The 57,671-nt window shown below is 66.7% G+C and carries 48 protein-coding genes, 2 tRNA genes and 1 pseudogene (1 of these 51 running past the window's edge); 30 read left to right on the forward strand and 21 right to left on the reverse strand.

The genetic code is table 11. From position 1 onward, the window contains the following. Positions 1–378: 378 nt before the first annotated feature. From V7Q48_RS06995 to V7Q48_RS07015, 5 genes are all read right to left on the reverse strand, one after another. Positions 379–549 carry a hypothetical protein gene (locus V7Q48_RS06995; RefSeq protein ID WP_333837131.1) on the reverse strand — a complete coding sequence of 57 codons (171 nt, stop codon included), beginning with the start codon at positions 547–549 and terminating at the stop codon, positions 379–381. A 35-nt stretch (positions 550–584) separates the two neighbouring features. Then, entirely contained in the window at positions 585–1,433 is an 849-nt protein-coding gene (locus V7Q48_RS07000; RefSeq protein WP_333837132.1) for a GIY-YIG nuclease family protein, read from the reverse strand. A gap of 129 nt (positions 1,434–1,562) precedes the next feature. Continuing rightward, positions 1,563–1,952 carry a hypothetical protein gene (locus tag V7Q48_RS07005; RefSeq protein WP_333837133.1) on the reverse strand — a complete coding sequence of 130 codons (390 nt, stop codon included), beginning with the start codon at positions 1,950–1,952 and terminating at the stop codon, positions 1,563–1,565. A 67-nt stretch (positions 1,953–2,019) separates the two neighbouring features. Next, the gene (locus V7Q48_RS07010; protein ID WP_333837135.1) at positions 2,020–2,406 is read right to left on the reverse strand and encodes a type II toxin-antitoxin system VapC family toxin; all 387 of its coding nucleotides are present in this window, start codon (positions 2,404–2,406) and stop codon (positions 2,020–2,022) included. Beyond that, positions 2,403–2,636 (reverse strand): type II toxin-antitoxin system Phd/YefM family antitoxin, encoded by a 234-nt coding sequence (locus V7Q48_RS07015; protein ID WP_333837137.1) that lies wholly within the window; start codon positions 2,634–2,636, stop codon positions 2,403–2,405. Before V7Q48_RS07015 ends, V7Q48_RS07010 begins: the two co-directional genes overlap by 4 nt. Before the next feature lie 288 nt (positions 2,637–2,924). On the opposite strand from V7Q48_RS07015, the gene V7Q48_RS07020 reads away from it, so the two are divergent. Together V7Q48_RS07020 and V7Q48_RS07025 are read left to right on the forward strand one after the other, a co-directional pair. Next, positions 2,925–5,024: a sodium-translocating pyrophosphatase gene (locus tag V7Q48_RS07020; RefSeq protein ID WP_333837138.1), complete on the forward strand. Its 2,100-nt coding sequence runs from the start codon at positions 2,925–2,927 to the stop codon at positions 5,022–5,024. A 198-nt stretch (positions 5,025–5,222) separates the two neighbouring features. Further along, a complete protein-coding gene (locus tag V7Q48_RS07025; protein ID WP_333837140.1) occupies positions 5,223–6,128 on the forward strand; it encodes an acyl-CoA thioesterase in 906 nt (301 codons plus the stop codon). 8 nt (positions 6,129–6,136) lie between these two features. Here V7Q48_RS07025 and V7Q48_RS07030 read toward each other — a convergent pair whose 3' ends face one another. From V7Q48_RS07030 to uvrC, 3 genes are all read right to left on the reverse strand, one after another. Then, positions 6,137–6,664, reverse strand: a complete 528-nt coding sequence (locus tag V7Q48_RS07030; protein WP_333837141.1) for a hypothetical protein — start codon at positions 6,662–6,664, stop codon at positions 6,137–6,139. Further along, positions 6,664–7,710 carry a hypothetical protein gene (locus V7Q48_RS07035; RefSeq protein WP_333837142.1) on the reverse strand — a complete coding sequence of 349 codons (1,047 nt, stop codon included), beginning with the start codon at positions 7,708–7,710 and terminating at the stop codon, positions 6,664–6,666. Before V7Q48_RS07035 ends, V7Q48_RS07030 begins: the two co-directional genes overlap by 1 nt. Positions 7,711–7,890: 180 nt before the next feature. After that, on the reverse strand, positions 7,891–9,834 hold the full coding sequence (gene uvrC / locus V7Q48_RS07040; RefSeq protein ID WP_333837143.1) for an excinuclease ABC subunit UvrC: 1,944 nt from the start codon (positions 9,832–9,834) through the stop codon (positions 7,891–7,893). Positions 9,835–10,000: 166 nt separating this feature from the next. On the opposite strand from uvrC, the gene V7Q48_RS07045 reads away from it, so the two are divergent. Next, positions 10,001–10,387, forward strand: coding sequence for a PilZ domain-containing protein (locus tag V7Q48_RS07045; protein ID WP_333837145.1), 387 nt, complete (start codon positions 10,001–10,003; stop codon positions 10,385–10,387). On the opposite strand, the gene V7Q48_RS07050 is transcribed toward V7Q48_RS07045, so the two are convergent. From V7Q48_RS07050 to V7Q48_RS07060, 3 genes are all read right to left on the reverse strand, one after another. After that, a complete protein-coding gene (locus V7Q48_RS07050) occupies positions 10,384–10,953 on the reverse strand; it encodes a DNA-3-methyladenine glycosylase I (protein ID WP_333837147.1) in 570 nt (189 codons plus the stop codon). The genes V7Q48_RS07045 and V7Q48_RS07050 overlap by 4 nt on opposite strands. 61 nt (positions 10,954–11,014) lie before the next feature. Continuing rightward, the gene (locus tag V7Q48_RS07055; RefSeq protein WP_333837149.1) at positions 11,015–11,803 is read right to left on the reverse strand and encodes an SDR family oxidoreductase; all 789 of its coding nucleotides are present in this window, start codon (positions 11,801–11,803) and stop codon (positions 11,015–11,017) included. Then, entirely contained in the window at positions 11,800–12,129 is a 330-nt protein-coding gene (locus tag V7Q48_RS07060) for a nuclear transport factor 2 family protein (RefSeq protein ID WP_333837151.1), read from the reverse strand. Before V7Q48_RS07060 ends, V7Q48_RS07055 begins: the two co-directional genes overlap by 4 nt. A gap of 96 nt (positions 12,130–12,225) precedes the next feature. Between V7Q48_RS07060 and V7Q48_RS07065 the strand changes: the two genes are divergently transcribed. Both V7Q48_RS07065 and V7Q48_RS07070 read left to right on the forward strand, forming a co-directional pair. After that, positions 12,226–13,119, forward strand: a complete 894-nt coding sequence (locus tag V7Q48_RS07065) for a LysR family transcriptional regulator (RefSeq protein ID WP_333837153.1) — start codon at positions 12,226–12,228, stop codon at positions 13,117–13,119. A gap of 256 nt (positions 13,120–13,375) precedes the next feature. Next, entirely contained in the window at positions 13,376–14,287 is a 912-nt protein-coding gene (locus tag V7Q48_RS07070) for a nucleoside hydrolase (protein ID WP_333837154.1), read from the forward strand. A gap of 20 nt (positions 14,288–14,307) precedes the next feature. On the opposite strand, the gene V7Q48_RS07075 is transcribed toward V7Q48_RS07070, so the two are convergent. Next, positions 14,308–16,995: a TonB-dependent receptor gene (locus tag V7Q48_RS07075; protein WP_333837155.1), complete on the reverse strand. Its 2,688-nt coding sequence runs from the start codon at positions 16,993–16,995 to the stop codon at positions 14,308–14,310. Positions 16,996–17,318: 323 nt separating this feature from the next. Between V7Q48_RS07075 and infA the strand changes: the two genes are divergently transcribed. The 7 genes from infA (at position 17,319) to V7Q48_RS07110 (ending at position 20,823) form a co-directional block, all read left to right on the forward strand. Continuing rightward, positions 17,319–17,564: a translation initiation factor IF-1 gene (gene infA, locus V7Q48_RS07080; RefSeq protein WP_333837157.1), complete on the forward strand. Its 246-nt coding sequence runs from the start codon at positions 17,319–17,321 to the stop codon at positions 17,562–17,564. Then, positions 17,564–18,166 (forward strand): Maf family nucleotide pyrophosphatase, encoded by a 603-nt coding sequence (locus V7Q48_RS07085; RefSeq protein WP_333837159.1) that lies wholly within the window; start codon positions 17,564–17,566, stop codon positions 18,164–18,166. The genes infA and V7Q48_RS07085 overlap by 1 nt, the downstream gene beginning before the upstream one ends. Before the next feature lie 11 nt (positions 18,167–18,177). Continuing rightward, a complete protein-coding gene (locus V7Q48_RS07090; protein WP_333837161.1) occupies positions 18,178–19,194 on the forward strand; it encodes a ribonuclease in 1,017 nt (338 codons plus the stop codon). A 66-nt stretch (positions 19,195–19,260) separates the two neighbouring features. Next, a complete protein-coding gene (gene yacG / locus V7Q48_RS07095) occupies positions 19,261–19,428 on the forward strand; it encodes a DNA gyrase inhibitor YacG (protein WP_333837163.1) in 168 nt (55 codons plus the stop codon). A 135-nt stretch (positions 19,429–19,563) separates the two neighbouring features. Beyond that, positions 19,564–19,639: transfer RNA gene (locus tag V7Q48_RS07100), tRNA-Phe, on the forward strand. A gap of 365 nt (positions 19,640–20,004) precedes the next feature. Next, positions 20,005–20,382, forward strand: coding sequence for a phage integrase central domain-containing protein (locus V7Q48_RS07105; RefSeq protein WP_333837165.1), 378 nt, complete (start codon positions 20,005–20,007; stop codon positions 20,380–20,382). A 9-nt stretch (positions 20,383–20,391) separates the two neighbouring features. Then, positions 20,392–20,823: a tyrosine-type recombinase/integrase gene (locus tag V7Q48_RS07110; protein ID WP_333837359.1), complete on the forward strand. Its 432-nt coding sequence runs from the start codon at positions 20,392–20,394 to the stop codon at positions 20,821–20,823. A 714-nt stretch (positions 20,824–21,537) separates the two neighbouring features. On the opposite strand, the gene V7Q48_RS07115 is transcribed toward V7Q48_RS07110, so the two are convergent. The 5 genes from V7Q48_RS07115 to manD form a co-directional block, all read right to left on the reverse strand. After that, on the reverse strand, positions 21,538–23,142 hold the full coding sequence (locus V7Q48_RS07115) for a carboxylesterase/lipase family protein (protein WP_333837166.1): 1,605 nt from the start codon (positions 23,140–23,142) through the stop codon (positions 21,538–21,540). Between the two features lie 118 nt (positions 23,143–23,260). After that, positions 23,261–26,209, reverse strand: coding sequence for a TonB-dependent receptor domain-containing protein (locus V7Q48_RS07120; RefSeq protein WP_333837167.1), 2,949 nt, complete (start codon positions 26,207–26,209; stop codon positions 23,261–23,263). Positions 26,210–26,501: 292 nt separating this feature from the next. Further along, positions 26,502–27,686: an MFS transporter gene (locus V7Q48_RS07125; RefSeq protein WP_333837168.1), complete on the reverse strand. Its 1,185-nt coding sequence runs from the start codon at positions 27,684–27,686 to the stop codon at positions 26,502–26,504. Positions 27,687–27,715: 29 nt separating this feature from the next. After that, entirely contained in the window at positions 27,716–30,394 is a 2,679-nt protein-coding gene (locus V7Q48_RS07130; protein ID WP_333837169.1) for a glycoside hydrolase family 2 TIM barrel-domain containing protein, read from the reverse strand. A 73-nt stretch (positions 30,395–30,467) separates the two neighbouring features. Next, entirely contained in the window at positions 30,468–31,676 is a 1,209-nt protein-coding gene (gene manD / locus V7Q48_RS07135) for a D-mannonate dehydratase ManD (RefSeq protein ID WP_333837360.1), read from the reverse strand. A gap of 108 nt (positions 31,677–31,784) precedes the next feature. Here manD and V7Q48_RS07140 point away from each other — a divergent pair, with 108 nt between their 5' ends. The 13 genes from V7Q48_RS07140 (at position 31,785) to V7Q48_RS07200 (ending at position 47,225) form a co-directional block, all read left to right on the forward strand. Then, positions 31,785–32,540: a FadR/GntR family transcriptional regulator gene (locus V7Q48_RS07140; RefSeq protein ID WP_333837170.1), complete on the forward strand. Its 756-nt coding sequence runs from the start codon at positions 31,785–31,787 to the stop codon at positions 32,538–32,540. Between the two features lie 20 nt (positions 32,541–32,560). Continuing rightward, positions 32,561–33,979 (forward strand): glucuronate isomerase, encoded by a 1,419-nt coding sequence (gene uxaC / locus V7Q48_RS07145; protein WP_333837173.1) that lies wholly within the window; start codon positions 32,561–32,563, stop codon positions 33,977–33,979. After that, positions 33,976–35,367, forward strand: a complete 1,392-nt coding sequence (locus tag V7Q48_RS07150) for a mannitol dehydrogenase family protein (protein WP_333837174.1) — start codon at positions 33,976–33,978, stop codon at positions 35,365–35,367. The genes uxaC and V7Q48_RS07150 overlap by 4 nt, the downstream gene beginning before the upstream one ends. Next, a complete protein-coding gene (locus tag V7Q48_RS07155) occupies positions 35,364–36,398 on the forward strand; it encodes a sugar kinase (protein WP_333837176.1) in 1,035 nt (344 codons plus the stop codon). Before V7Q48_RS07150 ends, V7Q48_RS07155 begins: the two co-directional genes overlap by 4 nt. A gap of 92 nt (positions 36,399–36,490) precedes the next feature. Beyond that, positions 36,491–37,408, forward strand: a complete 918-nt coding sequence (locus V7Q48_RS07160; protein WP_333837177.1) for a LysR family transcriptional regulator — start codon at positions 36,491–36,493, stop codon at positions 37,406–37,408. A gap of 122 nt (positions 37,409–37,530) precedes the next feature. Beyond that, positions 37,531–38,763 (forward strand): amidohydrolase family protein, encoded by a 1,233-nt coding sequence (locus V7Q48_RS07165; RefSeq protein WP_333837179.1) that lies wholly within the window; start codon positions 37,531–37,533, stop codon positions 38,761–38,763. Further along, entirely contained in the window at positions 38,764–40,293 is a 1,530-nt protein-coding gene (locus V7Q48_RS07170) for a bifunctional 3-(3-hydroxy-phenyl)propionate/3-hydroxycinnamic acid hydroxylase (protein WP_333837180.1), read from the forward strand. Next, positions 40,290–40,724: a GlcG/HbpS family heme-binding protein gene (locus tag V7Q48_RS07175; protein WP_333837181.1), complete on the forward strand. Its 435-nt coding sequence runs from the start codon at positions 40,290–40,292 to the stop codon at positions 40,722–40,724. Before V7Q48_RS07170 ends, V7Q48_RS07175 begins: the two co-directional genes overlap by 4 nt. Beyond that, on the forward strand, positions 40,721–41,644 hold the full coding sequence (locus tag V7Q48_RS07180; RefSeq protein ID WP_333837182.1) for a VOC family protein: 924 nt from the start codon (positions 40,721–40,723) through the stop codon (positions 41,642–41,644). The genes V7Q48_RS07175 and V7Q48_RS07180 overlap by 4 nt, the downstream gene beginning before the upstream one ends. Before the next feature lie 102 nt (positions 41,645–41,746). Beyond that, positions 41,747–42,580, forward strand: a complete 834-nt coding sequence (locus V7Q48_RS07185) for a fumarylacetoacetate hydrolase family protein (RefSeq protein WP_333837183.1) — start codon at positions 41,747–41,749, stop codon at positions 42,578–42,580. A 73-nt stretch (positions 42,581–42,653) separates the two neighbouring features. Continuing rightward, positions 42,654–44,933, forward strand: a complete 2,280-nt coding sequence (locus V7Q48_RS07190; protein ID WP_333837184.1) for a TonB-dependent receptor — start codon at positions 42,654–42,656, stop codon at positions 44,931–44,933. Between the two features lie 88 nt (positions 44,934–45,021). After that, entirely contained in the window at positions 45,022–45,882 is an 861-nt protein-coding gene (locus tag V7Q48_RS07195) for an alpha/beta hydrolase (protein WP_333837185.1), read from the forward strand. Between the two features lie 23 nt (positions 45,883–45,905). After that, positions 45,906–47,225, forward strand: coding sequence for a family 1 glycosylhydrolase (locus tag V7Q48_RS07200; RefSeq protein ID WP_333837186.1), 1,320 nt, complete (start codon positions 45,906–45,908; stop codon positions 47,223–47,225). Between the two features lie 69 nt (positions 47,226–47,294). Here the strand turns inward: V7Q48_RS07200 and V7Q48_RS07205 are convergent, their stop codons facing one another. Further along, positions 47,295–47,858 carry a DUF4142 domain-containing protein gene (locus tag V7Q48_RS07205; protein ID WP_333837187.1) on the reverse strand — a complete coding sequence of 188 codons (564 nt, stop codon included), beginning with the start codon at positions 47,856–47,858 and terminating at the stop codon, positions 47,295–47,297. A gap of 135 nt (positions 47,859–47,993) precedes the next feature. Here V7Q48_RS07205 and V7Q48_RS07210 point away from each other — a divergent pair. After that, positions 47,994–48,418 (forward strand): annotated as a pseudogene (locus tag V7Q48_RS07210) (DUF3597 domain-containing protein). A 93-nt stretch (positions 48,419–48,511) separates the two neighbouring features. On the opposite strand, the gene V7Q48_RS07215 reads toward V7Q48_RS07210, so the two are convergent. Beyond that, positions 48,512–51,640 (reverse strand): DEAD/DEAH box helicase, encoded by a 3,129-nt coding sequence (locus V7Q48_RS07215; RefSeq protein WP_333837189.1) that lies wholly within the window; start codon positions 51,638–51,640, stop codon positions 48,512–48,514. A gap of 383 nt (positions 51,641–52,023) precedes the next feature. On the opposite strand from V7Q48_RS07215, the gene V7Q48_RS07220 reads away from it, so the two are divergent. Beyond that, on the forward strand, positions 52,024–52,452 hold the full coding sequence (locus V7Q48_RS07220) for an HI0074 family nucleotidyltransferase substrate-binding subunit (RefSeq protein WP_333837191.1): 429 nt from the start codon (positions 52,024–52,026) through the stop codon (positions 52,450–52,452). Next, positions 52,449–52,751 (forward strand): nucleotidyltransferase family protein, encoded by a 303-nt coding sequence (locus V7Q48_RS07225; RefSeq protein ID WP_333837192.1) that lies wholly within the window; start codon positions 52,449–52,451, stop codon positions 52,749–52,751. The genes V7Q48_RS07220 and V7Q48_RS07225 overlap by 4 nt, the downstream gene beginning before the upstream one ends. Before the next feature lie 102 nt (positions 52,752–52,853). Here V7Q48_RS07225 and V7Q48_RS07230 read toward each other — a convergent pair whose 3' ends face one another. After that, positions 52,854–53,975, reverse strand: coding sequence for a DUF1624 domain-containing protein (locus V7Q48_RS07230; protein ID WP_333837361.1), 1,122 nt, complete (start codon positions 53,973–53,975; stop codon positions 52,854–52,856). Positions 53,976–54,266: 291 nt separating this feature from the next. Between V7Q48_RS07230 and V7Q48_RS07235 the strand changes: the two genes are divergently transcribed. Next, positions 54,267–56,363, forward strand: a complete 2,097-nt coding sequence (locus V7Q48_RS07235) for a TonB-dependent receptor (protein WP_333837194.1) — start codon at positions 54,267–54,269, stop codon at positions 56,361–56,363. Positions 56,364–56,662: 299 nt separating this feature from the next. On the opposite strand, the gene V7Q48_RS07240 is transcribed toward V7Q48_RS07235, so the two are convergent. Further along, positions 56,663–56,748: transfer RNA gene (locus V7Q48_RS07240), tRNA-Tyr, on the reverse strand. A gap of 177 nt (positions 56,749–56,925) precedes the next feature. On the opposite strand from V7Q48_RS07240, the gene rlmB reads away from it, so the two are divergent. Continuing rightward, positions 56,926–57,671 carry the 5' portion of a 23S rRNA (guanosine(2251)-2'-O)-methyltransferase RlmB gene (gene rlmB, locus V7Q48_RS07245; RefSeq protein ID WP_333837196.1) on the forward strand. Its footprint extends 103 nt past the window's final position, so the window shows 746 of its 849 coding nt (coding positions 1–746); it begins with the start codon at positions 56,926–56,928; its stop codon lies off the right edge, out of view.

Below are 57,671 nucleotides of genomic sequence, written 5' to 3' on the forward strand. Positions count from 1 at the left end.
CCGCCCGTCTGCGCGACGCGCTGAGCTGGGGCGACGACTACGAACTGCTGTTCACGCTGCCGGCTGGAACCGTGCCGCCCTGCCCCGCGACCTGCATCGGCCGCGCCGAGCCTGCCGGCCCTGCGCCGCTGCTGCTCGATGGCGCGGCGCCGGGTGGGACGCTGGGGTATCAGCATTAGGGCTTTCTCGACGATAGCCGCGAGGTGGTGGAGGCAGCAGAGGCTTTGCGCGCAGAGCGTGCGTTGTGCCGCCGACGACTGAATCGAATGATGCGGACCAATTTAGGATCGCAGGTTCAAGCCAGGGCCGGTCAGCCGTAAGCTGAATGGTGCGGTCGATGATGGGAATTGCGGATGCTGCCCCCGGAATTTATGACGATCAGGTCAATTGTTCCCCGAACTGGGGCGGTGAGTGGTCATTCCAATTTGACGTTGAGGGTAGGACGACTACGCCGAATTCATAGGCAAGCTCGTGCTGAAAATCAGCCTCTGAGCAAAAAACGGTGCGACGCTGCGCTAGGCTCGCCATCAGATCTTCAACGAAGATCATCCGCCCCCTCCCCGTCATGCTGAGCAACCGCCCGCTCAAATCAGCCCTCTTTCGGCGAGCGATGCTTCGCCTACGAGTTTCGAGATTATTCCAATTTGCCCGGCCGAAAGCTGGAAGCCTTCGCGGCGGGGATCTTCGCTAGCGATGAGATCAGCCATCCCCGCCTTTGTAATGTCTCGTGCGACACCATTTTCAATGATCGCCTCCACGCCTTGATAGGAGAAGGCGCGAGGGAGCTGGACGCCCGCCGATAGCTGTTGGCCTGACGCTGAAGCACTTGCGATCAAGGCATAGGCGCAACGGAGCGTTGGAGATCGAGCCTGCGGATGCGGCGTCGTCTGAAGGATGCGTGAGATTTGTCTGATCGGCTTCACCGGGACGCTCTCAACAGGGCCGATCCCTAGGAGGAAACGATTGAGGACAGCCCGCTCTGGATTATCCGTGGGTTCACCCGAAAGGGTATCGGCATGACGAGCCAAGCTATGCGGGGCCGCCCCAGACAAATTTCCTAGACCGCCTGCAAGGTTGGTCAAGGGGCCACCTTCATGCAAGCGCCCGTATTTCTTAATCAAGACTGCTTCTCGCTCTAAGCACCCTTGTTGGTCGGTACGCTCATAGATCGTGTCAATGCGATAAAGAACTTGTCCACCTTCCCTGAGGATTTTACGGATCACGTTGCATTTGAAAGGGTTCGTCTCGCCGATCGGATGATTCCGCCGTGCTTCGGCTTCATGCTCTAGCGCGCGCCTGTTGACGCCCTTTCCGATATAGAATGGCCGACCATCAGGGCGGCAAAGCAAATAGACGTAGAAGTTGCCTGCGATGCCACGAAGATACTCGTCCGCAGCAGAACGTCCGCCTTCGAATAGCAGTAATCCGTCCATTTCTCGCCTTCCGCTTCGTTCAGCTACCACATTTCAGGGATTTTCGGGGACAGGAATTCCGGGGATAGTATACTCGGGCATTCCGGTGACAGTATACTCAACTGCCGGCGAAATCTGGGGACAGTATACTCAAATGCCGCCACCTTCGCCCTTCCTCGGCTTGGGGCCAGGCTGCGTTGGCGTCAAGGGGCGGCCCAAGGCGGCCTTCTGGTGCGCAATCCAAGCGTCTGCGGCAAGAGGGCGTCCGGTGCGCAGGCGGGCCTCGATGGCTTCGGCAACGGCGATGCCGTTCTCGCCAACGCCGCCAGCCTCCAACCCGTGGCGCAGCATGGCACGCCCGTTGGAGGCGATGCCTTGCATCGCGGCCAGATCGGTGAGCGGATCGTGTCTTGCGCGGCGCCCGTTGACATGGCTGCGTGCCCTCGACCATGACCAGTCGGCCGCGTTTGCAATCAGGCCGTCGGCCACCTGATTGTTTTCGAAATAGCGCACAGCGACCATCAAGTGCGCATCATCCATCGGATAGCTGGCAAAGCGCCCCTGGAATCGGTGCCCGCGCCAGCCCTCCCGAAAATTGACGCGGATGCTACCAGAGGCGCTTTACCGCAAAGCCATCGAACAGCGCCTCGTTTGACACCAGCACCATATCTTCGGCCTGCGCCTGCGCAATCAGCAGCCGGTCGAACGGGTCCTTGTGAGCGATCTTCATTTCGCCCGCGAGCCGGGCATGGTGGACGCTGATCGGCAGTTCGTCGAATCCCTGTTCGGCAATGACGGCCTCGAAGTCCTGGGCCAGCAGCGCTGCGTCCGGCAGCTTGCCGATGCGGAATTTGGTCGCAACCTCCATGGCCGAGGCGGCGCTGACGGCGACCGCGTTGCCCTCGTCGGCGATGGCTTCACGGGCACGGCGGCTTAGCGCATCGTCACCCGCCAGCCACCAGATCAGCGCATGGGTGTCGAGTAGCAACCTCAAGCGAGGCTCCACCCACCCAGTTCATCGTCGGGCAGCGGCTCGTCGAACCGCGCATCCATCGCAATCTTGCCTTTGAGCGCCCCGAACTGCCGACGTCCACGCGGGGCAACCGGCACCAGGCGCACCACCGGCACATTCCCACGCGCGATCACCACCTCACCGCCCGCGAGCGCGTCGGCGATCAGGCGGGACAGGTTGGTCTTGGCATCGTGGACCGAGAACTGGGCCATGCGGGTCTCCGTGGCTAACCATATAGCTAAGTCAGCCGAAGCAGACAAGGACGGTCCTTTAGGGCAGCTCCGGGTCCAACGTTCCGAGTTGTCATATGCTTTGTCCGGTCCTGGCTTGGGGCGTTTCAAAGACAGGACTGAATTCGTCCGCAGCACCCCCCCGCCCCGACAATATCGCTTGCGGGCGGCTGCAAATGATTTAGCTTCCTCCCTGCACCCATAAAAAAGGGCGCGTCGCGTACCTGGCATCATAAAAGCCGGGGCGCGGGGAAATAGGGGGATGCCATCGTGAACTTAGTCGTAACCGCCATCGGGCTGGGGTTACTGGCCGTTCTGTACGGGTTCGTCACCAGCCGCCAAGTGCTGGGAAGCCCTGCCGGTAACCAGAAAATGCAGGACATCGCCGGCGCCATCCAGGAAGGCGCCCAAGCCTACCTCAAGCGTCAATATGCCACCATCGCGATCGTCGGCGTCGTCGTCGCGATCATCGTCGCCATAACGCTGGGGGCGCTCGCCGCGCTCGCCTTCGTGATCGGGGCGGTGCTGTCGGGCGTTGCCGGGTTCATCGGCATGAACGTCTCGGTCCGTGCCAACGTGCGCACGGCTGCGGCCGCGCAAAGCGGGTTGCAGCAGGGCCTGACGCTGGCGTTCCGCGCCGGCGCCATCACCGGGCTTCTGGTGGCAGGGCTCGCGCTGCTCGCGATCGCGGGCTTCTTCTGGTATCTCGTCGCGGCGGCCGGCTATGCGCCGGGGGACCGCACGGTCATCACCGCGCTGACCACGCTGGCGCTGGGCGCCTCGCTCGTCTCGATCTTCGCGCGGCTGGGCGGCGGCATCTTCACCAAGGCGGCCGACGTAGGCGCCGACCTCGTCGGCAAGGTCGAGGCCGGCATTCCCGAGGACGATCCGCGCAATCCCGCCGTAATCGCCGACAACGTGGGCGACAACGTCGGCGATTGCGCCGGCATGGCCGCCGACCTGTTCGAGACCTACGTCGTCACCGTGGGCGCGACGATGGTGCTGACCGGGCTGCTCATCAAGGGCACCGGCGCGCTGTTGCTGCCGCTGATGGCGCTGCCGCTGCTGATCGGCGGCGTGTGCATCGTCACCTCGATCATCGGCACCTATTTCGTGCGGCTGGGCGGCGGCACCAACATCATGGGCGCGATGTACAAGGGCTTCCTCGTCACCGCGATCCTCTCGATCCCGGCGATCTGGTTCGCCACGCAAACCGCGCTCGGCGACATGGAGGCGCCGATCGGACTCGAGGGCTTTACCGGGCGCACGCTGTTCTATTGCGCGCTCGTCGGCCTGGCGATCACCGGGCTGATCATCTGGATCACCGAATACTACACCGGCACCAAGTTCCGCCCGGTGCGCTCGATCGCCAAGGCCTCGGTCACCGGGCACGGCACCAACGTGATCCAGGGCCTGGCCATCAGCCTCGAGGCGACCGCGCTGCCGACGCTGGTGATCTGCGCCGGCATCATCATCGCCTTCCAGCTCGCCGGGCTGATCGGCATCGCCTATGCCGCCACCGCGATGCTGGCGCTGGCCGGCATGGTCGTGGCGCTCGACGCCTATGGCCCGGTCACCGACAATGCCGGCGGCATCGCCGAGATGGCCGGACTCGACGATGCGGTGCGCGAGAAGACCGACGCGCTCGATGCCGTGGGCAACACCACCAAGGCTGTGACCAAGGGCTATGCCATCGGCTCGGCGGGGCTGGCCGCGCTGGTGCTGTTCGGGGCCTATACCACGGACCTGCGCGAATTCTTCCCGCAGCTGACCGTCAACTTCAGCCTCGAGAACCCCTACGTCATCGTCGGGCTGCTGCTCGGCGCGCTGCTGCCCTACCTGTTCGGGGCGATGGGCATGACAGCGGTGGGCCGCGCGGCGGGCGACGTGGTGGTCGACGTGCGCGACCAGTTCGCCAGCAATGCGGGGATCATGGCCGGCACCAGCCGCCCCGACTATGCCCGCACCGTCGATCTCGTCACCCGCGCCGCGATCAAGGAGATGATCGTGCCTTCGCTGCTGCCGGTGCTGGCGCCGGTCGCGGTCTATTTCGTCATCCGCTGGGTGGCGGGCCAGGCCGATGCCTTCGCCGCGCTGGGGGCGCTCCTGCTCGGCGTGATCGTCAGCGGCCTGTTCGTGGCGCTGTCGATGACCTCTGGCGGCGGGGCCTGGGACAATGCCAAGAAGTTCATCGAGGACGGCCACTTCGGCGGCAAGGGGTCGGAGGCTCACAAGGCCGCCGTCACCGGCGACACGGTGGGCGATCCCTACAAGGACACCGCCGGCCCGGCCGTCAACCCGATGATCAAGATCACCAATATCGTCGCCCTGTTGCTGCTGGCCGCACTCGCCAGCCACGCCGCAGGCTGACGCCATCGATGTCAGCAGCGGGGACCAACCCCGCGCTGATGTGCCCCGAGTTGGGGAGGAACGGGAAATCCCGCCGGGCTGGCAGCAGTCGGGCGGGATTTTTCGTGGCGCTGCAAGGCGCAGGCCTCATCATTTCAAAATTGTGACGGTCCTTTCCGATGCGTTGACGCCGCACCCGCGCCAAGCCAAGGGCCGGCCATGCTCAACCCCCTGTCGACGACTCTGCTCACCGCCTCCCAAGACCCTGCCGACATCGTGGCCGGCCTGGCCCGCCTGCTCACCGTTGCCCCCGCGGGCGAGGACAGCTTCCTCGGCCCGCGCAAGCCCGGCGGTGTCGGGCGCGTATTCGGCGGCCAGGTCGTGGCGCAGGCGCTGGCGGCCGCGCAGGCGACCGTCGCGGCCGAGCGCCCGGTCCACTCGCTTCACGCCTATTTCCTGCGCGGCGGCAGCGAGGACAGCGAAATCCGCTACACGGTGATGCGCGACATGGACGCGCGCAGCTTCACCAACCGCCGCGTCGTGGCCGAGCAGGACGGTGAGACGATCTTCTCGATGACCGCCTCGTTCCACAAGCGCGAGGACGGCATCCACCACACGCTGCCGATGCCCGCCGTGCCCAAGCCCGAAGCGCTGCCGAGCGAGACCGACCTGCTGACGATCTATTTCGAACGCATCGAGGAAGCGCAGCGCCAGTTGCTCAAGCGGCCGCGCGCGATCGAGATGCGCCCGGTGGAGCCGATCAACTGGCTGCGCCAGTCCGCGGCCGAGCCGGTGGCACACACCTGGTTCCGCTGCGTCGCCCCACTGCCCGACGACATGGCGCTGCACCGCGCGATCATCGCCTATGCCAGCGACATGACGCTGCTGGGCACGGCGCTGCTGCCGCACGCGCTGAGCTGGGCCGCCGGCACCGCGCGCGGGGCGAGCCTAGACCATGCGATCTGGTTCCACGAGGATGCCCGTGCCGACGAGTGGCTGCTCTATGCCTGCGACAGCCCCTGGGCGGGCAATGCGCGGGGCCTTAGCCGCGGGCGCATCTTCACGCGCGACGGGCGCCTGATTGCCGAGACCGCGCAGGAAGGCCTCGTCCGCAAGGTCGGCTGAGGCTTTCTCTAGCGCCGGGCGTAAACCGCACCGGCCGCCGGGCACCCAAGCCGTTGCGCCTCCGGTTCTGCCACCATGGCCATTGCGATGCGGTGCAGCGTTCGGCCGCTGGCGTCATTCGTGGCCGCATCCAGCGCACGCTCCATCGCGGTGCAGGCGGCTGGCGTGGTCGCGCCGCCGCCATAGTGATTGGCGAGCAGCGTCGCGTAGCTGTCGAAGGCGTGTGCCCCGGAAAAGCCGTGCCCTGCGCCGACAAAGCCGTGCATGACCCGGTCGGCGGCGGCGAAGTATCCGCGATGCACGATCATCAGCTGCGAGAAACGCTCTTCCACGCGGCCGCTCACCACGCGGCAACGCAGCGATACGGTCATCGCCAATGTCTGGAACTGGTTGATGCGCGCGGCCTCGAGCGTGGGCACGTCGAGGCAGGTGGCCGCACCTGCCGGGCTGACCGCATTTGCTGCCAGGGCCAGGAGCGCGAGCAGAGCCGCGTGGCAGCGGGTCACAGGGCGCCGGATTGCTGGAGGGTAGGCCATCAGCGCGACGCCATGCAGGGCTGGATCGGCACGGCCATCAGCGCATCGAACTGCTGCACCAGGGCCTGCTGCGCCGCGAATGTCGCATCGGCGACCGGCTTGTAGGCCGCGCCCTCTGCCGCCAGCGCATTGCGCATGGATGGATCGCCCAGCGCCAGCCCGTCATAGCGCGCCTGGATACCGCGCAGATAGGCAACCGCGCGGGCGTTGTTGGCCTCGGCCGCGTCGGCGGCGGGGCGGAAGACCGTGGCATGCCAGGTGTTGCGGTCGGCAGCCGTGCAGAACGAGCGCGGCACGGCTAGTGGCGTCACCTGCGCGAGCGCAGGCCGGCCCGAGGCCAGTGTCGCGCCGCGATCGGCGACGAGAACCGCCGGCACGACCGCGGGTGTCGCAGCAACAGGCACGGCCTGGGCGGCCGGCATTGTCGCGGCAGGCGTGACCGCGGAGGCCGGAAGCATTTGCGCGGGCGCCGCCACAGGCGTTTCCTGGCTGGCGGCCAGTTGCGCCAACAGCGCGGTGTCGCTGGCGCTATCGGGGCCGGCCGCAGGCGTGCCGGCGGCGACCACCTGCTGGGCTGGCACCGGGGCTGCGGCCATGGCCGGGGGCGGAAGCGGTCGCGCCGCCGGAAGCGCGGGCGCGGCAGGTTCCTGCACCGCGGGGATCAGCGCCGCCGGCGTGACGGGTGCAGCCGGCGTTAAGGGCGTAGCCGGCGCAAGGGGTGGAGCCGGCAGGGCAGGAGCCGCCGCCGGTGCCATGCGCCGCAGCGCGTTCAGCTTGACCCGCGCGACCGGCGCAAACGAGCCGGCGGGATATTGCTGCAGATAGGCGGCATACATATCGGGATCGCTGCTGCCGGCCACGGCGCGCCAGAATTCCAGCTCGATCGCGGACCCGACGCCGTTTCCGGCAGGCGCTGCGCCGGCGTATGCGGCGCCATAAGCCTCCTGCGCGAAAGCCGCCGGCGCAAGCGCGGTCGAAGCCCATGCACCACAGCTTAAGGCAAGCGAGAGCGCGACGCGGCGTGCGCGTGATTTCCCCTGCAACATAGCGACCCTTCCCCAGGCCGGCATTCCCACGGCCGACCCCTTCCCCCGTATAGACCACAGGTCTCCAGCGAAGTTTTGTCGAATCTGGTTAGCGAGCCTGGCGACGATACCGCCAAAATCACCGATCCCGTCGGCCGATCACCGCGAGAACGGATTAACACATGGGCTGGTTCGTGCCCCTCAGCCGCCCGGGTGGTAAAAGTCGTAGATGGTTTGCGCGACGGTCGCGCTGACACCCGGCGCACGCATCAGGTCCTCGAGCGAGGCGGCGCGCACCTTCCCGGCCGTTCCGAAATGGAGCAGAAGCGCGCGTTTGCGCGCCGGGCCGATGCCTGGAATCTCGTCGAGCGGGCTAGCGCTGATCGCGCGGCTGCGCTTGGCACGATGCGCGCCGATCGCGAACCGGTGTGCCTCGTCGCGCAACTGCTGCAGGTAGAACAGCACCGGCGAATTGAGTGGCAGCAGTTTCTCGCGCCCATCGGGGAAGTGGAAATGCTCGCGTCCGGCGTTGCGGTCCGGGCCCTTCGACACCGCCACCAGCGGCACGTCCTCGATGCCCAGTTCCTGCAGCGTCTCGCGCACGGCGGTCATCTGCCCCTTGCCGCCGTCGATCAGCACGAGGTCGGGCCAGGTGCCGCTCTGGCGATCGGGGTCTTCCTCCTGCGCGCGGCCGAAGCGGCGGGCCATGACCTCGCGCATCATCGCGAAGTCGTCGCCCGGCTGGGTCTCGGCGCGCTTGATGTTGAACTTGCGGTACTGGCCCTTCATGAAGCCTTCGGGCCCGGCCACGACCATGCCGCCCAGCGCGTTGGTGCCCTGGATATGGCTGTTGTCGTAGACCTCGATGCGCTGCGGCACGTCGGCCAGTTCGAGGAATTCGGCCAGTTCGCGCAGGATCTTGGCCTTGGTGCCGGTCTCGGCCAGCCGCCGGTCGAGCGCCTCGACCGCGTTGCGCTGCGCCTGTTCCATCAGCCGGCGCCGGTCGCCGCGCTGCGGGACCGAGATCTCGACCTTGCCGCCCGCCGCCTCGCACAGCGCCTCGGCCAGAAGCTCCGCCTCGGGCAGCACGCGGTCCATCAGGATCAGGCGCGGCGGCGGCACTTCCTCGTAGAACTGCGCGAGGAAGCTGGTCATGACTTCGGCCTCCTCCAGCCCTTCGGTGTGGCTGGGGAAGAAGGCGCGATGGCCCCAGTTCTGTCCGCCGCGGATGAAGAAGGCCTGGATCCCCACCTGCCCACCCTTGGTGGCCATGGCGAAGATGTCGGCGTTGCCCACGCCTTCGGCGTTGATCGCCTGGCTGCCCTGGATGAAGGTGGCAGCGCGCAGGCGGTCGCGCAGCATCGCCGCGCGCTCGAAGTCGAGGCTCTCGGCGGCATGCGCCATCTGCGTCTCGATCTCGCGCTGCACCGCACCCGACTTGCCGCCGAGGAAGTCCTTGGCCTGGCGCACCAGCTCACCATAGTCGTCGGTCGAGATGCGATCGACGCAAGGCGCCGAGCACCGCTTGATCTGGTAGAGCAGGCAGGGCCGGTCGCGCCGCGCCATGAAGCCGTCGTTGCAGCTGCGCAGCAGGAACAGCTTCTGCAGAGCGTTGATCGTGGTGTTGACCGAACCGGCGCTGGCAAAGGGGCCGTAATAGTTGCCCTTCGCCTTGCGCGCGCCGCGGTGCTTCATGATCCGCGGAAAGGCGTGATCGGCGCGCAACAGAATGAACGGGAACGATTTGTCGTCGCGCAGCAGCACGTTGTAGGCCGGGCGATAGCGCTTGATGAGCTGCGCTTCGAGCAGCAGCGCCTCGGCCTCGGAATTGGTGGTGACGATCGTCATCGACCGCGTCTGGCTGACCATGCGGCGCAGGCGGTTGGGCAGGCGATCGACCTGGGTATAGTTGGCCACCCGGTTCTTGAGCGCGCGCGCCTTGCCGACATAGAGCACGTCGCCGCGCGCATCGAGCATGCGATAGACGCCGGGCTTGGGCTTGAGCGTGCGGACCACCTCGCGGATGGTTTCGACGCCCTTGTCGATGTCGGGCTGCTCGGCACCGCGCACGGTGGACGTGGCGGCGTCTTCGTGGAAGCGTTCGGTGTCGCGGTCGGGAGCGGATGCTGCGGGCTTGCGGGCCATCCCCGCCAGATAGGCACTCGCACCCGCTTTGGGGAGGGGGCCGAGGGGGCACCTGCGCAGCGAGTGGTGGACAACCCCCACCTGCCCCGTGCAGCGCGCCGCATACGCAGAGATGCGCGGGTTCCTGGCAAGCGCCGGTTCACGGCGACCGGGTTATTCCGGCACGATGCAGCCCGGTTCCTTCCCCGCCCCGTCAAGCCAGCGCGGCCGCCGCGCCGATGCCCGGGCGCGGCTGCGCATCCCGGCCCGGCTGATCCTGCGCGGCGGCATCGTGGCCTGCGTGGTCGAAGACCTCTCGCGCACCGGCGCGCGCATGGCCATGGCCGAGCGACCGGCGCTGGGCGAAACGGGCGTGCTGCAGATCAACCGCGTCGAGGGTTTCGGCGCGGTGGTCTGGACCGAACGCGGCCAGTGCGGATTCCAGTTCGACGAACCGCTCACCCTCGCCGACGTGGTCGCCCTGCGCGACTTCGCCGACGGCTATGCCGAATACGAACGCGACACCCAGCGCCGCGCGGCGCGCGAATTCGTGCTGGGGCGGCGGTTCTGCTAGCGCCGGAAACAGGCGAGGGAATGGTCATCGACGATCCCGACCGCCTGCATCCACGCATACGTGATGGTCGGACCGACGAACTTGAATCCGCGGCGCTTGAGCTCTTTCGAAATCGTCTCGGACAAGGGCGTGCTGGCAGGCAAGGTCCTGCCATCGCCAAGGACCGGCTTGCCATCGGTAAAGCCCCAGCAGAACCGGGCGAAGTCTTCCCCCTGGTCCTGCATGGCGCAGTAGATCCGCGCCCCGTTGATCGTGGCTTCGATCTTCGCCCGCGCCCGGACGATCCCCGCATCGCCCATCAGCCGCTCGACATCGCGCTCGTCGAAGGCCGCGACCCTGACCGGGTCGAAATGGGTAAAGGCGGCGCGAAAGGCCTCACGCTTGCGCAGGATGGTGATCCACGAGAGGCCGGCCTGAAATCCCTCGAGCATCAGCATTTCCCACAGCATGCGTGGATCATGCTGGGGCACGCCCCATTCGGTATCGTGATAGGCCTGCATGAGCGGATCGCCCTGCGCCCAAGCGCAACGCGGGCAGGACGATGCGTCTGTGTCGGTCGGGGTCATGGTCTCTCCAGTCGGCAGCTGGCACCGTCGCTCACGCGAATCGACGAGCGGCGCAGCGGTTTCAAACGGTGCTGACCGTACCACCGTCGATCACGAATTCGGCTCCGTGGATTGCCGCCGCGCGATCCGACGCCAGATAGGCGATGAGGTCGGCCACTTCCTCCGGCTCGGCCCCGCGACCGATCGGGATGCCGCCCAGCGCATCGAGCACCGATTGCCTCGCGTCCTCGATCGTGCCGCCGTTCTCTGCCTGCAGGCGCTCGAGGAAATGCATCGCCGACTGCGTCATGATCCAGCCGGGTGACACGACATTGACCCGGACGCCCTTGGGACCCAGCTCCTTCGACAGCGCCTTGCTGTAGGTGCGCAGCGCGGCCTTTGCCGCGGCATAGGCGGTGGTCGATTCCGGCAGGGGCAGGACCGACTGGATCGAGGTCACGTGAACCACCGCCCCGGCGCCCTGGGCGATCATCGCCGGCACCAGCAGACGATCGAGGCGGACGGACGCCAGAAGATTGAGGTTGAGTTCGGCCAGCCAGTGCTCGTCGGTCAAGGCGGCAAAGCCGCCAGCGGGTGCAGACGAGCCACCGATGACGTGGGCAAGAATGTCGATCCCGCCGAACCGGTCGAGTACCGCCTCGGCCAAGGCCTCGCTGCCTGCCACGGTGGTCAGATCGGTCTGCACGAACGCGACGCGGTCATCTGCGGGCTGTGGCCGGCGCGCGGCCGTGATGACGCGGGCACCTCCGGCCAGAAACCGCTCGACCGTGGCGCGGCCCGTGCCGCTGGTTCCGCCACTGACGAAGACCCGCTTTCCGGCGAACTCGTCGGGATGGTGGTGCCGGGTCACAGGGTCACCTCCACGGCTTCGATCGCCTCGTCGCGCAGCAGGAAACGGTAAGTGAAGCGGATCGGGCTGCCAGGGAAGTTTCCATGCGCCGGCCCTTCGACCACGATCTTGCCGTCCTCCTCCCGCATGGTGTCGGGGGTGAAGACCGCCTCGGCCGCGACCACTTCCTCGGCCAGCAGCTTGCGGATCTGGTCCCGCCCTTCGTGGCGCTTGCCATTGTCCGCGAAGACCGCGCCATCGGCGAAAGGACGAAGCATGGCATCCGTGTCCAGCCGCGCATTGGCGGCGACGAAATCGGCGATGGGTTGGGGTAATTCGAGCGGCATTGCGGGTCTCCCGGGCTTGATACGGGAGATCTAGGCTTTCGCCATCATTGTGATAATCGGGTCAAATCGGCATGTGACGTTGCGAAAGGCAGGACAATGACGCGGCATGGGCTGGTCGATTTCGACGCCGTTCTCGCGATCGCGCGGCTGGGCTCGTTTCGCGCAGCAGCGATAGACCTGGGTTTGTCGACGACGGCGCTCAGCAATGCCGTGGCCCGGTTGGAAGGCCAGCTCGGCATCCGCCTGTTCAACCGCACGACCCGCGCCGTCTCGCTGACCGATGCGGGGCGCATTTTTGTCGAACAGGTCGGCCCTGCGGTTCGCGGCATTCACGACGCGATGGGCACGGCGCGATCGCAGCAGGAAACGCCGTCGGGAACGCTGCGCATCAATGCCTTTGCATCGGGGGCGCGGGAAATTCTGCAACCGCTGCTGCTGCGGTTCCTCGAACGGCATCCGCAGGTGCACATCGACCTCGTCACCGAGGGCCGCATCGTCGATATCGTCGCGGAAGGGTTCGACCTCGGCCTGCGGGCGGCGAACCTTGTCCCAACGGACATGATCGCGGTACCCGTCAGCCAGACGCGCCGCTTTGCCGTCGTCGCGACGGCAGCCTATCTTCACGCCCACGGCACGCCCGGCAGCCCGGCGGACCTGCTCCGCCACCGCTGCCTGCGCATCCGCCTGCCCAATGGCGCGATCCACCGCTGGCATTTCGAGAAGGATGGCGAACCCGTGCAGATCGACGTCGCTGGGCCGATCACGCTCGATGAATCGAGCTTGGCGCGCATCGCCGTGCTCGACGACGTCGGCATCGGCTACTTCATGGAAGCCGATGTTCGCGACGATATCGCCACGGGCCGTCTCGTTCGCATTCTGGACGATTGGACGCCACCCGTCCCGCCACTGTGCCTCTATTATCCGACACGGCGAAATCCCTCGGCGGCCTTCAAGGCCGTGATCGAGATGGCCAGACAATCGAACCGATGAGGGCGCCGGGATCGACGCGGCCAGTCATTGGCCGATCCGGGTCAACGATCAACCTCGGTAATGCAAGATCATGCCCGCTGTCGATTATGCCGCGCGCGGCACGCCCGCTAAGCCCCTCTCCATAAAGGCGGTGGCGAGCCGCGATGCGAGGGGAGACGAGCGAATGCCGACAAGACGAATGGCGCTGGGGACCTTGGCAGGTGGGGCGCTTTTGAGCGTCGGCGTGGCCGGAGGTCGCCGGGCTCTGGCTGCCGGGATGGCAGGGCATCCGCTGCGGCGGATTCCGCAGAAGACATCGGCGCGGGTCATCATCGACAACGATTTTGCCGGCGATCCCGACGGGCTCGTCGCGCTGGCGCACCAGTTGCTGACGCCCAAGACGCGCACGGTGCTCGTCACGTGCTCGGCGCTCGCGCCCAGGTCCAGCGATCCCGCGATCACGAGGCGCTCGGCGGCGGATGCAAAGCAACTGGCTGAAAAGCTGATCGGGATCGCAGGCATCGCCACCCCGCCACCGGTCGTGATCGGCTCGGAGAATCCGGGCGTAGCCGAGGCCGCGCCCTCGCCGGCCGCGCGCGCCATCGTCGCCGAGGCGATGCGCGAGGATCCTCTGCCGCTGGTGTTCACCTGCGGTGGCCCGCTGACCAATCTTGCGGCCGCGCTGCGGCTCGAGCCGGCGATCGCCAAACGGATGACCGTCATCTGGATCGGCGGTGGCAATTATCCGGCGGGAGGCTGGGAGTACAACCTGGCGACCGACCTTCCCGCCGCCCGCGCCGTGATCGAGCAGTCGGCGGTGCCGCTGTGGCAGGTGCCGCAGGGTGCCTATCGCCAGATGCAGGCCTCGGTCGCGGAGATGACCGACCAGCTTGCCACCCTATCGCCGCTCGGGGCGTTTCTCTACGACCGGTTCACCACCCCGCCTGAATTCATCCACGTCGCCGGGGCCTGGCCGCTTGGCGACAGCCCGACCGTGCTGCTCACCGCGCTGTCGAGCGAGAGCAGCCATTATACCGAAACGACTGCGCGGCAGATTGGGCCGGACTACACTTATGGCGAACCCATCGCCGGCCGGACGATCCGCGTCTACGATACGCTGGACGCCCGGCTGACGTTTTCCGATTTCACCGCGCTGATGCGCCTCCACGCCGCAGGCCAGCTTGGCTGATTGGCAGTCAGGCTGAAACCTCAGAACTGCTTGCGGAACTCCAGCTTGAACACGCGGCCCGTGGGATTGAGGTATCCCACCTGGTAGCGCAGCGGGATCTGCCCGTTCTGGTCGGTCACGCGCTGGGTGCCGTCGAACAGGTTGCTGACGGCTAGCGACACGCGTGAGTTCTTGAGGAACGGCACGGCCTTCACCAGCGCCGGCTTGCGGCCGAGATCGGCGAAGACGCGCGCATCGAGCGTGGCGATCGGGTGGAAGTCGAGGCTGGTCTGCCCCGAATCCGCGCGCGCCCCGCCGGTATAGGTGCCGGTGATGCGCAGGCCGAAGCCACGATAGAAGCCGCCGCCCTCGAGCTGGATGCTGTGGCGCGCCACGCCGCCGGTCGTCAGGGCATCGCCGCCGAGCTGGTCGTAGATCTGCCCGCCCGGCGTCAGCTGGACGCGGCTGGCGAGGATGATCGTGTGCGTGAGCGAGAGGTTCCAGCGCCCGCGCCCGTCGAACCCGCCACGGCCGCCGCCCATTCCGCCCGGCGGGGGGCCACCCGCACCGGGAGGAGGACCGCCCGCGCCCGCCACGCCCATACCACCAGACGGGGGTCCACCAGGCGGCGGACCGCCCGGGCCACCGGGAGGGGGCCCGCCAGCGCCGCGCATCATGGCCATGCCGGGGAAACGGCCGCCGCGCTGCATCGTCGGGTCGGGCGTGCCGAAGCTGCCGCTGAGATTGATACCATAGCGCAGGCTCTGCTTTTCCTGCCGCGCGAACATCACAGGGCTCTGGTCGATCGAGATGATGTTGCCGTTCTGGTCGCGCGTGACGCGCCCGGGGAAGGCCGCCTCGACATCGGCGGTCAGCAGCGGAAAGCTGGTGGCCGCGTTGAAGCTGAGGTTGCGGAAGTATTCGAGCACGAAGGTCGAGTTGGTCAGGAACGGCAGCGTCCAGTTGGCCGCCAGCTTGATGTCGCGGTCACGCTCCTTGGCCAGGGTCGGGTTGCCGCCGCTGATGACCGTGGCGAGCACGGTCTGGCCCTTGGTGAAATCATAGACCGCGACGTTCTGCGTCACCGTGGTGGGCGCGGCGAGCTGGCTCAGCGTCGGCGCGACTTCGGTGCCGATGAAGGTGCCGGTCAGCGACAGCTTCTCTGTCGGTCGCCAGGTCAGCCCGGCGCCGTAGTCGTAAAGACCGCCGATGTCCGACAGCGTATGTGCCTCGGCATTGAGGTTGAGCGAAAGGTCGCCGATCGCTCCGCCGAAATTGTCGCGCCGGCTGGTGATCGGCATGTCGAGGCTGAAGCCCGCCTGCGCATCGCTGCGCCGCAACCGGGTCGATCCGGTCATGGTCCGGCTGTCGGTGCTGTTGATGCCCGAATAGGCGAAGCCGGTCTTGACCGTTAGCGAACTTGGCCCGGCCGGGAGGCGGAAGGGCTGGCCGCTCAGCGTGGCGAGCGAGGTCAGCGAGTCGGTGCGGCTGCGCGCCTCGTCGGGCGATACGGCGATGATCGCACTGCCGGGCAGCGGATCGGTCACGCCCAGTGAGCCTGCGGTCACCAGCGTCTGCAGTCCGCTGAGGTCCGCGCGGTTGTCGATGCGCGTGGTGGTCTCGACATGGCTGCCGTCGGCGGTGACCGAAAGCTGCCATGCGCCCACGCCCGCATTGAGGCCGGCGCCCGCGGAAATCGTCGTCGTATAGACACGCGTGGTCAGCGGCTCGGGCGTGGCGGTGGTCCGCGTCGCCGAATTGCCCGCCGGATCGGTCAGCGTGATTGTGCTCAGCCCGTTGAGGCTGCGGCTGAAATCGCGCTGCGCCAGCAGGTTGAGCGTCAGCCCGGTGCCGACGCCGATCGGCTTGGACCAGGTGGCGTTGAGCGCGGCGCTGTCCGCCTTGCCCTGCAGCGTGCGATAGTCGGCCGCGGAAGGATCGCCGGCCACCGTGGGTGCGGCGGTCGGCGTCTGCTGGATGCCGCGCTCGGCCTCCGTGATGGCACTCTGGGTCGACAGCGTCCCCGTGACGTTGATGCGCGCCTTGTTGGCGATGCGCACTGCCGTCGCCTCCTCGCTCACCGTGGCGAAGCTGCCGTTGGTGGGCAGGCCGACTTCGGTTTCAGAGCCGTAGCTCTTGAAGTTGTCCTTGAGGATGAAGTTGACCACGCGCTGGTCGGGTCGATAGCCGTACTTGAGCGCCACTTCCTCGGGCAGCACTTCGACGCGGCGGATCGCCTCGGGCGGCAGCCCGCGCATCTCGCGGAAGGAGGATATGCGCATGCCGTTGAGCAGGATCACCGGCCCGCCGCTGCCCCCGCGCCCGCGCCCCGATCCGGTCTGCGGCGCCAGGACGCTGAGCAGGTCCGAGATCGAGTTGACGCCGTAGGCTGCGATTTCCTCTTCATCGAGCGTCACGATCGGCGGCTGGTCGGCCTTGACCACGCCGCGGATGGGCGTCGCCACCACCAGGATCTCGCCGGTATCGTCGTCGATGCCATCGCCATTGACGTCGATGCCCGCCCGGCCATCGCCGGTCATCATCTGCGGCGATGCCGCCGTCGCCTGCCCATCGGCGGTGACGACGCCGCCGGGCGCGACGGGGGTCGCTGCCTGGGGGTCGGCCGCGGACGGGGCGGCCGGGGCAGCCGCAGCGAACGCCGCTGGGCCCCCGATCAGGGCCAGCGCGGACGCAGCGAGGGTCAGGCTGTGGCGATAAGTCACGGTCATGGGCTTCACGGCGTTGATTCCAAATGGTCCCTCGCCAAACCGGCGCATGGCGACGCGGTTCCGGCGCTGCGGTGCAGCAGGGCACTGTCCTGGTACGGTGCTGGCCCGGCGGCCCCTTGCAAACAACGCACAATTCGTATCAATTTGTCGTTCGCCCCGATCAAACCGCCACGAGCCGGGGGGCTTTTCTTTTCGTGTTCGGAACGCTATGGGCGCCACGCGCGTCGTTTCGGCGACGGTTTATCCATGGCCTTTGCAGCTAGCGCCGTGTCGGTGCCGGTCCTTGTCCAGGCCATCCTGCAAAAAGGCTACCGAACCCGCCGATGGCGAAAGAAGAACTCCTCGAAATGCGCGGCACGGTCGTGGAACTGCTGCCCAACGCCATGTTTCGCGTCCGCCTGGAAAACGACCACGAAATCCTGGGCCACACCGCCGGCAAGATGCGCAAGAACCGCATCCGCGTGCTGGTGGGCGACGAAGTGCTGGTCGAGCTGACGCCCTACGACCTGACCAAAGGGCGCATCACGTACCGCTTCATGCCTGGTCGCGGCGGCCCCGGATCGTTCTGATGGGCGCTGACGCGCCCGGCTCGACATCGCGCATTCCCCTGGTGCTCGCCTCGGCCAGCCCCCGCCGTCGCGACCTGATCGCGCGGCTGGGTCTCGTGCCCGATCGCCTGCTCGCCACCGACATCGACGAGAGCCCGCTGCCGGCAGAGCTGCCGCGCGCTCACGCCGTGCGCCTCGCCGCGCAGAAGGCGGAGGCCGCCGCCGCGCTCGCGCCCGACGCCGCGATCCTCGCGGGCGATACCGTCGTCGGCGCCGGACGCCGCATCCTGCCCAAGGCCGAGGACGAGGCAACCGCGCGCGAATGCCTGGCGCTGCTCTCGGGCCGCCGCCACCGCGTGTTCTCGGCGGTTGCGCTGCGCATGCCCGACGGCGTCATGCGCGAGGCGCTGAGCGAGACCATCGTGCGCTTCAAGCGCCTCTCCCCGGCCGAGATCGACGCCTACATCGCCGGCGGCGAATGGCACGGCAAGGCCGGCGGCTATGCCATCCAGGGCAGCGCCGAGGGTTTCTGCGTCTGGCTGGCGGGCAGCCACTCGGGCGTCATCGGCCTGCCGCTGTTCGAGACCCGGCGCCTGCTCGTGGCCGCCGGCCTTCTGGCCTGAGCGGCCGGGGCGTGGCCGCGGCCTGGCTGATCGAGCACGGCATCGGCGAAACCCGTGCCGCCCTCGTGGATGGCGCCACCATCCTAGCCGCCCGGATCGACTGGCATGGTGCGGTGCTGGCGCCCGGCCTCGTGGCGCAGGCCCGCGTCGCCAGCCGCCTCGCCGGCACCCGGCGCGGCACCGTGCAGTTCTCCGACGGCGCTGTGGCCCTGGTCGATGGCCTGACCCCGGCGCTGACCGAGGGCAAGCGCGCGCTGTTCCAGGTGACCCGCGCCGCGATCGCCGAAAAGGGCCGCACCAAGCTCCCCATGGCGCGCCCGGCCCCCGACGGCGCCGAACCGCGCCCCGCGCCGTCGCTGGCCGAGCAATTGGCCACCGGCCCCTTCCCCGTGCGCACGCTGCGCCAGACCGACAGGGACCTCGACGAGGCCGGCTGGGACGACCTTGTCGAAGAAGCGATGACCGGCGAGATCGCCTTCACGCGCGGGGGCCTGTGCGTCAGCCCGACACCGGCTATGACACTGATCGACGTCGACGGCAGCCCGCCGCTCGCCGCGCTGGCTCTCGCCGCCGTGCCCGCCATCGTCGGCGCCCTTGCGCGGCTCGACATCGGCGGCTCGATCGGCATTGACTTCCCCACCTTGGCCGACAAGCGCGAACGCCAGTCCGTCGACGCCGCGCTGGGCGAGGCGCTCGCGAGCCTGGAGGCGCTGCTCGGCTGGCGCGCCGAACGGACCGCGATGAACGGCTATGGCTTCGTGCAACTCGTCAGCCGGCTCGAACGGCCCTCGCTGCCGGCACTGTTCGCGCGGCATCCCATGAGCGCGGCGGCCCGCCAATTGCTGCGCCGCGCCGAGCGCGTGAACGGCCCGGGCACCCTGCTGCTCTCCTGCCACCCTGCCCTGCGCGCGGCGGTCCTGCCGGACTGGGAGGCGGAACTGGTCCGCCGCACCGGCCGCGTGCTGCGCTGGGCGACCGACCCCGCCCTTGCCCCCACCGCGGGTTTCGCCCAAGCCCTGAGCGCCTGAACGCGTGAGCTCGGCCACCAAAGCCATGACCCGCCTATTTCCAGCCCACTTCGGAAGACCCTGCCGATGACCACCTCCGCCAAACGATGCCCCATATGCGGCAAGCCGCGCAGCGACGCTCACAAGCCCTTCTGCTCCACCCGCTGCAAGGACCGCGACCTGATGCGCTGGCTCGAGGACGGCTACGTCCTTCCCGGCCCCGCCGTCGACGCCGAGGACGAAGCCCCCGATTAAGCGCGTTTCCACAGGTCACAAAATTGCCCTCCTGTGGAAAAATTGATGCAGACAGGGGCTGGACAACCCGCCACCGCCCCGTCATAGGGCGCTTCACCAAACGCGAGGCGCCCGGATCGGCCGCCACTGCGGGATGCCCGGGTAGCTCAGTTGGTAGAGCACGTGACTGAAAATCACGGTGTCGGCGGTTCGATTCCGTCCCCGGGCACCATTGGACCTTCCAGACCCATCCATTGATATCCATATGCGGCCGAATAAGCCTTGCGTTCAACGTTCAGGGCACTTTCCGCGTTCCTGCATCGTCCATCGACGTTCCCCCAAAGCCGGACTATTTGTGTGGCAAAGGCCTGATGTTGGGGGTTCAGGCCTCGAGCCACAAATCCTGCATGCTTCGCCTCACCTTCAACGTCCAGCGCCGCGATTTCAGGCTGGGCGGCCATCCCGGCACCTCGCTCGCCAAGGCCCGGGGAACTCGCGGAGCAGTATCGCAAGGACATCCGTGAGGGCCGCGAACCACTGGCCTTCCAGATCCAGAAGCCCGAGCGCACCTTGTTTCGTGACGCGGCCAAGGTGGCGATGGAAGGCCTCGCCGGCGCAAAGCTAGGGGCAGCAACCATCGCCACCATGCAAACACGCCTGGCAACCTATGCCTATCCCAGGATTGGCCATCTCGAGGTCCAGACGATCGACGCGACGGTACGCGCCGACCTCCTCCGCCCGAACTGGACGAGCAAGCCTGAAACCGCGCTCCGCGTTCGCCAGGCCATCATCCGGATTCTGCGCTTCTTGCGCCCGGATGGGCACCTGCTGGAAAACTCTCTCGCCGAGGCCGTGTCGGACCGGCTTCCGAAGCTGCCAGACAGTCAGCACCATGCAGCGATGCCCCATACCGAGGCGCCCGCCTTCTGGCGCAAGCTCGCGGCAAAGGAGACCAAGGGCTTCCTGGCTCTGTAGTTCACGATCCTGACCACCGCTCGCTCGGGCGAGACGGGCGGCGCCCGCTGGAGCGAAATCGACGAGCAAGCGGCGGAATGGAACATCCCGGCCACCCGCATGAAGATGAAAAAGGCGTACCGTGTACCGCTGTCGGCTGCCGCACTGGCTGTCCTGAAGGAAGCGGCGGTCTACAAGCACCGCGACGTCGACCTGATCTTTCCCTCCGACGCGCGCACACCGCTCTCCGTCATGACCCTGACCAAAGTCTTGCGCGACATGAAGCTGGATTGCCGCGTCCTCGGCTTTCGCAGCACGTTTGCCGGCCGGCGCGGCGATGAAACCGATTATCCCGAAGAGATCGCCGAGGCGGCGTTGGCCCATGAAGTGCCCTATGCGGTCGAGCGCGCCTACCGACGAACCGATTTCTTCACAAAGCGCCGGGCGCTGATGGATGATTGAGGAGCGTTCGGCACGAAGGACATCGGCGGTAACTCGCCTTGGCTTGGCCCGATTTGCCTCAGGACCGCCGACGCGGATATGAGTGATCGGCCACGACTGCAACTGGGCGTGAGCTGCCGATGTGGCCATTGCCCAGGGCATTCGGCACGATCGCTCGCGAAGCTGCCGTTCACGCCTCCTTTCGCGACCGCTGAAAGCAGGCTTTCGTTCATTCAACGATCCGGAGCTGAACCCTCCGGCCAACCGGTGCGGTTCAGGATAGGCATTTCCCTTCAGATTCCAGCCAAGAAACGGGCGAAGCCAAAAAATGCTACATCGGCGTCCGCGTTTCCGATGATTTGGATACCGAGCGGCATATCTGCAACTGAGAGGAGCGGGAGCGAGATCGCCGGCAAACCGAGCGTCGATGCTGGAACGTTAACGGCTGGATCACCTGTGAATCAGCACCGCCGACATTGCTGCCTTGCGCCTGGGGGGCCTCCACCACGGGTGACCACCAGCGCACGGCTTGCGACGCGCAGGTTGCCGCACAGGCCGCCGCATGCGGTCTAAGGCAGGCGCTGCGTCCAGCCGTGTAGCGGCAAACGCAGCTTGCAACGCAACGCGGGCGCAATCGTACCCGTGACGTGGCAATAGGGCTGGTTGCCCCGCGATCTATCGCGGCAGAGTCGTCCCGCTGCTGCAACAATCTTCATCGGCGCAAGGGCGGATGCGTCAGTCCCGCACCGCGCCCACGGCCTGCGCCTGGCCGAGCGAGCGGAAGAACTCCAGCTTGCGACGCTCTGGCCATGGCATGATCCGGGCAACTTGGTTGAGGCCCAGCAAGACCGGAGCATTGGACGTGTAGGGCCGCCAGCTCATCGCAGTCGTATCGGGATTGCCGGTACGCGCGAAGGCGACAAGCGACCGTGTCATTTCCGTGCTGAAAGCATGATCAGCGGGGGTCCAGGCACGCGTGGTGCGATAGATGTTGAACGAGTCCAGAGTACCCAGCCAGAACGGTACCTCCGAGGTGTGATAGGCCCCGGCCGTCGCGGGATCGAGGTCGGAGAATTTTGCGCCGGGTGCATAGCTGTGCGGGCGCGCGAACTCGTAGGAGTAGACCTTGGACTTGCCGTTCGCCACGGCGAGGTCGGCCCAGTGGCCCATGCCGGCTGCCATCGTCGCGTCGCGGTCCGCCGCGCGCGCTGCGTCGCGAGCGGCAGCGTCGTCGCTGGCGGGATAGAGCGCCAGGAATTCCGGCGCACGATCGCCGAAACGGGCGCGGGCTTTGGCGAGGTAATCAGGCAAATCCTTTACCGGTCCCAGGCCCCCGAAGGATTCGTCGTGCGTGAAGCCGACGACCAGCGGCACATCGTTCTGCCGGCCGCGCTGAAACGTTTTCTCGATGCTTTCCGGCAAGACGTATCCATCCTGGACCGGGCCGATCTTCGGACCATCGGCGGTGCGCGGAACGACAATCCGGTCGGCCGGCATGGCGCGCAATTCGGCAAGGCTCCGGGCATGCAGCACGGTCTGGAGCTTGACTCCTTCCTGCTCGGCCTGGGCCAAGGGCGGCGTCGGGCTCGGCCCGCCGGCGGCAGCACCACTCATGGCGAACGCGTGCTTGAACAGCCCATTGGCGAGCGGGCTGGCCTGCAGCACCTGGACCGACATCGAGCCTGCCGATTGACCGGCGATCGTCACGTTGTCGGGATCGCCCCCGAACTTGGCGATGTTACGGCGAACCCATTGCAGCGCGGCGATCTGGTCGAGGAACGCGTAGTCGCCCGAGACCTTCTGCGGCGATTCCGCGGACAATTCGGGGTGAGCAAGAAACCCGAGGGCACCCAGACGATAATTGAAGTTGACGAACACCGCCCCCTGCGAGGCCACGGCCTCGCCGCCATAGATCGGCATGGCCGACGAGCCGATGAAGAAGGCGCCGCCGTGGATGTAGACGATGACCGGCGCCTTGCGTAGGCCCGGCCGGGTCCAGACGTTGAGATAGAGGCAATCTTCGCTGGTGACCTCTGCCCCACCATACTGGTTGGCCTGCGCGTTGCGCAGCGGCTGGATGCATTGCGGCCCAAACCGATCGGCATGGAACACGCCCGTCCACGCCGCCGCCGGTCGGGGCGCTTTCCAGCGAAGGTCTCGTACCGGCGGGGCTGCATAGGGTATTCCCATGAAGACCTGCCCGCCCGACGCCTGGGCGACGCCTTCGACCTGGCCGGATTCGGTCGTCACGGTCGGCGCGGCGGGCGTGCGCGCCTCCCCTTGCACGGCAGGAACAAGACACAAAGCCAGGGCTGCGAGCGTGCTGAGGGGGGGCTTCATCGGGGGGATTCCTGTCAAGATACACGCCGCTGTGGTGGTGCTGCCTGCGATATCATGCCGGCTGCGTCACATCGGCCAAGGTGCGCCGGCCGGACGGCCCGGCCGGCGCCTTTACCGGTCAGAAGCGGAAGCGGACACCGCCCTTGTAGGTCCGGCCCATCAGGTCGTAATAGGCGCTGCCGTTGGCCGGCAGCGGCGGATCACGATCGAGCAGGTTGCTGACGTTGAAGTAAAGCATGTACTGCTTGTCGGCCCCGAAGCTGTAGCGCACCCCGAGATCGACATAGGCCACCGCCGAAATGTTGTTATCGGTGATGCTGGTCGCCAGCGCGGGGTTGTAGCCAGCCTGGTCCGGCCCGAAGAGACCGTTGTTCTGGTGCGAGGCCGACACGAAGCGGACGTTGGTGTTCAGACCGAAACGCCCGATCTCATAGTCGATGGTGGTGTTGACGAGCCACTTGGGCAGGCCCGCCGGGCCACCGAAGGCCGCACCGGTCTGGCCGGCGCGATCGATGCCGCCGGGGAACAGCGTCGAGATATCGGTCGACGACCAGAACGAGAGGACGCGGGTTGCCATCACATTGGCGGTGATGGCGCCGGTGGTCCCGAACTGTTCGATCGGCTGGCGCAGCGTCGCCTGGAAGTCGAGCCCGCGGGTGCGGAACTGCGCCACATTCGCGGTGATGCCCTGGACGCCGGTCATCTGGCCCGCGACGGGGTCATTGTTGGCGAAGGTGATGAGCGAACACCAGGAATTGCCGGTATAGGCACCGCCGATGAAGCAGTTGTTGACCACGCCCTGCGTGCCGGTCGAGGTGATCGCCCCGCGGATGCGGATATTGTAGTAGTCGACCGACAGGCGCAGGCGGTTGAAGAACGAGGGCTGGTAGGAGACGCCGACGGTCTGGGTGGTCGACACCTCCGGGCGCAGACCGGGGTTGCCGCCGACGATGAAGCCCGCGTTGTTGGAAGGCCGCGCGACGCCCGGACGCGGATCGGTCGGCAGCGGCAACGACTGGGATTGCGGCGTGTAGAGCTCGATCAGGTTGGGCGCGCGAATGTCACGCGAGCGCGCCGCGCGGACCAGCAGGCCGTCGATCGGCTCCCAGGTCAGACCGGCCTTCCAGGTGGTCACGCTGCCGGACGTGCTGTAGTCGGTGACGCGCACGGCCCCGTTGAAGTCGAGCTTGCGGGCAATCGCGAAATCGCGCAGCAGCGGCACGACCGTCTCGAAATAGGCCTCCTTGACCGTCTGGCTGCGGGTCGGCAGCGAAACGCCGTTGCCCGAAAGCCAGCCCGAGGTCTGCGACAGGGCATCGGTGGCAAGGCGCACCGATTCCCGGCGATATTCAGCGCCGACACCGATCGAGACGGGGCCCGCCCAGGTCGAGAACGGCTCACCCTGGATGTTGGCCGAAAGATCGCTCAACGTCGTCAGGCCCGATCCGGTGGAGGTGCCCAGGACATAGCTGGCGGCGGCAGCCGGAAGCTGCAGCTTTCCGAGGATGTTGAGCGGAACGCAGCCCGCCGCGCGCGCCGTAGCGCTGCGACAGACGATCTGACCACCGACCGAGACTGCATCGAGGGCGCTGCGGAAATTGGCCGAGTTGAAGGTATTGCTGATGGCGACGTGCGACGTGTTGGTGCCGAACAGGTACGAGGCATCCCACTTCCACGAGGAGCCGAACTTGCCCTTCAGGCCGGCCTGCACGCGGATCAGCTCGTTCTGGATCGTGCGCATGCTGGGACCGAAGTCCTGGCCCGAGTACCCGATCGAAAGGCCGTTTGCGGGCACGAGGGCGAGTTGCGCCGGCGTCAGTGCCTGCGCCAGATAGGCATTGTCCTTGGCGATGTTGAGCGCAGGGCCGGCACCGGCACCGTCGCGCCGGATGATGATGATGCCCGTCGTCTTCACGTTCGAGTACAGCGGCTCGATGAAGGCCGTCACGTTGTCGTCGAGGTCGAACGACAGGCGGCTCATCACGTTGTAGCGCGTCTGCGCCGGGCGAAGCTGCTGAGTGTTGAGGTTGTTGATCCCGGCCGCGACATTGGCCGCCAGGGCCGTCGGCGAGAAGAAGTCGAGGCTGGCGGTCAGGTTGGACAGACCACGGTTGAACGTCGTGGTGGTGACACCGCCATTCGCCGTGGGCACGAATGCCAGGCCCTGCAGAGCGCCGGCAGTCTGGATCACGCCGCCGCTCGAGGCTGCGCCGAAATAGTTGCCGTTGGGGCCGATCACCGTGTTGGCGACGCCGGCCGGGCGGTTGGTGATCTGGGCCTGGTTCCATGCCGCGCGGCCCCAGCCGCGCACGTTGTTGTACGCTGCGGTGCCGCCGTCATCGTTGTATTCACCGCCGATGACGAAGTGACCACGGCCCCCGGCAAAGGCCGTGCCATAGGCCAGGGTCGCGTACTTGTCCTTGGCGTCCTTGTAGCGCGTCTGGCTGTACTGGAACGAGCCCTTGAGCCCGGTCAGGCGGTCGTCGATCTGGAAGTTGATGACGCCGGCGACTGCATCCGAGCCGTAGGCTGCCGAGGCGCCGCCGGTGACGACGTCCGAATTGCGGATGAGAACGGTGGGGATGACGTTGAGGTCGGTCGAACCCGCCGACGTCGTCACACCCGGGATGATGGTTTGCGGAAGACGACCGCGATCGAGCAGGACCAGCGTGCGGACCGAACCAAGGCCGCGAAGGTCGGCCAGGAAGGCGCCGGTGTTGCCAAGCCCGCCCGCGTTGGGCGAGACCGCGGCGCGGAAGGCCGGCACGGCATTGAGCGCATCGCCGATATTGACGATGGCACGCTGTTCCACGAACTGCTGGCTCACGACAGTCGTCGGCGTGGGCGCCGTGTAGCCGTCGCGGGCGATGCGCGACGCGGTCACGAGGATTTCCGCCGTTCCCGCTGCGGCGCTGGATTCAGGCTGGACCGCCGGCTCGGCTTCCTGGGCCAAAGACTGCACGGGCGCCAAGATCGCCGCAACGCCTGCCAGCAGGGACAGCTTGGCAGCAGCCCGTGTCGTCGTCATCGCGACATCGACCCGGTGCAATTGGTTTAGCCGATACATCTTCGAACCCTCTCCTGATTCCGTGATCCTTTTGGACCAGATTGGTTTGACCTGTTTGTAAGTGAAACTTACCAATCCAAATAATGATTATTTGCTATGGTTTTCCATTCCCAAAATTGATGATCCAGGCATCTGAACAGCTTTCCCCAGCGATTCAGGCCGCTTCCGAGAGTGTGGCTCCGGGGTCAGGTTGGCCTGCACGCGTGCGTCGTCGCCAGAAGCGCCGCCGCCCGCCTTCATTCCAAAGCAAACACCTATCCAATGTTTGGAGGCGGGTGGCCGAAGCGCGGGCTCAATCCTGCTCGGACGTCCGGTTCACACCGCGCAGAAGCCGCCACATCGCGAGTGCCGCCAAGGCATCGAGCACGGCCAGGGCACCGAAAAGTGGCGAGTACCCGAAGTAGTCCGCGCTCTTGCCGATCACCAGGGTGAACAGCAGACCACCGGTCCACGCGGCGGTCCCCGCCAGTCCCGAGGCCCGGCCGACCGACCGTTGCGGAAACAAGTCCGCGGCCAGCGTGAGCAGTGCCCCCGACAGCATCTGGTGAGCGAACCCACCCATGCAGAACAGCAGGATCGCGACTTGCGCCGATGACGCAAAGCCGAGGGCGCCTGGCCCGATCATCAATGCAGCTCCCGTCGTCATCACGATCTTGCGGGATGTGGTGACCGAGACGCCGCGCGTACCCACCAGCCAGGAGGCGAAGTAACCACCCGCGATCGATCCGAAATCAGCGGCTACGAACGGCAGCCACGCCCACATGGCGATATGCTGCAGATCCAGCTTCCACACCGAGGCGAGATAGAGCGGTATGAAGAAGTTGAAGGTCTGCCAGGCCGGTTCGGCCAGGAACCGGGGCAAAGCTATGCCCCAGAATGCGCGGCGACCGAGAATATCGCGCCAGCGGTCCTGCGGGGCACCCCGCGCGACGCCGCCGGATGCGGGCGGCCGATAGACCCCGAACCAGAGGGCCGCCCAGAGCAAGCTGAGGCCACCGGTTACCAGAAACGACGAGCGCCAGCCCCAGATGATGACGCAGGCGGCGACAAGCGGCGGCGCGATCATGTTACCGACCGAGGCGCCCATGTTGAACCATCCGGTCGCAACCGCGCGTTCCTTGGGCGGAAACCATTCCGATACGACCTTCATGCCGCCCGGAATCGCCGATGCTTCCGTAAGGCCGAGCGCCGCGCGGGCCACGGCCAGCCCCTGCCAGCCGCCGGCCAGGGAATGCGACATGTTGGCCAGGGCCCATCCCCCGGCGAACACCGCAAGGCCGATGCGACTGCCCAGCGTATCGAGAACGAAACCGGCGATCGGCTGCGCGATCGTATAGCAGGCCTGGAATGCCATGACGATGTAGCTGTATTGCTCGGTCGTGATGGCGAATTCGGTTTTGAGCGTCGGCGCGACGGTCGAAAGCGTGGAGCGGGCCAGATAGTTGAGCACCGTGCCCAGAGACACCAGCGCGATCACCCACCAGCGGTTGGCGAACAGCCGCCGCATCAACGGCTGCCCTGCCGGTCCCGTTCGACCTCGACTGCGGAAACGATCGCCTCGCCCTTGCGCGATACGAAGCCCAGGTCGAGGCCGGCATCACCGACCGCGACCGTGAACGTGCGCGTGATGGCGGTCAGCGGTGCACCGGCCAGCGCGGCCACGTCCACCGCCTGCAGCATGGCCTTGCCATTGGCAGTCACGTCGAACAGGCGTTGGCCTACGGGCTGCGACGGCTCTGCAAAGGTCAGGGTGACGCGATAGCTGCCGCGCGGCAAGGGCAGGCGATAGCGGAAGTCGCCGGAGCGATAGGACGCGACGAGGTCGCGGTCGGGCGAGTTCGCGATCTTGGCCAGGATGGGTGGGCGATAGCGCTGCACGGTGTCCATCGTGCCCGGTTTGCCGCCGTCGAAAAAGGCGTCCGAGCCGAAGCGCGCATGGGTCGAAGGCGCGGCAACGATGGCACCGGAATCGATGCGGTAGGCATCGACCTGATCTGGGCCGAGGGTCCAGCGGATCGCGTCCGAGACCGTCTTGCCGGCGAACATCGCGCGGGCTTCAAGCCGATTTTCGCCGGGCGCCAGACGCACGCCCGTCCACACGCAGACACGGTTCTCGCACCCGGCCACGGTGCCGAGCGACTTTCCGTTCAACCACAACTGCGTGCGGGCAGCGTTGGAGTATACCTTGACGTCGGTCACGCCGTAGTTACGATCGGTATAACGGCGCCCGGTGATGTGCACCGTCGGCTGGTCCGACCACTGCGCGCGGTAGTAGTAGAACGCGTCCTTCCTGACCGAGCCGTCGTAGCTGACGAGCCCCTTGGTATTGATGTCGACGGCGTCGCCTTCGCGGCGAACGGTGCTGCCGAAATCGAAGCTGTTCCACAGCCAGCTCGCCCACAACCACGGGCGCGCCTTGATCTGCGGCCAGGTGCGCTCGTGCAAGTCGGCCTGGTATTCCTCGGGCTGGTTACGCCCCCCGGCATCGACCGGCCCGCCGCGCACGTCGTCGGTGTGCAGCGACAGCCCCGCCCCGGCCCCGTATTCGCTGAGCGCCAGCGGCTGTTGCGGGCGCTTTTTGTGCAGGCTGTCGAGGTGCGGACCGAGGTCTTCAGGCTTGTCGTAGTACCAGCCGAAATAGCGATTGACCGCCGAGACATCGGGGACATCCGCCACGGGCGGCACCTGCGGCATGTCGCGGTCCTCGCAGCAGTTGGCAACGGCGGTCGGCCGCGACGGATCGAGCTGGTGCGCCAACGTGTTGAGATCGCGAAGCAGCGGTAGCGGGTCCGGGGCTGCGGTCGTGCCGTTGGACAGAAACCCGGGGCGGCTCGGGCCGAAGTCGACTTCGTTGGCAATGCCCCAGACGACCACCGAGGGATGATTGCGGTTCTGCGCGACCAGTTCGCGCAACTGCTGGCGCGCATTGGCCGTCAACTGCTCGGTCGCGGTCTTTTGCTCGTTCCGCGTCGTCCAGGCCGTCACGAGGGGAATTTCGTCCCACACGATCAGGCCCAGCCTGTCGGCAATCGTGTGGACCGCATCGCCATGCTGGTAATGCGTCAGGCGGATCGAATTGGCGCCCATGTCGCGAATGATCCCGACCGTACGCTCCACGTCGGCCTCGCTCATTGCCCAGCCATGGGCCATCGAATCCTGGTGGAGGCCCACCCCATGCAGCGGTGTCGGCCGGCCGTTGAGCAACAGCCCCTTGTCGGGGTCGATCCGAACCTCGCGGATGCCGACGGACTGGTCGATCCGGTCAAGCAGGCGCCCGTCGGCATCGCGCAGTTCGCATGCCAGCGTGTAGAGATAGGGCGACGCCACGCCTTGCCACAGATGGGGGCGGGCGATCGTCAAGACCTGCCGATCCTCGCGCGTGGCATTCGCGGCAGCCTGCAGCGGTGTCTCGGCACGGGCCACTTGCCGGCCGCGCGCGTCGATCAGCCGCGACACCAGGGTAAGCCCACGGGCACCGGCATCGTTGCGCACGCGCGCCACGACCGCCAGGTCTGCCGATGTGGCGCCGATGCGGGTGGTCTGCGCGTAGACACCGCTTCCCCCGTCATCGAGCATGTCGAAATGGGTCGCCTCAGTCACGACGAGGCTGACGGGCCGATAGAGCCCGCCCTGCACGAAGAAGTCGCCCGTCAGCGGAAGGATGTCCTGCGTCGTGCTCCCGGGCGCGGGCTGGGTGTTGTCGACGCGAACGCTGAGCTGATTGGTCTGTCCAGCGCGAAGTGCGTCGGTGATGTCCAGCCGGAACCGCGAAAAGCCGCCGTCATGGCCGCCGACCTTGCGCCCGTTCACCCAGACCTGGGCGGTACGGCTGGCGGCGTCGAACTGCAGATAGGCGCGCTGCCCCTGCGCGAGCGCAGGCGCGGCAAAGTCGAGCCGATACCAGGCCACGCCCTGCCGCTTGTCGATCGGACGGCGGGCCAGGGGGATGCCGGTCTGCGCCTCGTATTGGCCCACCCGGTTCCAGGTGTGCGGAAGGCTGACCGTTTCCCATCCGGCACCGCGCGCGCCGCCCTCCGGCTGGTCGTCACCGAAATGGAACTGCCAGCCCTGCGCCAGCGGGGTGACCTGGCGAACCGGCGCCGCACCTTGCGCAAGGGCGGTGCCGGTGCCGATCAGCCACAGGGCCGTGGTCAGGTTGAGCCGCTTGAGCAGGTGCATGGCCATCTCCGAAATCACGCCGCCTTATCGCGTGGCAGCGCTTGGTATTGCTTGGTAAATCGTCGGGACGCGGGGCCCGTCACCAATTCCACATCGTGCCGTCTTCGAGGCGGGCGACGGGGAGATAGGCGGGCTTGTAGGGATATTTCGCCGCCAGCGTCTCGTCGATGTCGACGCCGTGCCCCGGCGTGTCGCCAACGTAGAGCATACCCTTGTCGAAGTGGTAGTCGTGCGGGAAAACCGCGTCGGTTTCCGGCGTGTGGCGCATGTATTCCTGGATGCCGAAATTGGGCACCCACGTATCGAAATGCAGCGCCGTGCCCATCGTCACCGGCGACAGGTCGGTCGCCCCGTGGCAGCCGGTCCGGATCTGGTAGAGGCTGGCAAGATCGGCGATGCGGCGCAGATGGGTGATGCCCCCTGCCCCGACGATCGTGGTGCGGATGTAGTCGATCAGCTGGTTCTGGATCAGGTCCTTCGCGTCCCAGATCGAGTTGAAGATCTCGCCCACCGCCAGCGGCGTGGTGGTGTGCTGGCGGATCAGCTTGAACGCTTCCTGGTTTTCGGCCGGGGTCACATCCTCGAGCCAGAACAGCGAATAGGGCTCCAGCGCCTTGCCCAGCTGCGCGGCTTCGGTCGGGGTGTATCGATGGTGCCCGTCGTGCAGCAGGTGATGATCGAAGCCGTAAGTGGCGCGCAGCTTCTCGAACAGCTTGGGCACGTGATTGAGCGCGAGCCGCGTGTTCCAGCCGGTCACGCTGGGAAGCTCGGCATCCGCGGGTTCATAGAACAGCTTGCCACGGCCGACGCCATACGCGTCCTTGATGCCGGGCACGCCGGTCTGGGCGCGGATCGCCTTGTAGCCCATGTCGATATACTGCCCGACCGCGTCGACCGTCTCGTCGATGTCCGAGCCATTGGCATGACCATAGACCATGATGCCGTCACGGCTGCGGCCGCCCAGCAACTGGTACAGCGGCATGCCTGCCATCTTGGCCTTGATGTCCCACAGCGCGACGTCGACCGCGGCGATCGCGCGCATCGTCACCGGCCCCCGACGCCAGTAGGCACCACGGTAGAGATATTGCCAGATATCCTCGGAATTGCGCGGATCCATGCCGATGAGGCAGGGGATCACGTGATCCTCGAGATAGGAAACCACGGCCTTTTCGCGGCCGTTGAGCGTGGCATCGCCGATGCCGTAGACACCCTGATCGGTTTCGATCTTGAGCGTCACGAAATTGCGGCCCGGGCAGGTAATGATAACGCGGGCGGACTGGATCTTCATGGTCGCGGTTTCCGGATTGGTCTGCATGTGCTAGAAATAGTCTTGACCAATCCCATCTGGCCTGTCAACTTTCATATGAGTGGTAAGGCCATTATCCGGAGCTGCCTGATGAGTGATGCCGCACCCGCCCAAGACCGCCTGTATCAGGATCTCGCGCGGCGCCTCATCGCGGTTCTTTCGAGCGGCCACTACAAGGTCGGCGACCGGCTTCCCGCCGAGCGCGAGCTGTCCTTGCAATACAACGTGTCGCGCCCGACCGTGCGCGAGGCCGTGATCGCGCTCGAGGTCCAGGGACTGGTCGAAGTGCGGGTTGGTTCGGGCGCCTACGTCAAGCGGTTGCCCGGCAAGGACGACATCCCCGGTTTCAACATCACCGCCTTCGAGCTGACCGAGGCGCGCCTGCTCTTCGAGGGCGAGGCCGCGGCGCTGGCGGCAACGCAGATCACCGACGAGGGTCTCGCCGAACTGGAAGCGCTGGTCGAGGAGATCGAGCGCGAGAACGAAAATCCCGACGGTACGGTGCGGGCGGATCGCGCGTTTCATCTGGCGATCGCGCGGGCCACCCGCAATGCCGCGGTGGCCGAAGCAGTCGAGCGCCTGTGGGATCTGCGCTCGAAGTCGCCCGAGAGCGCCTTGCTGCACGAAAAGGCGCGCTCCGCCAACATCATGCCGGTCGTCGACGAACATACCGCCATTCTCAAGGCCTTGCGCAATCACGATCCCGTCGCCGCGCGTGGCGCGATGCGCACACACCTTGCGGCCGTGCTCGACAGCCTGCTGTTCGCCACCGAGGAAAAGGCGATCGAGGAAGCGCGCCGTGCCGCTCAGGCCAAGCGCGACCGCTATGTCCGCGCCACCAGTTAGTCCCATATAAGAGAGAAGCGATGCCGCCGAAGTTGGAGTTGCATGCCGACCGCCTGTTCCCCGCGGACGGTTCGGTCCGCGCGATCGCGCGCGCCTTGTACGCGAGCATCAAGGACGCGCCGATCATCAGCCCGCACGGGCATACCGACCCGGCATGGTTTGCGCAGAACGCGCCGTTCGGCGATGCCACCGACCTGCTGCTGCGCCCGGATCACTACATGTTCCGCATGCTCTATTCGCAGGGCATAGCGCTGGAGGATCTCGGCATCGGTCCGGCCAAGGCGACCTACGATCCGCGCAAGGCCTGGCGGATCCTCGCTCAGAACTGGCATCTCTTCCGCGGCACCCCGACCCGGATGTGGTCGGACTGGGTCTTTGCCGAAGTGTTCGGCATGACCGACATGCTCTGCGCCGAAACGGCCGATGCCTATTTCGACACGATCACCGACAAGCTCGGCACGGACGCCTTCCGCCCGCGCGCGCTGTTCGACCGCTTCAATATCGCGGTCATCGCGACCACCGAAAGCCCGCTCGACGATCTGGCGCACCATGCCGCGATCATGGCGGAGAATGCATCGGGTGGCTGGCAGGGCAGGGTCGTCACCGCCTATCGTCCCGACCCGGTCGTCGATCCCGATTTCGAAGGGTTTCGCGCCAATCTCGATCGCTTTTCGCAGATCACCGGACAGGATTGCACGACCTGGCAGGGCTATCTTGACGCGCATCGCCAGCGGCGGGCGTTCTTTGCCCGGCATGGTGCCACCAGCACCGACCACGGCCATCCCACGGCGCAGACCGCCAACCTGTCCGCCCGCGACGCGGCAGCGCTGTTCGACACCATCGTCGCGGGCACGTTCACCGCTGCCGAGGCCGAACTGTTCCGCGCCCAGATGCTGACGGAAATGGCGGCGATGAGCCTCGACGACGGGCTGGTCATGCAGATCCACCCGGGGAGCTTCCGCAATCACAACGAGGCTCTGTTCCACACATTCGGCCGCGACAAGGGCGCCGACATCCCGATGCGCACCGATTACGTGCACGCGCTCAAGCCGCTGCTCGATGCCTACGGCAACGAGCCGGGCCTCTCCATCATCCTCTTCACGCTGGACGAGAGCGTCTATGCCCGCGAGCTGGCGCCGCTGGCCGGCCATTACCCCTGCCTCAAGCTGGGCCCGGCATGGTGGTTCCACGATAGCCCCGAGGGCATGAGGCGCTTCCGCCAGGCCACGACCGAAACGGCCGGGTTCTACAACACCGTCGGCTTCAATGACGATACGCGCGCGTTCCTGTCGATCCCGGCGCGTCACGACGTCGCCCGCCGGATCGACTGCGGCTTTCTGGCCCAACTGGTCGCCGAGCATCGGCTGGCGGACTGGGAAGCGGCCGAACTGGCGCGGGATCTCACCAACGGGCTGGTCAAGAAGGCCTACCGGCTGTGAGCCGCCTCGACGCGCAAACCCTGGCCACGGTCGCAGACCGCGGCGTGGCACGGCCGGCCTACGACCGGGCCGAGCGTGAGGTCGGCATCGTCCACTTCGGGCTCGGCGCCTTCACGCGCGCGCATCAGGCCTGGTACACCGACGAAGCCATGGCAGCGGCGGCGAAGTCGGGCCAGCGCGCGGACTGGTTCATCACCGGTGTCTCGATGCGCAGCCCGGAAGCCGGCGACCAGCTCAACCCGCAGGACGGCCTCTATACGCTGGCCGAACGGTCCGCGGAGGGCACGAGGCTTCGCGTCATCGGAAGTGTCGCCGAAGTCTTGCTGGCCTCGACCAGCCGGGACGACATCATCGCCCGCCTTGCAGCCCCTGCGACGCATGTGGTGACGTTCACCGTGACCGAGAAAGGCTATTGCCGATCACCCGACGGGGGCCTCGACCTGTCGCTGGCGCAGCAGGGTTTCTACCCCCTCCTCGCCGAGGCGCTGGGCCAGCGTCACAAGGCGGGACTGCACGGCCTGACGATGCTGTCTTGCGACAACCTCGCTGAAAACGGGCGCCAGTTGCAGCGCCTGATGCGCGAATATCTGGCAGCGCGGCGCCCCGATCTGCTGGCGTGGGTCGATGCGACCTGTGCGTTTCCCAACAGCATGGTCGATCGCATCGTGCCGGCCACCAGCGAGGCGGACCGCGCGCAAGTGGCGGGCATGCTCGGGCTGCGCGATGAAGGCGTCGTGCTCACCGAGACCTTCAGCCAGTGGGTGATCGAGGATGCCTTCGCCGGCCCCCGCCCTGCCTGGGACATGGCAGGTGCGCAGATCGTCGCCGATGTCGCGCCCTACGAAATGGCCAAGCTGCGCATGCTTAATGGCGCGCATTCGGCGCTGGCTTATTGCGGGCTGGCGAAAGGGCACACCTTTGTCCACGAAGCGATCGCCGATCCCGTGCTGCGCGCCCTGGTGCAGAGCCTGATGCGGGATGAAGCCGCGCCGACGATCGATGCGCCTCCCGGGCTCGATCTTGCCGCCTATGCCGAGGCACTGGTGAGCCGTTTCGAAAACCCCGCGCTCAACCACCGCTTGCTCCAGATCGCGATGGACGGCAGCCAGAAGATTACCCAGCGCTGGCTGGCAACGCTTGCCGCGCATCAGGCTGCAAGGCGCACCTGCCCCGCAATCCTGACGGGCATCGCCGGCTGGATCCGGCACTTGCGTGGCGCAAATGGTCCCGTCGACGATCCGCAAGCGGCCGCGCTCACCGCTGCAGCGCAGCTGCCGGATGTGGCCTTGACCCTGGACGCGCTGTTCGGTGCCGATGGCCTGGTGCCCAGTTCGTGGATACCGACACACGGCGATCGTGCAGCAATCCGTGCGGAGTTGGAACGGTGACCGGTTCGTCGACGAAGCGCGAAGGGCACGTCGTGTGCTTTGGCGAACTGCTGATGCGCCTGGCGACGGCACCCGGCCACCTCCTTGCCGATGCGCCGGATGTGCACATTGCGATCGGCGGCGCCGAGGCCAACGTGGGCGTGGCGCTGACAGCAATGGGACACGACGCAAGCATCGTCTCGCGCCTGCCGGCGAATGCCCTGGGCGACAAGGCACGGCGGAGCCTTGCCGGTGCCGGTCTTGAGGTACGCCACCTGACGCAAGCGCCCGGCAGCCGCATGGGCCTGTATTTTCTCGAGGTCGGCGCATCGCTACGCCCCAGCGCAATCGTCTACGACCGCGCAGGCTCGGCATTCGCGACCGCCCGGCCGGAGGATTTCGAGTTCGCCACAGCCCTCGACGGTGCCGCCTTGCTCCATGTCTCGGGTATCACCCCCGCCCTGGGCCCAAACGGAGTGCAGCTTGCAAAAGCCGCCATTCGCGCCGCCAGCGCCGCGGGAGTGCCGGTCAGCTTCGACTGCAATTTCCGCGAAAGCCTGTGGAACGCGTGGGACAGCAACCCGCGCGAAATCCTGCTCGAACTGCTGGCCGAAGCAACGATCGTGTTCGGCAACCACCGCGACATGACGCTGCTGCTTGGGCGGCCCTTTTCGGGCGAGGACGAGGCGCGCCGGCGCGAAGCGGCAGAGGCGGCGTTCGCCCACTTCCCGAAACTAGCGCTGATGGCCAGCACCACGCGCACCGCGGTGACCCAGACGCATCACAGGATCGCAGCGCGGGTCGACCTGCGCGACGATCACCACCAGACCGCCACCCTCGACGTGCCCGAGATCGTCGATCGCATCGGCAGCGGTGACGCCTTTGCGGCAGGTGTCCTGACCGGATGGCTGGAAAAGGCCGGAGCCAGGCGCATGGCCGAGCTGGGCCTGGCCATGAACGTGCTCAAGCATTCGGTACACGGCGATTGGCTCCGCCTGCCCCGGAGCGAGATTGACGCCTTCACCGGGCGTTCGGGTGACGTTCGCCGTTGAAGCGGGATGGTCGCGCCTCCAGGCCACAGACCGGCGAAGCCCCTCGTGCGACATGCTTGCTGCGCGCTGACCATTCGCGATAGTGCTGATCGATGGAGTATCGATCCACCATTGATCCAAGAGCCCTGTTGACCTTCCGCGCCGTATGTCGGGAAGGCTCGATTTCCGGCGCGGCCCGTGCACTCAACGTCGCACAGCCGTCGGCATCTGCGGCGATCGCGCTTTTGGAGGCCCGGCTTGGGGTGCAATTGTTCGAGCGCCACCAGACGGGTGTGCGCCTAACGGCTGCCGGACGGCTCTTGGCCGAACGTGCGGAGGCGATGAGCCAGACTCTGCTCGCAGCCGAACAGGAGCTTCACAATCTGGGTCGCGGCGTAGCGGGACCACTCCGCATCGGTGGCACGCCGGGTGCCTTGGTCAGTCTTCTGCCGTTCGTGCTGCCAAAGCTGGAAGCCGAGATCGGGCCCTGCGCGCTGAGTGTGGTCGAGCGACCCGATGCAGCCCTGCTTGAATTACTGCGCCGGCGCGAAATCGACCTCGCCTTCGTGACAACGGAGATCGAGAGCCCGCCCGACGACATCGCCGAGCATACATTCGCCCGGGATCCGTTTGCGCTCATCGTCGGTCGTCACCATGCCGCCCTGCCCTCGACCGTTTCGTTGCGTGACGTGGCAGGGCTGTCGTGGGTGCTGCCCGAAGCGCAGGGCGCGTTTCGCCGGCAGGTCGATGCGCTGTTCCTGTCGGCCGAAGTGCCGGTGCCCGAGAACGTGGTGCGATGCGATTCGCTGTTGACCACCAAGGCGATCGTGCGACTGGGCGAGCGGATCACGGTCTTGCCCCGCCAAGTCGCGGCATCCGAGTTGTCGATCGGGGTGCTGCGCGCCGTCACGCTGCGCGAGGCGGTCTTCCAGCGCAATATCGGCGTGAGGTACCGCGCCGACGAACCATTGCCCCCGGCAGCGAGCGCCCTGTTCATCATTCTCGAACAGCACCACGCGCCGTCGATTTGAACCTGGGCATAGTCAGTACCTATGGGGGAATAGGTATATAGTATTTTACGTCGATGCCACTCCTGCGGCAAACCAAGGGCAAGACGCGGACGCCCCTCATGTCCGCCAGCGGGAGAGTGCAGATGCGGACCCTTATCCGCGACGTCCAGATTTTCGATGGGAGCGGATCGCCTCTGCGACCCGGCGCCGTGCTGATCGAGGGCGACCGGATTTCCCGCGTCGCCGACACTCCCGACGCACTCGATGCCGAAGCCGTCGATCAGGTCATCGAGGGCCATGGGCGCACGCTGATGCCCGGCCTCGTCGATGCGCACACGCATCTGACCTGGGCCTCCTCGATCGAGAAGATCTACCATCAGTTCATTCTTCCGCCCGAGGAGCACAAGGTCGCGGCCTGGCGCAATGCGCGGGTGCTTCTCGACCAGGGGTTCACCAGCCTCTATTCCGCCGGCACGCTCGTCGACGGGATCGAGCCCGAACTCGCGGCCGCCATCGAGGCCGGCGAGACACCGGGCCCGCGCCTCGTGCCCTCGACGATCGAACGCAGCCCGGAAGGTGCCGAGGGTGTCGATACCGGCAACGTCTTCAACGGCCGTGGTGCCGATGCGATGCGCGGCTTCGTCAAGCACTGCGCCGAAGCCGGCGTTCAGTCGATCAAGCTGGTGGTTTCGGGCGAAGATGCGCTGAAGCCGGGCACCGCGCAGCATGTCCTTTACACCGAAGACGAGATGATCGCGGCACGCGAGGCGACGCGCGAGGCGGGGCTGTGGATCGCGGCCCACGCTTATTACCCTGACGCCGTGAACCTCGCGCTCGATGCAGGTGCACGCGTGATCTACCATGCCTCCTACGCCGACGACGCGACCGTGGCGCGGATGATCGCCGAAAAGGACCGCTTCTTTTACGCACCGGGTCCGGGTGTCTCGGTCGGAGCGCTGGAGGCCACGCCACCGCCCCACATCGACATGAGCGCGATGAAGGCCAGCGCGGCCGACCGTCTCGAGCGCGAGGCGAAGCTGGTGCCGGCGCTCAAGGCCGGCGGCGTCCGGGTCCTGATCGGCGGCGACTATGGCTTCCCGTTCAACCCGAACGGCCGCAATGCGCGCGATCTGGCGCACTTCGTCACGCATTATGGGTACACCCCGGCCGAAGCCTTGATTGCCGCGACGCGGCTGGGCGGCGAGCTGATGGGGCTCGATGTCGGGCAGGTCCGCGAAGGCTGGCTGGCCGACCTGCTGCTGGTCGATGGCGACCCCACCGCGGACGTTGCCATCCTGCAGGATGCGGCACGTCTCGCCATGATCATGAAGGGCGGCGCACTGCACAAGGCGCCCGCCGCTGCCGAGGCGGCCTGAATGAACCGGGATTGTGATGTCGTGGTGATCGGCTGCGGGCCGGTCGGCGCGCTGGCTGCCAACCTGCTTGGCCGTGCGGGACTGACGGTCGTCGTGCTCGAGAAGGAACTCAACCACTATCCGCTGCCGCGCGCGGTCCATCTCGACCACGAGATGATGCGCCTGTTCCAGACGGCCGGGGTTATCGACCGGGTCCAGCACGACATGGTCGCGACCGACGGACATCTGCACGTCGGCGCCGACCACGGCGTGATCCGCTACATGGGGACCGTGGGCAAGCCCAAGCCGTTCGGCTGGTCCAACGATTACTTCTTCTACCAGCCCGAACTCGAAGGCCATTTGCGCGCAGCCTTTGCGGACAGCGGGGCGATCGAGTTGCTGCGCGGCGCCACCTTCACCGGTCTTGAGCAGGATGACGACGCCGTCACCGTTCGCTTCCACCTCGACGGCGCTGACCGGACCGTTGCGGCACGCTGGGTGATAGCGGCGGACGGCGCACGCAGCCCGGTGCGCAAGGCGCTGGGGATCGCACTCGACGACCTCGATTTCGAGGAACCGTGGCTGGTGGTGGATGCCGAAGTCGAAGGGCCGGTCACGTTTCCGGCGCTCGCGGGTGTCCCTGCCGGCGCGGACCTGCAGCGCCTGTCGGTCATGATGTGCGATCCGGCCCGCCCGGCGACCGTCGTCCCCGGTCGCGGCAACCATCGCCGCTGGGAATTTATGCTGCTCCCCGGCGAAGACGATCAGATCATGATGCGGCCCGACAAGGTCGGCGAACTGGTCGAAGCCTGGATGAAGGACGTGCCGCACACCATCGTGCGCGCCGCGACCTATCGCTTCCATGGGCTGGTTGCCGAGCAATGGCAGGCAGGCAACGTGTTCCTGGCGGGCGACGCCGCGCACCAGACACCGCCGTTCTTCGGCCAGGGCATGTGCCACGGCCTGCGCGATGTGGCGAACCTGGCGTGGAAGATGGCAGCGATCGTCAATGACGGGGCCGATCCGACGATCCTCTCCACCTACCAGCCCGAGCGCGATCCGCATGTGCGCGGCGTGATCGGCGCGGCGGTCGCGGCCGGGCGCTACATCTGCGAACTCGATCCTGCCAAGGCCGCTGAGCGCGATACCGCGATCCGCGCAGCGGCATCGCAGAAAGCGGGCGAGACCGCGCATGATCTGATCCCTGCCATCCGCGCAGGGCTCGTCCTGCACGATACGCCCGGGGCGGGTGTGCGCTTCATCCAGCCGATCCTCGGCGACGGTCGCAAGCTTGACGACCGGACGGGACAGGGCTGGCGGCTCTTCGTCCGTGACGACAGCGTGGCGGGGTCCTCTCCCTTCGTCACGCGCGTCACGGCCGGAGCGCTGGACGATGGCGGCGCTGTCGTGCGGTGGCTCGACGACCATGGCGTCGATGCCGTGCTGGTTCGCCCCGACCATTACGTTTTCGGCACGGCCGGCGGATCTGCGACGGCCCTTCTCGCCGCCAGCCACCGTGCGCTGGGCCTCGATCTGGAGACCGTGGCATGACACCGCTTACCCTCGCCGCCGCGCAGACCGTGCTCGGTGCCGCGCTCGGCAATGCTCGCGCCCGCAACGCCAGGCCGCTGGCTGTGATCGTGCTTGACGCAGGCGGCCACCCGGTGACGTTCGCCCGCGAGGACGGCGCGACGTTCGCACGGCTCGACATCGCCCGCGCCAAGGCGCTCGGCGCGCTGGGCATGGGTGACGACACCCGCGTGCTGGCCGAGCGCGCCAAGGGCAATCCCATCTTCTTCCAGAGCGTTGCGGTCGCGCTTGGCGGCGGTATCGCCTTCTCGCCCGGCGGCGTGCTCATCCGCGATGCGCAAGGCGGCGTCATCGGTGCCGCAGGTGCAAGCGGCGACACCGGCGATTGCGACGAGGAATGCGTGCTGGCAGGCCTGCGCGCCGCCGGCTTCAATCAGGAGACGCCGGCATGAAGCTGCGCAGTATCGAAATCGCCCTTCCCGATCCGGCTGGCGCCGCCCTTTTCATGCTCGACATCTGGGGCATGGCCCCGGGCGAGGTGCGCGGCGAGACGCACTACCTGCGCGGCTCTGGGCCCTACCCCTACCTCGTCGCCTTCGAGAAGGCCGACGACGAATTCGTCCGTTCGACCACCTTCGTGTGCAGTGATGCCGAACTCGCCGACATCCGCGGTAAGGCGGCGGCGCGTGGCTGGCCGCTGACGGAGACGATCTCCACCGACCCGGGCGCGGGTACGGGTGTCATCGTCGAACTGCCCGAGGGCGAATTGCTGCGCTTTCTCGTGGGGACCAGCGAAGTGGCGCCGATCGTGGGGCGCGACCTGCCGGTCAAGCTGACGCACGTGGTGTTCAACTCGGCCGACGCCGAGGCCTCAGGTCTCGCCGCCGAGGACGTGCTGGGTTTTCGCGTGTCGGACCGGACCAAGGGCATGGTCTTCGTGCGCTGCAACGACAGCCACCATTCCACCGCCTTCGCGCGTGCCGGGTTTGCCAGCCTCAACCACATCGCGTTCGAGATGGAAGACCTCGATGCGGTGATGCGCGGCATCGGCCGGATGCGCGATCACGGCCATGCGCCGGCCTGGGGCCCTGGGCGCCATGGGCCCGGCGCCAACGTCTATGCCTATTATATCGCCCCGTTCGGCCCGGTGATCGAATACTCCACCGCCGTCGAAAAGGTGCCCGAGGACTATGTCGCCGGCGCGCCGGAGGACTGGACCTGGCCGCCCAACCGCATCGACCAGTGGGGCATTTCCGACAAGGACTTCGACGGATTGCGCAAAGCCGAGGAGCGGTTCCGCTTTCGACGCGACTGGCAGGCAACCGGCCCTGCGGCGCCTGCGCCCGCCGCCCCCGATCTCACTGCGTCGTGACCCGACATGACGGACCGGCGCGGCTTCCTGGCCGGTGTTTCCCTGGCCCTTGCCGCCCCGCCCGTCGTTGCCCGTAGCTTTCACAGGAAAGATCCCGATCCCATGACCCGCCTGATCAGCTTCCGCCGCCCGGATGGCACCCCCAGCTTCGGTCGCCTCGACGGTGAAACCGTCCACGACCTCGGCGCGCCCGGAGCACCGGCCTGGCTCAAGGACGTGCTCGACCAGGACCTCGCGGCGCTCCCCGCCACCGGCACCTTCGCCCGTGCCGATGTCCGCCTGCTGCCGGTCGTGCCCAACCCGGGCAAGATCCTCTGCGTCGGCCTCAACTATGCCACCCACGTGGCCGAGACCGGCCGCGAGCAGAAGGAATTCCCGGCGATCTTCACCCGCTGGGCCGATACCCTGATCGCCGACGGCGAGCCGCTGGTGCGCCCGCGCGAGACGACGCGCTTCGACTATGAAGGCGAGCTGGCCGTGGTGATCGGCAAGGGTGGCCGCCGCATCGCCCGCGCCGATGCCGCGCAGCACATCGCCGGGTACTCGGTTTTCAACGACGGCTCGGCCCGCGACTGGCAGCGCCACAACATCCAGTTCACCCCGGGAAAGAACTATCCGGACACCGGCGCGTTCGGTCCGGCGCTGGTGCTGCCCGACGAAGTCGACGACCTCGGCAGCCAGCGCGTCCAGACCCGCCTCAATGGCGAACTGGTGCAGGACCAACCGGTCAGCGACATGATCTGGGATATCGCTTTCGTCATCGAGTATTGCTCGACCTTCACCCCGCTCGAGCCGGGCGACGTGATCGTCACCGGCACGCCGGGCGGGGTCGGCGACAAGCGCACGCCGCCGCTCTACATGAAAGCGGGCGACGTCTGCGAAATCTCGGTCGGTACGATCGGCACGCTCACCAATCCCGTCATCGACGAAATCTGATCCAACGCTTGCACGGCGCGCGCGTCCCCGACGGCGCGCCGGATACCCAAAACCAAACATGAGGGGAGAGACCATGACTATCCATCACCGTGCCGCCTTGCTCGCCGGCCTGTCGCTGACCGTGTTCGCCAGCCCGGCGCTGGCACAGACTGCTGCCAACGCACCCCAGGCCGGAACCGGGCAGGCGGATACTGGCGCGTCCGAAATCATCGTGACCGCCCAGCGCCGCGCCGAGAAGGTCACCGAGGTTCCGATCTCGATCACCGTCGCCGGTGCCGACCAGCTCGAGCGCCAGCAGGTGAACACCGTCAACGATCTCAATCGCATCGCGCCCAGCCTTGAGATCCAGTCGGCGCCCGGGCAGAACACCGGCGGCGGCGGTGCGATCCGCGGGATCGGCACCCAGACCTTCTCGCCCGGGGCGGTGGCCTCGGTGGGTATCGTCGTCGACCAGGTCAGCCAGGGTAACGCCAATATCTCCGACCTGTTCGACGTGGCGCGCATCGAAGTGCTCAAGGGGCCGCAGGGCACCCTGTTCGGCCTGACGACGTCGGCGGGCGTCATCAACATCACCACCAACAAGCCCGAATTCGACAAGGTCTCGGTCCGCATGCGCACCGAACTGTCGGCCGCGGGCTTCGCCGGATCCAAGTCGGGCAACCAGGTGGTCCAGGGCATGGTCAACGTGCCGGTTGCACAGAACGCAGCGCTGCGCGTCTCGGGCTATACCAACCTGCGCCAGGGCCCCGATTACAACCTCACCACCGGCAAGTACGACAAGACCGAGACGATCGGCATGCGCGGTCGCTTCCTGTGGGAGCCGACCGACAAGCTGACGCTCAACCTGATCGGTGATTTCAGCAGCGCGCGCCTGGTCAACGGCGGCAACTTCTTCACTTTCGTGAAGGCCGATGGCCCCGGCATCCTGCCGCTGCCCACGCCGTTCCCGATCCCCGACAACGTGACTGCCAACCTTGCGAAGTGCGGAATCGTGGCGGCGCGCGGAAACCGCAACTATTGCACGGCCGAGCAGTACACCGACCAGATCAAGACCGGCGGTGCATCCCTCCAGCTCGACTACCAGTTCGCACCGTTCACGCTGACCTCGATCACCGCCTATCGCTCGACGCATGAGGACGGCCTGGGCGCCGCCACCAACGTCTTCCGCGCCGACCCGCTCGAGCTGCAGGTGCACAACTCGGCGGTCGATCGCCCGACGGACCTCTTCACACAGGAGTTGCGGATCAGCTCGCCCGCCAGCCAGACGATCGAATATACGCTCGGCGGGTTCTATTCGCGCCAGGTGATGAAGCGCCAGCCCGAAACCGTATCGGTGGCGCTGGCGCCGGCGCCGGGCGTCATCATCCCCGTGTTCTCGAGCACGACCAATGCCTACAAGGTCGTCGATGAATCGATTGCCGCATTCGGCCAGGCAACGATCCACCTCGGGGATAAGCTGCGCGTGATCGCCGGTGGCCGCTATACCGACGATGTCCTATCGCTGGCCTTGCAGAATAACGCTGGCACGGCAATCGGCTCCTATACCCGCCTCCACGTCGGCAAGGTTTCCTGGAAGGGCGGCCTGCAATACGACCTCGATCCCCGCACCATGGCCTATGCGACCGTTGCCCGCGGCTTCAAGGGCGGCCAGATCGCCACGCCATCGGGCGCGGCACCCTACGTCGTCCTGCCCGAAATCCCGACCTCGTATGAGGTGGGCTTCAAGACCACACTCCTTCGCAGCTGGGTGCTCGACGCCAACCTGTTCTATCAGAAGATCGACAATTTCCAGGCACAGCAATGCACGATCGACGCCAACGCGGTAATCTCGTGCGTCCAGCGCAACATCGACGGCGTCAAGTCGCGGGGCGCGGAAATCAACCTGTTCGGCAAGGTTACCAAGGACCTATCGCTCAACACCGGCTTCATTTACGCCAAGGCGACGTATCCCAAGGGCTTCATCGGTACCGACGGCACCAACATCGGCAACACCCAACTGGCCTATGCGCCCAAGTACAAGTTCACCGTGTCGGGCGAATACAGCCATGACCTGGGCGACACGATGAAGGGCTTCCTCGCGGTCGACGCCGTATGGAAGTCGCGCATCCGCTACGAGGCGAACTCGCTGGTGGAATCGACATTCGTGCCGCACTGGACGGTGGGTGGACGCCTTGGCGTGCGCACCGCCGACGAGCGCTTCACCATCGCGGTCTTCGCCCGCAACCTGTTCGACGTGCATGAACCGTCGCTGTTCCAGTCGGGCTTCCCTTACAACGGGGCAGCCAATGTTGGCGCGATCTATGGTCCGCAGTCGTTCCGCTCGGTGGGCCTGTCGCTCGACGGCAAGTTCTGACCCGGCCTGAGGCGGCCGGTCTCTGCCCTGGCGGGTGAGTGACCGGCCGCGTCAACACGCCTTATCCTGCCCTCGGGGAGAGCCAAACATGCCCTTTGCAACAACGCGTGCGTCCATCGCCGCCATGGGCACCACGCTCACCCCCGACATGCTCGGCGCTGTGCGTGGCCTGTTCGACGCATCCCAGCAGGCGCTGGCTCGCCGCATGCCGGTGCGCGCCGCCGATTGCGCCTACGGGCCGCACGAACGCCATCGGCTCGACATTTATGCAGCGCCCGACGCCCTGCACGCACCGGTCCTGGTCTTCGTCCACGGTGGTGGCTTCCTGCGCGGTGACAAGGGCAGCAATGCTGCTGATGGCTGGCCCAATGCCGCGGTCGGCCGCATGGCGGCAGAGGCCGGCATGGTCGGCGTGGTCATCAACTATCGCCTAGCCCCCGATCACACGTGGCCGGCAGGGTCCGAAGACGTGCTGGCCGCACTCGACTGGCTGGCCGCCAATGTGGCGCAGCATGGTGGCGATCCGAACCGGATCGTGCTGATGGGTACGTCGGCCGGTGCCGTTCATGTGGCAGGGGCGATCCGGCTTCGCCCCGACCTTGCCGTTCGCGGCGCGGTCCTGCTGTCGGGCCTCTATGGCCACACGCCCCTCGATCCACGCGACATGGCCTATTACGGGCCACAGGATCGTCAGGCCGAACGCGCGCCGGGCCAGGCCCTCACCGAAACTGCCATCCCGCTTCTGGTGGCGGTTGCCGAGTTCGATCCGCCACGCTTCCAGGCCGAGTTCCTAGGCCTCATGCAGGCCAGGCTCGACCGCCACGGCACGATGCCGCGCGGCCATGTCGCCTCGGGCCACAACCATTATTCGATGGCCATGCATCTTGGCAGCGAAGACCGCCGCCTGGCCGACGAGATTCTCGATTTTGTGCGCGAGACCTGCGCCTAACCCCCTGTTCCACGGAGAGACCGATGATCGACCGTCGCAGCCTGCTCGCCGGCGCCGCCGCGCTGGGCGCGAGCGCCGCCCCTGCCCTCGCCCGCGCTGCAAGGGCAACCGCTTCGCCGGAATTTCCGAAGGGTTTCCTGTGGGGCGCCTCCACCGCGCCGCACCAGATCGAGGGCAACAATACCGCCAGCGATCTGTGGTACCTCGAACATCAGCAACCGACCGTGTTCAAGGAGCCGTCGGGCGATGCCGCCAACAGCTTCCTGTTGTGGGAGCAGGACCTCGATCTGGCGCGCGGCATCGGGCTCAACGCCTATCGCTTTGGCGTGGAATGGGCGCGGATCGAGCCGGCCAAGGGCCAGTTCTCGCAGGCGATGATCGACCATTATGCACGCATCGTCGACGGCTGCCGCGCGCGTGCCCTGACCCCGGTGGTGACGTTCAGCCACTTCTCCGCCCCGCTCTGGTTCAGTGCCCAAGGCGGCTGGAGCAATCCGGAAAGTGCCGACCTTTTTGCCCGCTATGCCGAGAAGGTGGCGCGCGCGATCGGGGACCGTATCCACGCGGCTATCACCTTCAACGAACCCAACATCATGTTGCTGCTGCAAAACGCCAATGTCCCGGCAGAGCTGTGGAAGATCGAGAAACTGACGCTGGAGACGGCGGCCAAGCGGCTGGGTGTGCCGCGCTTCCTCAGCGCCAATGTCGCCGGACTGGACGACCTGCCCGACTTGCAGAAGGGCCTGCTCGCCGCACACAAGGCCGGCCGCGCCGCGATCAAGGCCGCAGCACCGCACCTGCCGGTCGGCCTGTCACTGGCGATGATGGACGACCAGGCGGTCGGCAGAAATTCCCTGCGCGACGCGCGTCGTCAGCAGATGTACGGAGCTTGGCTCGACGTGGCGAAGGGCGACGAATTCCTCGGTGTCCAGAACTACGAGCGCGCACTGTGGGGGCCGCAAGGCCGGCTACCCGCCCCGGCGGACGCGGTACGCAACTGGTCGGGCAGCGAAGTCTACGCCCCCTCGCTGGCGGGCGCGGTGCGTTATGCCCATCAAGCGACGGGCGTTCCGATCCTCGTGTCCGAGCACGGCGTCGGCACCGACGACGACACGGTGCGGGCGGCCCTCATCCCGGCCGCGCTGCGGGATCTGAACCATGCCATCGACGATGGCGTGCCGGTCATGGGCTATTGCCACTGGTCCCTGATCGACAATTTCGAATGGGTCTTCGGCTACAAGCCCAAGTTCGGCCTGGCCAGCTATGACCCCGTCACCTTTGCACGCACGCCCAAGCCCAGCGCGGCGGTGCTTGGCAGCATCGCGCGCGCCAACCGGGTGTGATGTCTGCGGCGCAGGATGGCGCGCGCGTTTGCTCAGGCGCGTGCCATCCGGCGCTTCGACATCCTGGAATTAAAGGCTCTTCGCCATGTTGAGATGGCCCGTGACGATCGGCACCATCTTTGTCGCGAAGGCCTTCAACGACGGCACGTCGCCCGACGCCGAATAGGCCTTCAAGGCATCGAGCGTCGCTTGATGACCGGTCCGCTGCGCGTCGGCATAGGCCTGGTCGAAATCGGCACCCGACTTGGCCGACAAATCATCGAGGGTCTTTTGCTGCGCGGGGGTCACGGCGGCGGCCGGCGTGATTGCGGGCGAGGCAGCGGCGGCAGCCGTCTTGAGCTGTGCCGTCGAATCCGTGTGCGCCTTGATCATCTCTTCGGCGAAACGCTTGACCTTGGCCGACTGCGCCTTGGTCGCCGCGAGCTTGGAGGTTTCGATCTCGAACATGTCGCTGGCCGCCGCCGTGTCGGCGAACATCTGGCCAGGGGTCGCGGTCGCGGTGGCCGACGGCGCGGTCATCGCAGTGTCGGTCGCAGTAGCCGAATCGGAAGGCATGGGCGCGTCGGCCTTCTTGCCGCACCCCGCAAGGCTCAGTGCGGCGATCGAGACGACGACGAGAACGGAATGCTTCATGGGCCTACTCCAAGCGGAACCAGATGGAATGTCTGCCCATTAACGGACGCAGGCCTCGCGGCGTTCCTGACGGGTTCGGTCCCTGCGCAACAAATGCCACGAGGCTAACCCACGGCAAGAAAGCAGGAGCGAGCTATGAGCATCTTCGGAAACATCCTGGGCAAGATCTTCCATCACGACAGCGCCAAGGCCGCTCCGAGCCCTGCGCCTCCCCTGCCCCGGCGGCACCGGCCCCTGCCCCTGCCCAGCCTGCACCGACGGCATCGCCCGCAGCGGAGACCTCCGCTGCACCGGCACAGCAGGTGGACGTGGGTCAGGTGCTCGAGACCATGGCATCGATGAAGGATGGCCACGGCGGCAACTACAAGACCTCGATCGTCGACCTGTTGAAACTGCTCGATCTCGATTCCAGCCTGTCGGCCCGCAAGGAGCTCGCGCAGGAATTGGGCGTCCATGCCGGCGACGACGGGTCAGCCGAGCAGAACATCGCCCTGCACCGGGCGGTAATGGACAAGCTCGCCGAAAACGGCGGTCTCGTGCCGGACAGCCTGCGCCAGTAAGCGATCGGACCCAGATGCTCCAGCGCGCCGATGCGTGTGCTGGAGCATCCGGGCAATGGCTATCCTCACCATTCCGGTAAGGATGGGTTCCCTTCAGCTATCGGTCGAGGCCAGCGCCTCCAGCAGGTCCGTCACGCGCGCCAGCCGGTCTTCGTCGTCCGTCGGCGTCTTCCACACCCACCGGCCGTTCTTTTTGACAAGCGGGATGTCATCGGGCGCCTGCAACGCACCGTCCCGCGGCGTGACGGCGATCGCGGCGGGGCCGGCGTCGATCCGCGCCACGCCGGCCGTCCGGGCAAGCATGCCGACCCGCGCCGCTGCCAGCAGGCGTGCGGCCGGAGCCGGTGGCGCGCCGAACCTGTCGGAAATTTCCTCCTCGAACGACGTCAGCTCACCCTCGTCTCTGATGCGCGCCAGCCGGACGTAAAGACTCAGCCGGATATCCGGCTCGGGTATCCAGGCGGCGGGCAGACCGCCGGTGTCGCCCAGGTTGAGGTCCGGCGCCCACAGGCCCGGGTCCTTGCCCTGGGCCTGGCGCAGCGCGGCTTCGAAAAGATGCTGGTACAGGTCGACGCCGACGAGCTTCATGTGGCCCGCCTGCGTGTCCGCCAGCGGATCCCCGGCACCACGCTGGTCGAGATCGGCGGCGCTGATCTGGAACCCGGCGCCAAGGCCGCCAAAGTTGGCGAGCGTGCGCAGGCGCTTCATTGTGCGCTCGGCGATGTCGTCGCCCTCGGTCAACAGGATGACCTGCCCGCGCCGGTTGCCGCGCCCGACCCGCCCGCGCAACTGGTGTAGCTGCGCGAGCCCGAAGCGGTCGGCGCGCCAGACGATCATGGTATTGGCGCGCGGCACGTCGAGCCCCGCCTCGATGATGTTGGTCGCCAGAAGGACATCGCCCTCGCCATCGGCGAAGCGGACCATGGCGTCATCGATGTCGGCCGCCGGCATCTTGCCGTGCGCGATGATCAGCGCGAGATCGGGAACCACGCGGGCCAGACGCTCGGCAAGCGGCGCAATGTCCTCGATCCGCGGCACGACAACGAAACTCTGCCCGCCGCGTGACCGCTCGCGCAGCAGCGCGGTGCGGATCATGGCATCATCGGGCGTGGCAAGGCTGGTGCGGATCGGCTGTCGCCGCGCCGGCGGGGTCGCGATTACGGAGATCGGCTGCAGCCCGATCATCGCCCGGTGCAGCGTGCGGGGTATCGGCGTCGCGCTCATGGTGAGCAGATGGATATCGGGGCGGCCGCGCAGCTTGGCCTTGTCGGCCGCGCCGAAGCGCTGCTCCTCGTCGATGATGACGAGCCCGGGCCGCGCATAGCGGACATCCTTGGCCATTACCGCGGCGGTGCCGACGACGATGCCGATCGAGCCGTCGGCGAGCCCCGCCTTCGCGGCTTTCTTGTCCGCAGCGCTGGACAGCCGCGAGAGCCCGGCAATCTCGATGCCCATGCCTTCGAAGCGACGCCGGAAGGTCTGGAGATGCTGGCGCACCAGAACGGTGGTGGGGGCGGCCATGATGACCTGGAAGCCGGCCAGCGCCGCGAGTGCCGCTGCGCGCAGGGCGACCTCGGTCTTGCCATAGCCGACGTCGCCGATGATGAGCCGTTCCATGGGGCGGCCCGAGGCCAGATCGTCGCGCACCGCCTGAATCGCGCGGGCCTGGTCCGCGGTCTCGTTGAAGGGAAAGGTCGCGACGAACTGCTCGTAGCGTGCCGGGTCGGGCTCGATCACGGGCGCCTCAAGGCGACCCCGTTCCTCGGCGACGCGCAACAGTTCCCGCGCGCTTTCGGCGACCGCCTCGTCGATCGAGCCACGCCGCTTGTCCCAGCTCGACCCGTCGAGCGTATCGAGCTTGACCGCGTCCCCGTCCCCGCCATAGCGCCACAGCCGACCCGCCTCGTGCGCCGGCACCAGGCGGCGATGACCGCCGGCATATTCGAGCACGATGAACTCGGCGCAAGTGTCGCCGGGCGCCGGCTCGAGACCGATGACCTGGCCGACGCCGTGGTCCTCGTGGACGACGAGATCGCCCGATCGCACGTCGCCGCTGGCCAGTTGCAGCCCGGCGTGTCCCTCGGCGACCGGCCCCACGATTGCGCGGCTGCCCAGAAGATCGGCCGCCGCAACCATGACCAGGTCTGGCGATACCGCACCCCGGTCGATCGGGGCGACGATCGCCGCGACGCTCCCGTTGGGCAGTTCGGACAGATCACCGATCGAGGAGAGCGTCGCAACCTCGGTCTTGAAGATCTTGGCGAGCTTGGGCCTGAGGAACCGGACATCGCGCTCGCTGCCGACCAGCAGGACGCGCCGTCCGGCGTCACGCAGCGGCGCGGCAAAGCGCTGCAACGCACGCAGCGGTGATTTCTGCTCGGCAAAGCGCGGGACCGCCGTAACGTCCTGCTCCGGTGTGACTGGCTCCCAGTCTTTGAGTGCTTTCGACCAGTCGTCTTCGTCGACAGCGTCGATCATTGCCCCGCCACTGCCGGCTGCGAGCTGGGCAAGCCGGATGAAACGCTGGCGACGCTTGTCTGCCTTGGGCGATCGATAGACACGCCCCGGCTTTAGGTGAGCGAGGATGGACACGCTGGTCTCGGCAACCGGCTCGGTAGCCCGGCCGATCTCCAGCGCCTCGCACGGCTCCTCGGTCAGCTGCGTCACGGGGTCGTAGCGGCGGATACCGGTGATCTGGCCGTCGGCGACGTCGATCCGCGCAGGGAGACCCGCGTCGGCCGGGAAGATGTCGATGACATCGCCGCGCACCGCGACCTCCCCCGGCTCGTCGACCCGGTCGTCGGTGACATAGCCCAGCGCTTCCATGTCATCGGAAAAAGCCGCAACGTCGATCGCATCGCCTGTCCGCAAGGTCGGCGGTGCGGCGTCGAAGGCCGATGGCGGCGGATATAGGCGTGCCGCGGCCTCGCCGCTCATTAGCACGGCAAGACGCGGACGAGCATCATCGACGACAAGTCCGCGCAGCGCTCGCAGCGCGGAGACCCGGTGCCCGATATTGGCAGGCGACGCGGGCGCACGGTCGCCCGGCAAGGTATCGCTCGACGGCACGTAGACGACACCGGCATCAGGCACCAGCGCTGCAAGAGCCGCAGCCAGCGCCTCGGCCTCCTGGTCATCGTCCGTGAGACAAAGGATGTCGCCGGCCCGCAAGCCGTCGATCAGCGTCAGGACGTTTTCTCCCAGCCCCGGCAGATCCGTCATCGCGCTGCTCCCCGGAGCGCTTCATCTGTCGCGATTGGGGGGCTGGCATCCGAAAGCGATACGGCCTCGGCCCCAAGGGCAAATTTTTCCAAGCAGCGGCTCCTCGGGCACAGTGAGAAGCAAGGAACGAGAGGCGATGCCGTTGGTGCCTCGATCGGCCGAATTTAGGTCGTCTGACAATGCTTTCGCGGTGCTTCGTGCCAAGTGGCCAGAGGATAAGATGCAAGAGAATGCTCTTACGATATCGGCTTTTTCCGCCGTTCGCCGCACTGCGAAGGTGAATGCATATCGACCGCCGAGGAGGCGGGGCATGAGGGCCAGCGCCATGCGCAGGCACAGGCGCGGCTTGCCCCCGCCCCCCGCGCTCTGGCATGGGAGTTGGTATGTCGATCGAACCACCCGCACTCGATTTCACGCCGCTCGATCGGGCCGTGACCCGACTTCGCGAGGGGCTGCTGCGCTATCATATCGACGAGAGCGACAGTCAGATCCGCGACGGCCTGATGCAACGCTTCGAGTTCACCTATGATCTGGCCCACAAGATGATCCGGCGCACGATCGAAGCAGGCTCTGCCAATCCCGAGGAGGTCGACCGGATGACCTTTCCGACACTCATCCGCACGGCGGTCGAGCAGGGGCTTACAGGCGCGGATTGGCCGCGTTGGCGTACCTGGCGCGAGATGCGCAACATCACCTCACATACTTACGATGAAACCAAAGCGCTCCAGGTGGCCGCCGAGATCCCTTCGTTTCTGAGCGAAGCCGAGGGGCTGGTAGCACGGCTCGAGGCAGCAGGCGGAGCGCACCGGTGAGCCTGGCGCTGACGCCTGCTGAACGCGCGGCGGTGACGGCAATATTGGCCCGGCACCTGCCGTCGGGCGTTCGGGTCGATGTTTTCGGTAGCCGTGCAACAGGCACGGCGAAGCCGTGGTCCGACTTGGACCTCGTGCTATGCGCGGATGGCCCCTTGTCGCTGGACTTGATGGCGTGCCTCGCTGAAGCGTTTGACGAAAGCGCGCTGCCCTGGAAGGTCGATCTCGTCGATCGCGCCACGGTCGACCAACGCTTCGGTGCGATCATCGACGCCGGCAAAGTGCCGCTGTGGCCGTGATTCATCGAAAGCCAAGGCCCAGTCGCGCCGGTTCCTTGGTCACAATCCACCGTTCGAGCAGAGAGCCAGCGTACCCGCCCGCGCCCCTGCTGCCTCGGCCCGTCACAGGTACTTCAACCAGGCGATGTCCCGGCGCGATGCCTTGAAGCGGGAGAACCATGCCGTCGGAAGATAGAGCGGAATGATCAGGCACAGATACCAGAGAAGCACCCAGCCGTAGCTGGCCACGCCGAAGGTCGCACCTTGCGTCGCGCCCCAGATCGCGAAAGCGGAATGGTACAACACGCGCAGCACGGTGAGGTGAAAGAGGTAGAAGAACATCGGGGCGCCACCGAAGACCGCCAGGGCCGCGATGAGCTTGCCATCGCCCAACTGCTCGAACACGGCGAGCAGCAAGGCTCCGCACCCCAGCGTCAGCAGCAGGAACAGGAGCGATGGCGGATATTTGGTGAGCGCGAAGAAGCTCATCGCTGTTCGCATGGGACTGTCCGCGACGATGAACCATGCGGCGTCGCCATAGCCGTTGCCCAAGCGGATCAGGAGGAACGCGGCGAGCATCGCGACACCGATCCCGACCAGGCGCCGCGCCCGCGTGCGAACGGCAACGCCCGGCAGGAACCATGGACCAATTCCGTAACCGATCGCGATCACGCCGATCCATGGCAGCACCGGATAAGTCGTCTTGGCGACCAGGCCGAATGGTAGTGCGATGACGTCGCGCTGATGCAGCATGGCCCAGAGCGGAAACAGCGGCTGGTCAGGGTGGAGATGGATGGCGTCGAGGAGATTGTGCCCACACACGATCAGTAGTCCAAGGCTGAGCAGGGCCCACCGGGGTAGCCCGATCAGCGCCGCGAGCACGATCATGCAGATGCCGATGCACCAGATCACCTGCAGCCAGAACGTGGGGTTGGCGATGCCCCAGTAAAGCTCCGACAGGAAGCAGACCTCCAGCGCCATCAGCACGAGGCCTCGCTTCAGCAGAAAGGTCCGCGTTTGAGCCAGCGTGTGCCGCGTGCCGTACAGGAAGGCCGACACGCCCGTCAGCACCACGAAGACCGGCGCGCACAGGCTCACCGCGAGACGGGCCAGATACAGTGCCGGCAGCGCCGTCCTTGCATCGATCGGATCGGGCATGGCCACGTGCAGGAACCAGGTTTCGCGCAGGTGATCGAGCAGCATCAGCACCATGACGAAGCCGCGGAGCGCGTCGATACTCTGCATCCGCGAGCGGGTTGCAGACTGAGGGGGCTGGCCTGCTCGTGCCGGCGCCGATGCTGTCAGAGTACTCATTGCATATTCCCGATGGCGCAAGGCAGGCTTCGTCGGTCCGGCTGCAGCGCGTCATCTGCCCTGCGACGACCGTTCCGTTCGACCTGCCGCGTCGCGAAAAGCGACCATGTTTTCGATCCATCCCCTGTTGACGATCCCGACGCCACGGCGCAAGAGGAAATGATACAACATAACATTTGCTGCCAAAGGACCACTGTGCCGATCTTGCAATTGCGCCGCCGCGTGGCGCGTACCGCCCGCGCCGCTCGACCGTTCTTTCTCGCCGGTGGGCTAGCCGCCGGCTGCATCGACGCCGCGCCCGCCAGCGCCCAGGTCGTGGACGACGACGAGCGCGAAGACATCGTGGTTCTCGGAACACGAAGGGTGCGCGACGCCAGCCTGTCGTCCGATCGCGCGACGCAGCGCATGTCGCAATCGAGCCGGTCATTGGAACAGGACCTGCTCGATGCGGCGGGCACCTACCGCCTGAGCGATGCGCTCGAACTGGTGAGCGGAAGCAGCCAGCAGAACAACCGCGGCGGCTTTGCCGACAATTTCGCGATCCGCGGCTTCCTCAGCACCGCCGATGGCGGCGGCGAGTATTATGTCGATGGCTTCATCGCCAACCGCGGGAGTGCGCCGGCGCGCGATCCCGCGACGATCGAACGCATCGAGATCCTCAAAGGCCCTGCCGGCGCGGTCTTCGGGGACATCGACCCGGCCGGGCGGGTCAACATGGTGACGAAGACCCCGCGATTCACTGCAGACGGGTCCGCACAACTGACATTCGGGTCGTTCGGCACGCGCCGGGTGGAGGCCGACGCCACCGGCCCGTTGACATCGAACCTGGCGGCGCGGCTCGTCGTCGCGCTGGAGGACAGCGACGGCTTTCGCGATCACGTCAGCTTGAAGCGTCGCACGATTGCGCCCTCGCTCACCTTTCGCCCGTCCAGCGGGTTGCAAATCACCTATGTCGGCCAAGTCATCCACTATGACGCGCCGTTCGACCGCGGGGTGATCGCGATCGGCGGCGATCCGCTGGCGCTGCCGGCGGGGCGCTACTTCGGAGAACCCGGCAATGGCGATACCCGCGCGCGCGACACGCGGCACCAGCTGACGGGCGAGGCGCAACTGGGCGGCAGGTGGTCGCTGGTCGGCGGCGTGGCCTATCGCACCGGCTCGCTGCGGGGCTTCTCGGCCGATCAGTCACGCCTGGTCGGCACACGCAGCCTGTGGCGCCAGCGGCGCGAGCGCGGGTATGAAGTGGAGGATCTCTCCGGCCGCCTGGAGTTGCGCGGCCATGCGGATGCGCTGGGCATCCACCAGCTCGGCTTCGGCATCAAGGGTTACACGCTCGACTATCTCGAACGGTTGCGACGTCGCAATCCATCCGATCCGGCCTTGGGCGGCAATCCTTATGCCATCGACATCTACGATCCGGTCTATGGCGTGTCGCAAGCAGCGCCGCTGCTGCCCAGTATCGACCAGCGCGAGAAGCGGAAGGGGCTGACGCTCTATGCGCAGGATCTCTGGCAAGTCACCGATGCGCTTTCGCTGGTCGGTGGCCTGCGATGGGATAGCTACAGCCAGACGCTGCGCAAGAACCTGACCGGGGCCGTCTCGCGTACCTTGGGCAAGCCCCTCACCTTCCGCCTTGGCGCCAAGTACCAGATCGACCCGGCCATTTCCGTGCATGGCAACTGGGGCGAGTCCTACCTGCTCAACTCGGGCAGCGGCAGCGACGAAGCCGGGTTCGCGCCCGAAAAGGGCCGCGGCTACGAGATCGGCGTCAGCGGCCGCTGGGGCGGGCTGGACATCGGTGCGACGTGGTTCGACATTCGCAAGTCCAATGTCCTCACCACCGATCCCCGCGACGCCAACTTCCTCGCGCCGGTAGGATCGCTGCAAAGCGCCGGCATCGAATTCGACGCGGCATGGAAATTGGGCCGGCGCTGGCAGGCGGTGGTCAATTATGCGTGGACCAGGGCGCGCTACGATGACGCGAACTTCGCCACCCCGCTCGCGCTCAATGTTCCCGATCATGCAGGATCGCTGTTTCTCGTGCGTCGCATCGAGACGATGCGCGGCGACTGGCTGCTGAGCGGCGGCGCGTCCTATGTCGGCAGGCGCTCCGGCGCGACCGACACAAGCGGATTGATCCTGCCCGAATACATCAAGCTCAAGGCGGCGGTGGAGATTCCACTCGGCCCCACGATGCGTGCGCGACTGGAAGCGGACAATCTGCTGAATGCGCGCTACGCCCTCAGTTCCTACAACAGCTACTGGATCTACCCCGGCGCCCCGCGAACGCTTCGTGCGTCGCTGAGCGCGAGTTTCTGAGGCGCGATCGTTGCCGGCCAGTTTGACGGGTCAGTAGCGCAGTGCAGGCGGATGGTCCCACAGGCCACCGCCTGTACCGAACGACCGTGTGTTGGAGCGCCTGCCGAGGCTGTTCGCCTTAGCGCCAACGCGTTAAAATTGTGCGGAATGTCTTAAGGAACAAAAGAAAGCTGATGCTCGGTTCACCAGCAATACCGCTTGCAGGCAACGCAGTGGCGAACCTGCACAAAAGGTTCGCCAAATCCAACCCCGAGGAGGCCTCTAAGTGATTGATTTTATTGCATATTTGCTAAGGCTGGTGGTGGACAGGGCTAGATTCGAACTAGCGTACGCTTGCGCGGGCAGATTTACAGTCTGCTGCCTTTAACCACTCGGCCACCTGTCCACACCAGATTTGCCGGTGTGCGAAGCCCCCTCTTTCGAAGGTTTTCCGCCGTTTGGGCCGCTTTAAGCGGTCCGTCCGGCCGAGTGAGGCGCTCCTTTGGCGAACCATCGCTTGCCTGTCAATGGGGGTGCTGGCACAGGGCCACGCAGTTTCCGATTTTTATACACAGGTGTTTGCATGCCCCGCCAGAATGACAAGGACAACAACCGCGCCGATGGGGCCAGGAAGGGCCGCGCGCTGCGCGGGCGCGAGGGGCGCAATAATGGCGGGCGCGGGTCGGGCCGGGGCAGCACCGGTACGGTGCGGCTGTGGGGCCGCCATGCGGTCGAGGCCGCGCTGACCAATCCCAACCGCACCGCAAAGAAGTTGTGGGGCACGCGCGAGGCCATCCAGGAGATGCTCGACGACCACGAGGCCGAGCTGCCGCGCGACCTGCCGGTGGAATATGCCCAGGCGGTCGACCTGGCACGCTTGGTGGCGCGTGATGCGCCGCACCAAGGCCTCGTCGTCGAATGCCTGCCGCTCGAGGACGTGGCGCTCGACGACATTCTGGACGAAGCGGACGGGCGGACGCTGGTGCTGCTCGACCAGGTGACCGACCCGCACAACGTCGGCGCGATTCTGCGCAGCTGCGCCGCCTTCGACGTGGCCGCGCTGATCACCCAGGACCGCCACGCCCCGCCCGAATCCGGCACGCTTGCCAAGTCCGCCTCGGGTGCGCTCGAAGTCGTGCCGTGGGTCCGCGTGGTCAACCTTGCCCGCGCGCTCGAATCGATTTCGGAAGCGGGCTACTGGCGCATCGGGCTCGACGGCGAGGGCAAGGCGGAATTCCCGCACGCCCTGCCGACCGGGCCTGTCGCGCTCGTGCTCGGCGCCGAGGGCGAAGGCATGCGCCACAACGTGATGCAGCATTGCGATGCCAT

The sequence above is a fragment of the Novosphingobium sp. genome, assembly GCF_036803765.1.
GTDB lineage: Bacteria > Pseudomonadota > Alphaproteobacteria > Sphingomonadales > Sphingomonadaceae > Novosphingobium.

What these genes read in the sequence shown, in the direction of transcription:
- V7Q48_RS07065 (WP_333837153.1), top strand. Translation starts at nt 12,226, where the DNA reads ATGACGCGGCATGGGCTGGTCGATTTCGACGCCGTTCTCGCGATCGCG.
- uxaC (WP_333837173.1), top strand. Translation starts at nt 32,561, where the DNA reads ATGCCGCCGAAGTTGGAGTTGCATGCCGACCGCCTGTTCCCCGCGGAC.
- V7Q48_RS07025 (WP_333837140.1), top strand. Translation starts at nt 5,223, where the DNA reads ATGCTCAACCCCCTGTCGACGACTCTGCTCACCGCCTCCCAAGACCCT.
- V7Q48_RS07205 (WP_333837187.1), bottom strand. Translation starts at nt 47,858, where the DNA reads ATGAAGCATTCCGTTCTCGTCGTCGTCTCGATCGCCGCACTGAGCCTT.
- V7Q48_RS07005 (WP_333837133.1), bottom strand. Translation starts at nt 1,952, where the DNA reads ATGGATGATGCGCACTTGATGGTCGCTGTGCGCTATTTCGAAAACAAT.
- V7Q48_RS07030 (WP_333837141.1), bottom strand. Translation starts at nt 6,664, where the DNA reads ATGGCCTACCCTCCAGCAATCCGGCGCCCTGTGACCCGCTGCCACGCG.
- yacG (WP_333837163.1), top strand. Translation starts at nt 19,261, where the DNA reads ATGACCACCTCCGCCAAACGATGCCCCATATGCGGCAAGCCGCGCAGC.
- uvrC (WP_333837143.1), bottom strand. Translation starts at nt 9,834, where the DNA reads ATGGCCCGCAAGCCCGCAGCATCCGCTCCCGACCGCGACACCGAACGC.
- V7Q48_RS07075 (WP_333837155.1), bottom strand. Translation starts at nt 16,995, where the DNA reads ATGACCGTGACTTATCGCCACAGCCTGACCCTCGCTGCGTCCGCGCTG.
- V7Q48_RS07105 (WP_333837165.1), top strand. Translation starts at nt 20,005, where the DNA reads ATGGAAGGCCTCGCCGGCGCAAAGCTAGGGGCAGCAACCATCGCCACC.
- manD (WP_333837360.1), bottom strand. Translation starts at nt 31,676, where the DNA reads ATGAAGATCCAGTCCGCCCGCGTTATCATTACCTGCCCGGGCCGCAAT.
- V7Q48_RS07070 (WP_333837154.1), top strand. Translation starts at nt 13,376, where the DNA reads ATGGCAGGGCATCCGCTGCGGCGGATTCCGCAGAAGACATCGGCGCGG.
- V7Q48_RS07015 (WP_333837137.1), bottom strand. Translation starts at nt 2,636, where the DNA reads ATGGCCCAGTTCTCGGTCCACGATGCCAAGACCAACCTGTCCCGCCTG.
- V7Q48_RS07060 (WP_333837151.1), bottom strand. Translation starts at nt 12,129, where the DNA reads ATGCCGCTCGAATTACCCCAACCCATCGCCGATTTCGTCGCCGCCAAT.
- V7Q48_RS07215 (WP_333837189.1), bottom strand. Translation starts at nt 51,640, where the DNA reads ATGACGGATCTGCCGGGGCTGGGAGAAAACGTCCTGACGCTGATCGAC.
- V7Q48_RS07175 (WP_333837181.1), top strand. Translation starts at nt 40,290, where the DNA reads ATGACACCGCTTACCCTCGCCGCCGCGCAGACCGTGCTCGGTGCCGCG.
- V7Q48_RS07220 (WP_333837191.1), top strand. Translation starts at nt 52,024, where the DNA reads ATGTCGATCGAACCACCCGCACTCGATTTCACGCCGCTCGATCGGGCC.
- V7Q48_RS07200 (WP_333837186.1), top strand. Translation starts at nt 45,906, where the DNA reads ATGATCGACCGTCGCAGCCTGCTCGCCGGCGCCGCCGCGCTGGGCGCG.
- V7Q48_RS07000 (WP_333837132.1), bottom strand. Translation starts at nt 1,433, where the DNA reads ATGGACGGATTACTGCTATTCGAAGGCGGACGTTCTGCTGCGGACGAG.
- V7Q48_RS07230 (WP_333837361.1), bottom strand. Translation starts at nt 53,975, where the DNA reads ATGCAGAGTATCGACGCGCTCCGCGGCTTCGTCATGGTGCTGATGCTG.
- V7Q48_RS07195 (WP_333837185.1), top strand. Translation starts at nt 45,022, where the DNA reads ATGCCCTTTGCAACAACGCGTGCGTCCATCGCCGCCATGGGCACCACG.
- V7Q48_RS07045 (WP_333837145.1), top strand. Translation starts at nt 10,001, where the DNA reads ATGCAGCCCGGTTCCTTCCCCGCCCCGTCAAGCCAGCGCGGCCGCCGC.
- V7Q48_RS07180 (WP_333837182.1), top strand. Translation starts at nt 40,721, where the DNA reads ATGAAGCTGCGCAGTATCGAAATCGCCCTTCCCGATCCGGCTGGCGCC.
- V7Q48_RS07120 (WP_333837167.1), bottom strand. Translation starts at nt 26,209, where the DNA reads ATGTATCGGCTAAACCAATTGCACCGGGTCGATGTCGCGATGACGACG.
- V7Q48_RS07170 (WP_333837180.1), top strand. Translation starts at nt 38,764, where the DNA reads ATGAACCGGGATTGTGATGTCGTGGTGATCGGCTGCGGGCCGGTCGGC.
- V7Q48_RS07130 (WP_333837169.1), bottom strand. Translation starts at nt 30,394, where the DNA reads ATGGCCATGCACCTGCTCAAGCGGCTCAACCTGACCACGGCCCTGTGG.
- V7Q48_RS07190 (WP_333837184.1), top strand. Translation starts at nt 42,654, where the DNA reads ATGACTATCCATCACCGTGCCGCCTTGCTCGCCGGCCTGTCGCTGACC.
- V7Q48_RS07035 (WP_333837142.1), bottom strand. Translation starts at nt 7,710, where the DNA reads ATGTTGCAGGGGAAATCACGCGCACGCCGCGTCGCGCTCTCGCTTGCC.
- V7Q48_RS07115 (WP_333837166.1), bottom strand. Translation starts at nt 23,142, where the DNA reads ATGAAGCCCCCCCTCAGCACGCTCGCAGCCCTGGCTTTGTGTCTTGTT.
- V7Q48_RS07165 (WP_333837179.1), top strand. Translation starts at nt 37,531, where the DNA reads ATGCGGACCCTTATCCGCGACGTCCAGATTTTCGATGGGAGCGGATCG.
- V7Q48_RS06995 (WP_333837131.1), bottom strand. Translation starts at nt 549, where the DNA reads ATGATCTTCGTTGAAGATCTGATGGCGAGCCTAGCGCAGCGTCGCACC.
- V7Q48_RS07160 (WP_333837177.1), top strand. Translation starts at nt 36,491, where the DNA reads ATGGAGTATCGATCCACCATTGATCCAAGAGCCCTGTTGACCTTCCGC.
- V7Q48_RS07085 (WP_333837159.1), top strand. Translation starts at nt 17,564, where the DNA reads ATGGGCGCTGACGCGCCCGGCTCGACATCGCGCATTCCCCTGGTGCTC.
- V7Q48_RS07140 (WP_333837170.1), top strand. Translation starts at nt 31,785, where the DNA reads ATGAGTGATGCCGCACCCGCCCAAGACCGCCTGTATCAGGATCTCGCG.
- V7Q48_RS07185 (WP_333837183.1), top strand. Translation starts at nt 41,747, where the DNA reads ATGACCCGCCTGATCAGCTTCCGCCGCCCGGATGGCACCCCCAGCTTC.
- infA (WP_333837157.1), top strand. Translation starts at nt 17,319, where the DNA reads ATGGCGAAAGAAGAACTCCTCGAAATGCGCGGCACGGTCGTGGAACTG.
- V7Q48_RS07050 (WP_333837147.1), bottom strand. Translation starts at nt 10,953, where the DNA reads ATGACCCCGACCGACACAGACGCATCGTCCTGCCCGCGTTGCGCTTGG.